Annotated in this window: 51 protein-coding genes (1 of these 51 only partly in view); 22 read left to right on the top strand and 29 right to left on the bottom strand. The window is 59.8% G+C overall.

Going from position 1 to position 57,671, the window contains the following annotated elements; all coding sequences use genetic code 11:
• Positions 1-7: 7 nt before the first annotated feature.
• The 5 genes from C5P05_RS14285 to C5P05_RS14265 form a co-directional block, all read right to left on the bottom strand.
• Positions 8-1,516 (bottom strand): malonyl-CoA decarboxylase, encoded by a 1,509-nt coding sequence (locus C5P05_RS14285; RefSeq protein WP_114970513.1) that lies wholly within the window; start codon positions 1,514-1,516, stop codon positions 8-10.
• The gene (locus tag C5P05_RS14280; protein ID WP_114970512.1) at positions 1,513-2,181 is read right to left on the bottom strand and encodes a GntR family transcriptional regulator; all 669 of its coding nucleotides are present in this window, start codon (positions 2,179-2,181) and stop codon (positions 1,513-1,515) included. Before C5P05_RS14280 ends, C5P05_RS14285 begins: the two co-directional genes overlap by 4 nt.
• Positions 2,182-2,314: 133 nt before the next feature.
• The gene (lgt, locus tag C5P05_RS14275) at positions 2,315-3,124 is read right to left on the bottom strand and encodes a prolipoprotein diacylglyceryl transferase (protein WP_114970511.1); all 810 of its coding nucleotides are present in this window, start codon (positions 3,122-3,124) and stop codon (positions 2,315-2,317) included.
• Between the two features lie 41 nt (positions 3,125-3,165).
• The gene (gene boxB / locus C5P05_RS14270) at positions 3,166-4,671 is read right to left on the bottom strand and encodes a benzoyl-CoA 2,3-epoxidase subunit BoxB (RefSeq protein ID WP_232834495.1); all 1,506 of its coding nucleotides are present in this window, start codon (positions 4,669-4,671) and stop codon (positions 3,166-3,168) included.
• A 139-nt stretch (positions 4,672-4,810) separates the two neighbouring features.
• Positions 4,811-5,770, bottom strand: a complete 960-nt coding sequence (locus C5P05_RS14265) for a LysR family transcriptional regulator (RefSeq protein ID WP_198674717.1) — start codon at positions 5,768-5,770, stop codon at positions 4,811-4,813.
• Between the two features lie 104 nt (positions 5,771-5,874).
• On the opposite strand from C5P05_RS14265, the gene ilvD reads away from it, so the two are divergent.
• Positions 5,875-7,569, top strand: coding sequence for a dihydroxy-acid dehydratase (ilvD, locus tag C5P05_RS14260; protein ID WP_114970510.1), 1,695 nt, complete (start codon positions 5,875-5,877; stop codon positions 7,567-7,569).
• Positions 7,570-7,637: 68 nt separating this feature from the next.
• Here ilvD and C5P05_RS14255 read toward each other — a convergent pair whose 3' ends face one another.
• Positions 7,638-7,883, bottom strand: a complete 246-nt coding sequence (locus C5P05_RS14255) for a TIGR04438 family Trp-rich protein (protein WP_114970509.1) — start codon at positions 7,881-7,883, stop codon at positions 7,638-7,640.
• Between the two features lie 104 nt (positions 7,884-7,987).
• Here C5P05_RS14255 and C5P05_RS14250 point away from each other — a divergent pair, with 104 nt between their 5' ends.
• A complete protein-coding gene (locus C5P05_RS14250) occupies positions 7,988-8,299 on the top strand; it encodes a c-type cytochrome (RefSeq protein WP_114970508.1) in 312 nt (103 codons plus the stop codon).
• Positions 8,300-8,424: 125 nt separating this feature from the next.
• Here C5P05_RS14250 and acs read toward each other — a convergent pair whose 3' ends face one another.
• Entirely contained in the window at positions 8,425-10,422 is a 1,998-nt protein-coding gene (gene acs / locus C5P05_RS14245; protein ID WP_114970507.1) for an acetate--CoA ligase, read from the bottom strand.
• A 158-nt stretch (positions 10,423-10,580) separates the two neighbouring features.
• Here acs and C5P05_RS14240 point away from each other — a divergent pair, with 158 nt between their 5' ends.
• The 11 genes from C5P05_RS14240 (at position 10,581) to C5P05_RS14190 (ending at position 22,340) form a co-directional block, all read left to right on the top strand.
• A complete protein-coding gene (locus tag C5P05_RS14240) occupies positions 10,581-11,183 on the top strand; it encodes a YqhA family protein (protein WP_114970506.1) in 603 nt (200 codons plus the stop codon).
• 4 nt (positions 11,184-11,187) lie between these two features.
• Positions 11,188-11,655: a c-type cytochrome gene (locus C5P05_RS14235; RefSeq protein ID WP_114970505.1), complete on the top strand. Its 468-nt coding sequence runs from the start codon at positions 11,188-11,190 to the stop codon at positions 11,653-11,655.
• A 110-nt stretch (positions 11,656-11,765) separates the two neighbouring features.
• Positions 11,766-13,316: a fumarate hydratase gene (locus C5P05_RS14230; RefSeq protein ID WP_114970504.1), complete on the top strand. Its 1,551-nt coding sequence runs from the start codon at positions 11,766-11,768 to the stop codon at positions 13,314-13,316.
• Between the two features lie 18 nt (positions 13,317-13,334).
• Entirely contained in the window at positions 13,335-14,156 is an 822-nt protein-coding gene (gene murI, locus C5P05_RS14225; RefSeq protein WP_114970503.1) for a glutamate racemase, read from the top strand.
• A gap of 318 nt (positions 14,157-14,474) precedes the next feature.
• Positions 14,475-15,707, top strand: coding sequence for a succinyldiaminopimelate transaminase (gene dapC / locus C5P05_RS14220; protein ID WP_114970502.1), 1,233 nt, complete (start codon positions 14,475-14,477; stop codon positions 15,705-15,707).
• A gap of 30 nt (positions 15,708-15,737) precedes the next feature.
• The gene (gene dapD / locus C5P05_RS14215; RefSeq protein WP_114970501.1) at positions 15,738-16,562 is read left to right on the top strand and encodes a 2,3,4,5-tetrahydropyridine-2,6-dicarboxylate N-succinyltransferase; all 825 of its coding nucleotides are present in this window, start codon (positions 15,738-15,740) and stop codon (positions 16,560-16,562) included.
• A gap of 42 nt (positions 16,563-16,604) precedes the next feature.
• Positions 16,605-17,768, top strand: a complete 1,164-nt coding sequence (locus C5P05_RS14210) for a PilT/PilU family type 4a pilus ATPase (RefSeq protein ID WP_114970500.1) — start codon at positions 16,605-16,607, stop codon at positions 17,766-17,768.
• Positions 17,768-18,952, top strand: coding sequence for a succinyl-diaminopimelate desuccinylase (gene dapE / locus C5P05_RS14205; RefSeq protein WP_114970499.1), 1,185 nt, complete (start codon positions 17,768-17,770; stop codon positions 18,950-18,952). Before C5P05_RS14210 ends, dapE begins: the two co-directional genes overlap by 1 nt.
• A complete protein-coding gene (gene prmB, locus C5P05_RS14200) occupies positions 18,949-19,869 on the top strand; it encodes a 50S ribosomal protein L3 N(5)-glutamine methyltransferase (protein ID WP_114970498.1) in 921 nt (306 codons plus the stop codon). Before dapE ends, prmB begins: the two co-directional genes overlap by 4 nt.
• Before the next feature lie 9 nt (positions 19,870-19,878).
• Positions 19,879-20,391, top strand: coding sequence for a GNAT family N-acetyltransferase (locus C5P05_RS14195; RefSeq protein ID WP_114970497.1), 513 nt, complete (start codon positions 19,879-19,881; stop codon positions 20,389-20,391).
• A complete protein-coding gene (locus C5P05_RS14190; protein WP_114970496.1) occupies positions 20,388-22,340 on the top strand; it encodes an ABC-F family ATP-binding cassette domain-containing protein in 1,953 nt (650 codons plus the stop codon). Before C5P05_RS14195 ends, C5P05_RS14190 begins: the two co-directional genes overlap by 4 nt.
• 117 nt (positions 22,341-22,457) lie before the next feature.
• On the opposite strand, the gene C5P05_RS14185 is transcribed toward C5P05_RS14190, so the two are convergent.
• The 5 genes from C5P05_RS14185 to C5P05_RS14165 form a co-directional block, all read right to left on the bottom strand.
• Positions 22,458-23,585, bottom strand: a complete 1,128-nt coding sequence (locus C5P05_RS14185; protein WP_114970495.1) for an aminotransferase class V-fold PLP-dependent enzyme — start codon at positions 23,583-23,585, stop codon at positions 22,458-22,460.
• A 111-nt stretch (positions 23,586-23,696) separates the two neighbouring features.
• Positions 23,697-25,046, bottom strand: a complete 1,350-nt coding sequence (locus C5P05_RS14180) for a dicarboxylate/amino acid:cation symporter (protein WP_114970494.1) — start codon at positions 25,044-25,046, stop codon at positions 23,697-23,699.
• Positions 25,047-25,198: 152 nt separating this feature from the next.
• Positions 25,199-25,936: an acetoacetyl-CoA reductase gene (gene phbB / locus C5P05_RS14175; RefSeq protein ID WP_114970493.1), complete on the bottom strand. Its 738-nt coding sequence runs from the start codon at positions 25,934-25,936 to the stop codon at positions 25,199-25,201.
• Between the two features lie 106 nt (positions 25,937-26,042).
• Positions 26,043-27,221 (bottom strand): acetyl-CoA C-acetyltransferase, encoded by a 1,179-nt coding sequence (locus C5P05_RS14170; protein ID WP_114970492.1) that lies wholly within the window; start codon positions 27,219-27,221, stop codon positions 26,043-26,045.
• Between the two features lie 19 nt (positions 27,222-27,240).
• Positions 27,241-28,965: a class I poly(R)-hydroxyalkanoic acid synthase gene (locus C5P05_RS14165; protein ID WP_114970491.1), complete on the bottom strand. Its 1,725-nt coding sequence runs from the start codon at positions 28,963-28,965 to the stop codon at positions 27,241-27,243.
• A 106-nt stretch (positions 28,966-29,071) separates the two neighbouring features.
• On the opposite strand from C5P05_RS14165, the gene C5P05_RS14160 reads away from it, so the two are divergent.
• Positions 29,072-29,350 carry a hypothetical protein gene (locus C5P05_RS14160; RefSeq protein ID WP_114970490.1) on the top strand — a complete coding sequence of 93 codons (279 nt, stop codon included), beginning with the start codon at positions 29,072-29,074 and terminating at the stop codon, positions 29,348-29,350.
• On the opposite strand, the gene pgeF is transcribed toward C5P05_RS14160, so the two are convergent.
• The 3 genes from pgeF to ycaO are packed head-to-tail and all read right to left on the bottom strand — an operon-like array spanning position 29,282 to position 32,521.
• The gene (gene pgeF / locus C5P05_RS14155; protein WP_114970489.1) at positions 29,282-30,070 is read right to left on the bottom strand and encodes a peptidoglycan editing factor PgeF; all 789 of its coding nucleotides are present in this window, start codon (positions 30,068-30,070) and stop codon (positions 29,282-29,284) included. The two genes, C5P05_RS14160 and pgeF, sit on opposite strands and share 69 nt — an antisense overlap.
• A 24-nt stretch (positions 30,071-30,094) precedes the next feature.
• Entirely contained in the window at positions 30,095-30,760 is a 666-nt protein-coding gene (gene maiA, locus C5P05_RS14150) for a maleylacetoacetate isomerase (RefSeq protein WP_114970488.1), read from the bottom strand.
• A gap of 15 nt (positions 30,761-30,775) precedes the next feature.
• The gene (gene ycaO, locus C5P05_RS14145; RefSeq protein ID WP_232834494.1) at positions 30,776-32,521 is read right to left on the bottom strand and encodes a 30S ribosomal protein S12 methylthiotransferase accessory factor YcaO; all 1,746 of its coding nucleotides are present in this window, start codon (positions 32,519-32,521) and stop codon (positions 30,776-30,778) included.
• A 77-nt stretch (positions 32,522-32,598) separates the two neighbouring features.
• On the opposite strand from ycaO, the gene C5P05_RS14140 reads away from it, so the two are divergent.
• The 5 genes from C5P05_RS14140 (at position 32,599) to C5P05_RS14120 (ending at position 36,697) form a co-directional block, all read left to right on the top strand.
• Positions 32,599-32,898, top strand: coding sequence for an antibiotic biosynthesis monooxygenase family protein (locus C5P05_RS14140; RefSeq protein WP_114970487.1), 300 nt, complete (start codon positions 32,599-32,601; stop codon positions 32,896-32,898).
• A complete protein-coding gene (locus C5P05_RS14135; RefSeq protein WP_114970486.1) occupies positions 32,895-33,590 on the top strand; it encodes a fumarylacetoacetate hydrolase family protein in 696 nt (231 codons plus the stop codon). The genes C5P05_RS14140 and C5P05_RS14135 overlap by 4 nt, the downstream gene beginning before the upstream one ends.
• 20 nt (positions 33,591-33,610) lie before the next feature.
• On the top strand, positions 33,611-34,156 hold the full coding sequence (locus C5P05_RS14130) for an NUDIX hydrolase (protein WP_114970485.1): 546 nt from the start codon (positions 33,611-33,613) through the stop codon (positions 34,154-34,156).
• Positions 34,157-34,319: 163 nt separating this feature from the next.
• Positions 34,320-35,723, top strand: a complete 1,404-nt coding sequence (locus tag C5P05_RS14125; RefSeq protein WP_114970484.1) for an exonuclease domain-containing protein — start codon at positions 34,320-34,322, stop codon at positions 35,721-35,723.
• Between the two features lie 368 nt (positions 35,724-36,091).
• A complete protein-coding gene (locus C5P05_RS14120; protein WP_114970529.1) occupies positions 36,092-36,697 on the top strand; it encodes a hypothetical protein in 606 nt (201 codons plus the stop codon).
• A 273-nt stretch (positions 36,698-36,970) separates the two neighbouring features.
• Here the strand turns inward: C5P05_RS14120 and C5P05_RS14115 are convergent, their stop codons facing one another.
• Positions 36,971-37,345 (bottom strand): hypothetical protein, encoded by a 375-nt coding sequence (locus C5P05_RS14115; protein WP_114970483.1) that lies wholly within the window; start codon positions 37,343-37,345, stop codon positions 36,971-36,973.
• A gap of 55 nt (positions 37,346-37,400) precedes the next feature.
• Positions 37,401-39,542, bottom strand: a complete 2,142-nt coding sequence (gene dinG, locus C5P05_RS14110; protein WP_114970482.1) for an ATP-dependent DNA helicase DinG — start codon at positions 39,540-39,542, stop codon at positions 37,401-37,403.
• Between the two features lie 302 nt (positions 39,543-39,844).
• On the opposite strand from dinG, the gene C5P05_RS14105 reads away from it, so the two are divergent.
• A complete protein-coding gene (locus tag C5P05_RS14105) occupies positions 39,845-40,309 on the top strand; it encodes a CHRD domain-containing protein (protein ID WP_114970481.1) in 465 nt (154 codons plus the stop codon).
• Between the two features lie 2 nt (positions 40,310-40,311).
• Here C5P05_RS14105 and C5P05_RS14100 read toward each other — a convergent pair whose 3' ends face one another.
• Genes C5P05_RS14100 through C5P05_RS14090 form a run of 3 tightly spaced genes read right to left on the bottom strand, consistent with a single transcriptional unit; the run spans position 40,312 to position 45,828 of the window.
• Positions 40,312-43,566 (bottom strand): EAL domain-containing protein, encoded by a 3,255-nt coding sequence (locus tag C5P05_RS14100; protein ID WP_114970480.1) that lies wholly within the window; start codon positions 43,564-43,566, stop codon positions 40,312-40,314.
• A gap of 13 nt (positions 43,567-43,579) precedes the next feature.
• Positions 43,580-43,978: a response regulator gene (locus tag C5P05_RS14095; RefSeq protein ID WP_114970479.1), complete on the bottom strand. Its 399-nt coding sequence runs from the start codon at positions 43,976-43,978 to the stop codon at positions 43,580-43,582.
• A 5-nt stretch (positions 43,979-43,983) separates the two neighbouring features.
• Positions 43,984-45,828: a PAS domain S-box protein gene (locus C5P05_RS14090; RefSeq protein WP_114970478.1), complete on the bottom strand. Its 1,845-nt coding sequence runs from the start codon at positions 45,826-45,828 to the stop codon at positions 43,984-43,986.
• 357 nt (positions 45,829-46,185) lie between these two features.
• On the opposite strand from C5P05_RS14090, the gene ppx reads away from it, so the two are divergent.
• Positions 46,186-47,703, top strand: a complete 1,518-nt coding sequence (ppx, locus tag C5P05_RS14085) for an exopolyphosphatase (RefSeq protein ID WP_114970477.1) — start codon at positions 46,186-46,188, stop codon at positions 47,701-47,703.
• Here ppx and C5P05_RS14080 read toward each other — a convergent pair.
• Positions 47,690-49,480: an EAL domain-containing protein gene (locus C5P05_RS14080; RefSeq protein ID WP_232834493.1), complete on the bottom strand. Its 1,791-nt coding sequence runs from the start codon at positions 49,478-49,480 to the stop codon at positions 47,690-47,692. The genes ppx and C5P05_RS14080 overlap by 14 nt on opposite strands.
• Positions 49,481-49,744: 264 nt before the next feature.
• Here C5P05_RS14080 and C5P05_RS14075 point away from each other — a divergent pair, with 264 nt between their 5' ends.
• Positions 49,745-50,317, top strand: coding sequence for a hypothetical protein (locus tag C5P05_RS14075; protein ID WP_232834492.1), 573 nt, complete (start codon positions 49,745-49,747; stop codon positions 50,315-50,317).
• 43 nt (positions 50,318-50,360) lie between these two features.
• On the opposite strand, the gene sixA is transcribed toward C5P05_RS14075, so the two are convergent.
• The 8 genes from sixA to C5P05_RS14035 form a co-directional block, all read right to left on the bottom strand.
• Positions 50,361-50,822 (bottom strand): phosphohistidine phosphatase SixA, encoded by a 462-nt coding sequence (gene sixA / locus C5P05_RS14070; protein WP_114970475.1) that lies wholly within the window; start codon positions 50,820-50,822, stop codon positions 50,361-50,363.
• Between the two features lies 1 nt (position 50,823).
• Positions 50,824-52,914, bottom strand: coding sequence for a polyphosphate kinase 1 (gene ppk1, locus C5P05_RS14065; protein WP_114970474.1), 2,091 nt, complete (start codon positions 52,912-52,914; stop codon positions 50,824-50,826).
• A 153-nt stretch (positions 52,915-53,067) separates the two neighbouring features.
• Positions 53,068-53,916 (bottom strand): GNAT family N-acetyltransferase, encoded by an 849-nt coding sequence (locus C5P05_RS14060; protein WP_114970473.1) that lies wholly within the window; start codon positions 53,914-53,916, stop codon positions 53,068-53,070.
• 455 nt (positions 53,917-54,371) lie between these two features.
• Positions 54,372-54,704, bottom strand: a complete 333-nt coding sequence (locus C5P05_RS14055) for a hypothetical protein (RefSeq protein WP_114970472.1) — start codon at positions 54,702-54,704, stop codon at positions 54,372-54,374.
• Between the two features lie 9 nt (positions 54,705-54,713).
• The gene (locus tag C5P05_RS14050; RefSeq protein WP_114970471.1) at positions 54,714-55,118 is read right to left on the bottom strand and encodes a hypothetical protein; all 405 of its coding nucleotides are present in this window, start codon (positions 55,116-55,118) and stop codon (positions 54,714-54,716) included.
• 40 nt (positions 55,119-55,158) lie between these two features.
• Complete coding sequence (locus C5P05_RS14045) at positions 55,159-55,866, bottom strand: ABC transporter ATP-binding protein (protein WP_114970470.1); 708 nt, start codon at positions 55,864-55,866, stop codon at positions 55,159-55,161.
• Between the two features lie 9 nt (positions 55,867-55,875).
• Positions 55,876-57,066 (bottom strand): ABC transporter permease, encoded by a 1,191-nt coding sequence (locus C5P05_RS14040; protein WP_114970469.1) that lies wholly within the window; start codon positions 57,064-57,066, stop codon positions 55,876-55,878.
• A protein-coding gene (locus C5P05_RS14035; protein ID WP_114970468.1) for an efflux RND transporter periplasmic adaptor subunit crosses the window boundary here: on the bottom strand, positions 57,063-57,671 show its 3' portion. Its footprint extends 582 nt past the window's final position; the window shows 609 of its 1,191 coding nt (coding positions 583-1,191); the start codon falls outside the window, past its right edge; its stop codon occupies positions 57,063-57,065. The genes C5P05_RS14040 and C5P05_RS14035 overlap by 4 nt, the downstream gene beginning before the upstream one ends.

The following is a 57,671-nucleotide window of genomic DNA, read 5'->3' as shown; positions in this document are numbered from 1 at the left end:
CCAACCTTCAAAATTCCAGGGCTTCGATGTCGCCTGAAATCGGTATTTTTCTTTGTTCCAGTTGTGCCCGGTACTTGTCCAGACGCTTGAGGTCATAAAGGTAATTGACCATCATTCCGTAAGACTGCTTGAGGCCCTTTGCCGACGGGTCACCGCCCCAGTTCAGCCGTTCAATCCGCGCGCCGTTGCCCAGATGAAAGCGTGCCACCGGGTCAAGCGGCTTGCCATCCACCAGCTCCCGGCCCAGATACTGGGCGGCGCTTTGCAAAAGCAGGTGGCGCACCGGCGATTTGGCGTCCAGCTCCAGCGCCTTGTCGGCGGCAGCCAACAGCTGTGTCGCCGTCACAGACTCACATCCCAAGGCTCGGCCGAGCTCCGCGCGGGCCTTGTCATCCAGCTTGTCAAGCATGGCGCTGGCGTTCTTGCCCAGCCAGGCACGAAAGCCCGGGATCGGCGAGAGCGTGGCAAATGTCTTGAGACGGGGAAACTCGGCCTTGAGGGTTTCGACCACGCGCTTGATCAATGAGTCACCGAAGCTCACGCCGCGCAGCCCGATCTGAGTGTTGCTGATGGAGTAAAAAATTGCCGTGGTCGCCTTGTTCAGGTCTGCCGCGTCAGCTGATTCATCAAGCAAGGGGGTGATGCTGTCAGCCATCGTATTCATCAAGGCGACTTCGACAAAAATCAGCGGATCATCCGGCAAGCGGGGATGAAAGAAGCCGTAGCAGCGCCGATCCGAGTCCAGCCGGTTCTTCACGTCGGCCCAGCCTTTGATATCGTGCACCGCTTCGTACTTGATCAGCTTCTCGATCAGGGACGCGGGTGAATCCCAGCTGATGCGGCGCAGGTCCAGAAAGCCCACGTCAAACCAGGTGGAAAACATGTACTCCATCTCGATATCCAGCGCCTGCAGGCGCTTGTCGGATTTGAGGTGAGGCAGCATCTCGGCGCGCAGGTCGACCAAAAACCGGATTCCTTCTGGAAATGCACTGAAACGCTGCAGCAAACGCCTGCGCGGTGATACCGTGGCGCGGCGGTAATGCACCTCGGCAGCGGCCTCATCAGGCGTCCCCGCCGCAGCAGCAAATTGGGCCTGCGCCGATTTGACGACTTGCGGATCTGCCACGAACTGTTCGCTCATCAACAGCCAGCAATCGCGCCGCTCTGCGGCCGTGGCCGCAGCGTACCACTGCGCCACGCCACTGGCGCGGCGCCCGCCTTCCACCTCGCTCACCCGGCTGTCCACCACCGCCTGCAACTCCGTCAGCGTGCGGCGCAGAACGCGTGGTGACAGGGCCTCTTCCCCGTGCCGCAAGGTGCCGGCCAGGCGCTCGCGCGTGGAACGCGAGGGTGAACGGCCACCTGCGCTGACGGGTGCAGCAGGAAGACCACCAAAGACTCCTGTTTTAATAGCACCTTCCGCTTTATTGGCGGGGGCTGAAGCCCTGTTTATATTGGAAGTGGCGACGGGCAAGAGTTTAGAAACCTTGCGGCTGATCCAATCGGTTGTATTCATGCCAGGAGCCTGCTTTTTTGGTTACGCGCGAGTTCGCGCAGGGCCTCACGCTGACGCGTGAGGTGGGTTCGCATGGCGGCATCAGCGCTTTCGCAGTCGCGCGCTCTCAACGCCGCATAGATGGCCAGATGCTCACTCAAGCTCTGCTCCAGCCGGCCCGGCGCATGCAGTTGCTGCAGCCGGGCCAGCTTGAGTATCTTGCGCAAATCGGCGATCACCTGGGCCAGCCAACGGTTGTTGGCCAAGGTGATGATGGCCTCATGAATGGCGAAGTTGGTGGCGTAATAGTCGTTGATGCGCCGGGCTTTGGCGTGCTTCTCCAGGCGCTCGTGCAGCACATCCAGTGCGGCGATGTCGGCATCAGTGGCATTGCGCGCGGCCTCAAAGGCGCAGCGCCCCTCCAGCATGGCAATCACGGGAAAGATCTCGTCCAGATCCCGCTCGGTCACCTCGCTCACAAAACAGCCTCGGCGCGGCTCGTGGCGTACCAAACCCTCGGCGCTAAGCACCTTGAGCGCCTCGCGTAGCGGTGTGCGCGATATTTTCAGACTCGCGCAGAGTGCAGCTTCGTCAATGAAACTGCCTGGCGCCAATGTGCCAGCGAATATCTGGTCGCGCAGAAGCACCGCGACTTCATCGTGCAAGGAGTTGTGAACCAGTCGCATGGTCGTCTTTTCAGGTCGTAGGGTGTGCCGTGATCAGGCTGTAATTTTCAATAATTACGCATAATTATGGCCGTATAAAACTCGGCGCACAAGGTTTTTTACCCCCGTACAAACCCGAGTTTTGCGAAGAACGTCAGTTGGAGGTACGGGTCTGAGCCCAGCGCCACAACACCACCCCGCCCACAATCATGGGCAGACACAGCCACTGCCCCATGCTCATGCCCAGCGACAAAATACCGAGATGCGCATCGGGCTCGCGGAAAAACTCGGCTATGAATCGAAACACCCCATAGCCCAGCAAAAAGGCGGCCGACACCTGGCCCTGCTTGCGTTCCTTGCGGGCGTACAACCACAGCAAGACGAACAAAAGCAGCCCTTCCATCAAGAATTGATACACCTGTGATGGGTGACGCGGCAAATCGCCCGCGCCTTGAAACACCATGCCCCAAGGCAGGTCCGGACTACTCAAACGGCCCCACAACTCACCATTGATAAAGTTGCCCACCCGCCCTGCCGCCAAGCCCGTGGGCACGCAGGGCGCAACAAAATCGGTCACCTGCAGCCAGGGCTTGCGGCGTGAGCGGGCAAACCAGATCATGGCGACAAAGACGCCCAACATGCCGCCATGAAAGCTCATGCCGCCTTGCCACACCGCAAAAACCTCCAGCGGATGCGCCAGGTAATAGAGAGGCTTGTAAAACAGGCAATAGCCGATACGGCCACCCAGCACCACGCCCATCACCCCCAGGAACAGGATGTCTTCCACGTCCCGGCGCGACCACGCACCGGGCTCCTTGATGGAAGCATAGGGTTGATGCCGCAGGCGCAAAATACCCAACAGCATGAACAGGCCAAAAGCGGCCAGATAGGTCAACCCGTACCAATGAATGGCCAGAGGCCCGAGTTGAAGCGCGACAGGATTAATTTGGGGATGAATCAGCATGGCGGCATTGTGCACGCACGCCATGCAGATCCTGACGCGGATCAGGAATGTTCGATGCGAACGTACTCAAAATCCTGCGGTTGGTTGTTGATGCCCACGCGCGGCGGCGCAATCCAGCTGGCGTATTTGCCAGGCTCCACGCACGGCTTCATCAGCGAGTTGATGTAGGCGTGGTCCTCGTCATTGCACAGCCAGTCGCCCCGCTGGGCGTTCCACGCTTCGGCGCTCAGCAGTTCGCCGGCCGGGCTGATGTGCGCGTTGACAAACTCACCAATCCTGCGGTTAAAGCCCTTGTGCGGCTGGCTGAACTTGAAGGCAATGCCGGACTTCTCGATCACCTTGTTCCAGCGATCGATACCGCCCTGGCAGTCGGCAATATAGTCCTCGAGCAGGCGACTGTTGATGGCGCGCAGGGCCGGCACGTCTTCGGTCACAAACTGGTCGTCGATCACGCGCAACACCGGGTAGGTGGCGTTTTCCAGCTGGTGGTCGTCATCAATGGCGGTTTCGTTGAAGCGGCCTTTAAGGCCGGTGCTGAACGCACTGGCCGCGTTGGATGAAATCTCGGAGCCGAACAAATCACGCGTGACCGACATGTGAAAGTTGGCCTTCTTCTGCAACGTGGGCAGGTCGATCACGCCCAGTTTGCGAATGGCGTCCTTGGCGTAGGGGTCGGTGATGCCGGCCGCCTTCATGGCCAGGCAAGTGGCCTCAACAGTACGGCCGACGCCGGTTTCACCTACAAACAGGTGGTGCGCCTCTTCGGTCAGCATGAAGCGGCAGCTGCGCGACAAGGGATCAAAACCCGACTGCGCCAGTGCCGCCAGCTGCATCTTGCCGTCACGATCGGTGAAGTAGGTGAACATGAAGAAGCTCAGCCAGTCGGGTGTGCGCTCGTTGAAAGCGCCCAGAATGCGCGGGTTGTCCTCGTGGCCGGAGCGGCGCTCCAGCAGCGCCTGCGCCTCTTCGCGCCCGTCGCGGCCGAAATATTTGACCAGCAGGTAAACCATCGCCCACAGGTGGCGGCCCTCTTCTACATTCACCTGGAACAGGTTGCGCATGTCGTACAGCGACGGCGCCGTGGCACCCAGAAAGCGCTGCTGCTCCACCGAGGCCGGTTCGGTGTCGCCCTGCACCACGATCAGGCGGCGCAGCAATGAGCGGTATTCACCCGGCACTTCCTGCCAGGCGGGCTCGCCTTTGTGGCTGCCGCAGGGAATGGTGCGCCCTTCTTCCTTGGGCGCCAGCAAAATGCCCCAACGGTAGTCCGGCATCTTGACGTGGCCGAACTTGGCCCAGCCGCTCGGGTCCACACCCACCGCCGTGCGCAGGTAGACGTCGGAGGTCTGGAAGCCTTCAGGGCCCATGTCTTTCCACCACTCCAGGTACTTGGGCTGCCACCCTTCCAGGGCACGCTGCAACTGCTTGTCGGACGACAAGTCGACGTTATTGGGGATCAGGTCGTCGTAATTGACCGCGACAAAAACGTCGCTCTGGATGGCTTCGACCGGTTCAATGATTTCCGTGGCTTCGGTGGTTTCGCTCATGATGTCTCCTGCGATATAGGGATTAAAAGCATCGATAATAGGCAATATATTGCTTTACATGAAATCGACAAATGCATTGTTATGCATGCACGAAGACAATTCTTTGATCTAACACAAGTTATATGAGCAAGATGCTGCATTAATCCCGTACAAATTCCACAAATCGCGCCAGCGTTGGGCTGATGCCCTCGTGCCGCCAGACCAGGCTGGTTTCGCAGCCCGGCATCGCGCTGGCCCTTGTGCCCGGCCCGTGTTGGGCCAGCAGCACCTCGCGATACACCACACCGGAGCGCTGAAACTGGCGCACGCTTTCAGGCACCCAGGCCACGCCCAAGCCCGCCGACACCAGGTTGACGATGGTCTGCATCTGGATGGCTTCCTGCGCCACGGCGGGCAGGCAGCCGGCGGCGTGGTACAGCGCAAAAATCGCATCAAACAGCGAGGGCACAATGCGGCGCGGAAAGATGATCAGTGGCTCGGCCAGCACATCACTCAAAGCCAGCACCGCCTGGATTGCCAGTGGATGGTGTTCGGGCAAGGCGAGCACCAGGGGCTCCTGGGTGATCAGCAAGCGCGCCAGCCCGGCCGGGGCAAAACCTGGTGCATGCAGCATAAAGCCGGCATCGATCTCGCCGCGTTCCAGACCCTGCAACTGCACGTCACCCGTGGCCTCCAGCAAGTCCAGCTGCACTTGGGGATAAAGCTCGCGAAACGCCCGCACCCACTGCGGCAACTGGACAAAGCCCACGGTGGACACAAAAGCCAACCGCAGCCGCCCCACTTCGCCCGCTGCGGCGGCCCGGGCCTGCGCTGGTAAAGCTTGCGCGCGCGCCAGCAAATCCAGTACGACGGGCAACAAGGCTTGACCGGTCGCGGTGAGCTGCACGCTGCGCTTGGTGCGGTCAAACAGGCGCACACCCAGCAGCTTTTCCAGTTGGATAATCGCTTGCGTCAAGGGTGGCTGGGTCATGTGCAGGCGCGTGGCGGCGTGACCAAAGTGCAGTTCTTCCGCCACGGCCACGAACTGGCGCCACAACCGGAGTTCAATGAGATGCGGGGTCAACGCGGGCGGAAACGGGGGATTGATGGACTCATTCATATGCCATACATATTAATCAACACTTAAAAATATATTGGAACAACTTTGTCGTGCGGCGCATACTCTGGCCTGAAAAACTGCAACCCCATTACAAGAGATTCCTCATGGAAACCAAACCCGTCATCCTGAACCCGCGCAGCAAGAACATCACCGAGGGCAAGTCGCGCGCGCCCAACCGCTCCATGTACTACGCCATGGGTTACGAGGCCGACGACTTCAAGAAGCCCATGATCGGTGTCGCCAACGGCCACAGCACCATCACACCGTGCAACAGCGGTCTGCAAAAGCTGGCCGATGCCGCGATTGCCGCGATTGAAGAGGCCGGCGGTAACGCCCAAGTGTTCGGCACCCCCACCATTTCCGACGGCATGGCCATGGGCACCGAGGGCATGAAGTATTCGCTGGTCAGCCGCGAAGTGATTTCCGACTGCATCGAGACCTGCGTGCAAGGCCAGTGGATGGACGGCGTGCTGGTGGTGGGCGGTTGCGACAAAAACATGCCGGGCGGCCTGATGGGCATGCTGCGCGCCAACGTGCCCGCCATTTATGTGTATGGCGGCACCATTCTGCCCGGCCATTACAAGGGCAAAGACCTGAACATCGTGAGCGTGTTTGAAGCCGTGGGCGAAAACGCCGCCGGCCGCATGAGTGACGAAGACCTGCTGCAAATCGAACGCCGCGCCATCCCCGGCACCGGCTCTTGCGGCGGCATGTACACGGCCAACACCATGTCGTCAGCGTTCGAGGCACTAGGCATATCCCTGCCCTATTCCAGCACCATGGCGAACCCACATGACGAAAAAATGAACTCGGCCCAGGAATCGGCCAAGGTCCTCATTGAAGCAGTCAAGAAAGATATCAAACCCCGCGACATCGTCACCCGCAAATCGATTGAAAACGCCGTCGCCGTCATCATGGCCACGGGCGGCTCGACCAATGCCGTACTGCACTTCCTGGCCATCGCACACGCCGCCGGTGTGGAGTGGACGATTGACGACTTTGAACGCGTGCGCGTCAAAACCCCCGTGCTGTGCGACCTCAAACCCAGCGGCAAATACCTTGCGGTGGACCTGCACCAGGCTGGCGGCATCCCGCAAGTCATGAAAATGCTGCTATCGACCGGCCTATTGCATGGCGACTGCATCACCATCTCCGGTCAAACCATTGCCGAAGTGCTGAAGGATGTGCCAGACGCGCCCCGTGCCGATCAAGATGTGATTCGCCCCCTGAGCAACCCGATGTACGCGCAGGGCCACTTGGCCATTCTGAAGGGCAACCTGTCACCGGAAGGCTGCGTGGCCAAGATTACCGGCCTGAAAAACCCGGTGATGACTGGCCCAGCCCGCGTGTTTGACGATGAGCAATCGGCCCTGGCCGCCATTCTGGCCAACAAAATCGTGGCTGGCGACGTGATGGTGCTGCGCTATCTGGGCCCCAAAGGCGGCCCCGGCATGCCCGAAATGCTGGCCCCCACCGGTGCACTGATCGGCCAAGGCCTGGGCGAATCCGTGGGCCTGATCACCGACGGCCGTTTCTCGGGCGGTACCTGGGGTATGGTGGTGGGCCACGTCGCGCCCGAAGCGGCTGTTGGCGGCACGATCGCCTTTATCCATGAGGGTGACTCCATCACCATCGATGCGCACCAGTTGCTGCTGCAACTCAATGTTAGCGACGAAGAAATCGCCACACGCCGTGCGGCGTGGACAGCCCCGCTACCCCGCTATACACGGGGCGTGCAGGCCAAGTTTGCGTTCAATGCTTCAACGGCCAGCAAGGGCGCGGTGCTCGACAACTACTGAAGCACGGCTGATCTAAAGACCGGAAAAAAGCCCGCCCAGCAATGCTGGGCGGGCTTTTTTTTGATTCGTCAACGTCGCTTCTTTTTGGCTATGGTTCCCAAGGCTTCGTGGTTTCTGTCTATACGTGCCTGACGACGCTCGTTTTCCCGTTCCATGGCTTTCTTCTTGGTGTACCCCGAACTGTCCGCCCAAGCCCACCAGAGCACAGCCAAACCAAATGGCACGGCAATGATCCACCAGTCCCAGGCGGCCACCGGCCCAATCTCAAGATACTTCAGGGCCAGCAAAACCAGCCCAAGTCCCAATAAATACATCCGACTCTCCCGTCAATTCTCAAAAAGCCTACATGTAATACGTGTCAACCACCGTCCTTACAATGCCGTTATTGGACTGTAAACCATCCCTAAAGGAAGAACTGATGAATCGTGCCCTCTTTGCCGTCGTCGTAGCCGCCGCCGCAACTTCTGTGACTGCACCTGCGTTTGCCGATCAGGCGCTCGCTACTTCCAAAAACTGCATGGCTTGCCATGCCGTTGACAAAAAATTGGTGGGACCGGCCTATAAGGATGTCGCCAAGAAGTACGCCGGCCAAAAAGATGCGGCCGACAAGCTGGCCGCCAAAATCATGAAAGGCGGATCAGGCGTTTGGGGTGCCATTCCCATGCCAGCCAACCCACAAGTCAACGAGGCGGAGGCCAAGAAACTGGCCGCCTGGGTTCTGGCGAGCTGATCCAGCCTGTCTGGTTACCTCATAAAAAAAAGCCCGCATATGCGGGCTTTTTTCATGGGCTTTTATTATCAAATAAGCCGGTAGCCCATGTAGCACGGGCGCAACCAGCTACTATTTTTATAGTATCAGTAAGTTTGACCCAGCTGATCCAGAATCGCAGGGTTCTCCAGCGTCGAGGTATCCTGGGTGATGGACTCGCCCTTGGCCAGCGAACGCAACAGGCGTCGCATGATCTTGCCGGAACGGGTCTTTGGCAGATTTTCGCCAAAGCGGATGTCCTTCGGCTTGGCAATCGGACCAATCTCTTTAGCCACCCAGTCACGCAGAATTTTGGCAATAGCCTTGGCATCGTCGCCGGTAGGACAGGGACCTTTGAGCACCACAAACGCGCAAATCGCTTCACCCGTCAGGTCATCCGGACGTCCCACCACGGCTGCTTCGGCCACCAGGTCAGACTTGGCCACCAAGGCCGACTCAATTTCCATGGTACCCATGCGGTGGCCGGATACGTTCAGCACGTCGTCAATACGGCCGGTGATGCGGAAGTAACCGCGATCGGCACTGCGCACGGCGCCATCACCGGCCAGGTAAGTCGTGCCGCCCAACTCTTCAGGGAAATAGCTTTTCTTGAAGCGGTCCGGGTCATTCCAGATGTTGCGAATCATCGAAGGCCAGGGGCGTTTGATGACCAGCAAGCCGCCGGAACCATTGGGCACATCGGCGCCCGCTTCGTCCACGATGGCGGCCATGATGCCGGGCAGTGGCAAGGTGCAGCTACCGGGCACCAGCGGCGTGGCGCCTGGCAGCGGCGTGATCATGTGGCCACCGGTTTCGGTCTGCCAGAAGGTGTCCACAATCGGGCAACGCTCGCCGCCGACATGCTTGTAGTACCACATCCAGGCTTCGGGATTGATGGGCTCGCCGACCGTGCCCAGGATACGCAGACTGCTCAGATCCGAGCGGTCTGGATGAACTTTTTCATCCCCCTCGGCGGACTTGATCAGCGAGCGAATAGCGGTAGGTGCCGTATAGAAAATGGTGCACTTGTGGCGCTCGATCATCTGCCAGAAACGGCCGGCGTTCGGGTAGGTCGGGATGCCTTCAAAAATAACCTGGGTAGCGCCCGCCGCCAAGGGACCATAGGCCACATAGGCGTGGCCGGTAATCCAGCCAATGTCAGCGGTACACCAGAAAACATCGGAGGGCTGAATGTCAAAGGTCCAGTCCATGGTCAGCTTGGCCCACAGCAGGAAGCCGCCAGTGGAATGCTGCACGCCCTTGGGTTTGCCGGTCGAGCCGGAGGTGAAAAGAATAAACAAAGGATGCTCGGCACCGACCGACACGGGCGCACATTCGGTGCTTTGACCGGCCAGTGCTTCAGTGAAGGTTACGTCACGTCCCGCCACCATATTGCAGGCACTAGCAGTGCGTTGGTACACGAAAACGGTCTTGATGGATTCGCAACCACCCAAAGCCAGACCTTCGTCCACAATCGCCTTCAAAGGCAATTCTTTGCCGCCGCGCATCTGGTAATTGCAAGTGACGACGGCCACCGCACCCGCGTCAATGATGCGTTCTTGCAGCGCCTTGGCTGAGAAACCGCCGAACACCACGCTGTGGGTGGCGCCAATGCGAGCACAAGCCTGCATGGCAATCACGCCTTCAAGCGTCATGGGCATGTAAACCAATACCCGGTCGCCCTTTTGAATGCCATGGGCCTTAAGCGCGTTGGCAAACTGGCTTACCTTGGCCAGCAGTTCCTTGTAGCTGGTCTTGGTGACCGTGCCGTCATCCGCTTCAAAAATCACGGCCGTTTTGTTCTCGACCGGCGTGCCCATGTGCTTGTCCAGGCAGTTGGCCGAGGCGTTGAGTTCGCCGTCGTCAAACCACTTGTAAAACGGTGCATTCGACTCGTCCAGCGTTTTGGTGAAGGGCTTGTCCCACATCACGTTTTCACGGGCCAGACGAGCCCAAAAACCTTCAAAGTCTTTTTCGGCCTCGGCGCACAGCGCGTTGTAGCCTTCCATGCCGGAAATACGGGCGGCTTTCATAATCGCCTCACTCGGCGGGAAAACCCGGTTTTCAACCAATGTGGATTCAATGGCGGTCGTTGGTGCACTCATCTGAAGCTCTCCTCTAGTTAAATTGAATTGTTCGAGACTGTCGGGGCTCGCACTTACAGGCCACTGACTGACCTCAAACTTGGCAAGGCATCGGCCACGGCCTGCTGTCTTGCGCGCCCCCTACAATGGCCCGACCCATAGCAAACTATAGCCCTTCAATGACGCCACCTTCCCCGGAAAACACGCCTCGCCTGCGCCCCATCCCGCGCTTTATATTTGCCAGCCGCTGGCTGCAACTGCCGCTCTATCTGGGCCTGATCGCCGCCCAGGGTGTGTATGTGTTCCATTTTTGGGTTGAACTCCTGCACTTGCTGGAAGCCGCATTTGGCAACCAGACGGCCTTGCAAGCCTTGATCACCAGCATCGGCTACAAAGAAATCGGCCCCACGGCCGCCCTGAACGAAACCATCATCATGCTGGTGGTGCTGGCCCTGATCGACGTTGTCATGATCTCCAATCTGCTGATCATGGTCATTGTCGGGGGCTATGAAACCTTTGTCAGCCGCATGGACCTGGAGGGTCATCGCGACCAGCCGGAGTGGCTTAGCCATGTGAACGCCTCGGTGCTCAAGGTCAAGCTGGCCACGGCCATCATCGGTATCAGCTCCATCCACCTGCTCAAGACCTTCATCAACGCGGCGAACTACGACGAAAAAGTACTGATCGCCCAAACCGCGATTCACATCACGTTTTTGCTGTCGGCCATGGCCATCGCCTACACCGACCGTTTGATGTCGCGGACGCAGAACGAAGCGCATTAAAGCCATGTCGAGATTGTTATCGGCAATGTTCGTCGTCGTTGCCGCAGTTGCCCTGGCGGCCTGCAGCGACGAGCCTAAAGACACGCACCCCGACCAGCTGGTCAGCAAGCGCCGGGCCATTTTCAAGCAGTTCACGCGCACCCTGGAGCCGATGGGCCTGGTGGCGCGGGACCGCAAGGACTACAACCCGCGTGAGCTCAACATCAGCGCCCTGGAACTGGAAAAGCTCTCCAAACAGCCCTGGACCTATTTCACCCCGGACAGCAATTACCCGCCCACCCATGCCAAAGCCGATGTTTGGCAAAAGCCCGCTGAATTTAAGGAAGCCCAAGACAAGTACCTGACGACCGTGAGTCATCTCGTCAAGGCGGCACAAGGTGGCGACCTGGACCTTATCCGACCCGCGGTCAACGACGTGCAAAAAAGTTGTAAGTCCTGCCACAACCAGTTCCGCAACGACGCCGCCAGCTGACTCTTGGCGGCCTGGCTGACCTGCCGCGTCAGGTTGCCGTGGGCCGGCCTGGTTAAACTTGGCGCCGATTTCAAACTGTCTATCCCCCCGAATACCTGAGGTTTCGCACCATGACCACCATCCGCCAGGCCGACCTGATCGAGTCCGTTGCCGCCGCCCTGCAATACATCAGCTACTACCATCCCGCCGACTACATCGCCCATCTCGCCCGAGCCTATGAGCGCGAGCAAAGTCCGGCAGCCAAGGACGCCATCGCGCAAATCCTGACCAATAGCAAGATGAGCGCGACCGGCCACCGCCCGATTTGCCAGGACACCGGCATCGTCAACGTGTTCCTCAAGGTCGGCATGGATGTGCGCTGGGACGGCTTCACCGGCAGCCTGGACGACGCTATCAACGAAGGCGTGCGCCGTGCCTACAACCACCCCGACAACACCTTGCGCGCCAGCGTGGTGGCCGATCCGCAGTTTGAGCGCAAGAACACCAAAGACAACACACCGGCCGTGATCTTCACGGAAATCGTGCCCGGCAACACGCTGGAAGTGACGGTAGCGGCCAAGGGCGGCGGCAGTGAAAACAAAAGCAAGATGGTCATGCTCAACCCCGGCGACTCAGTCGTGGACTGGGTGCTGAAAACCGTGCCGACCATGGGCGCCGGCTGGTGCCCCCCCGGCATGCTAGGCATCGGCATTGGCGGCACGGCCGAAAAAGCCGTGCTGATGGCCAAGGAAAGCCTGATGGACGATCTGGACATGTACGAGTTGCAGGCAAAGTCATCCAGCGGCGCGGAGCTCACCAAAACCGAAGCCCTGCGCCTCGAATTGTTCGAGAAGGTCAATGCCCTTGGCATTGGCGCGCAAGGCCTGGGCGGCCTCACCACCGTGCTGGACATCAAGATCAAGATGTACCCGACCCACGCCGCCAGCAAGCCGGTGGCGATGATTCCCAACTGCGCGGCCACGCGCCACGCCCATTTCGTAATGGACGGCAGCGGCCCGGTTTACCTGGACCCACCGTCGCTCGACTTGTGGCCGGATGTCCAGTGGACGCCCGACTATGTTAAGAGCAAAAAGGTCGACCTCAACACCCTGACCAAGGAAGAAGTGGCCAGCTGGAAGCCCGGTGACACCCTGCTGCTCAACGGCAAGATGCTGACCGGCCGCGACGCCGCCCACAAGCGCATCCAGGACATGCTGGCCAAGGGCGAAAAGCTGCCGGTGGACTTCACCAACCGCGTGATTTACTACGTCGGCCCGGTCGACCCAGTCAAGGGCGAGGCGGTGGGCCCGGCCGGCCCCACCACGGCCACCCGGATGGACGACTTCACCGAGATGATGTTGAGCGAGACCGGCCTGATCTCGATGATCGGCAAGGCCGAGCGCGGCCCGGTGGCGATTGCGGCCATCAAAAAACACAAGAGCGCCTACCTGATGGCGGTGGGCGGCGCCGCTTATCTGGTCAGCAAGGCGATCAAGACGGCCAAAGTCGTCGGCTTTGCCGACCTCGGCATGGAAGCCATTTACGAATTTGATGTGGTCGACATGCCGGTCACCGTGGCGGTCGATTCCGGCGGCACCAGCGCCCACATCACCGGCCCGGCCGAGTGGCAACAGCGCATTGCGACCGGCGAGTTCAAGGGCATTGCAGTCGCTGCCGAGTAACTTAAACCGCCACTGAAATTGGGCTCTACCCCCAATCCAGTCAAGCACCCGATCGGGGTGTTTGACAGTGGCATCGGCGGCTTGAGCATTCTCAAAGCCCTGCGCGCCGAACTGCCGTTCGAGGACTTTGTCTACGTCGCTGACAGCAGCCATGCGCCCTATGGCGAGCGCGACGACGGCTTTGTCGTCGCCCGCTCGCGGGCCATCACCCAGCGCCTGCTGACGCATGAGCACGGCAAGATCAAGGCACTGGTCATCGCCTGCAACACCGCCACCGCGGCCGCCATTCACTTGCTGCGAGAAGAACACCCCGAGCTTCCCATCGTCGGCGTTGAACCGGCGCTCAAACCGGCTGTGGCCTGCAGCAAGAACCGGCGCATTGGCGTCATGACCACGCGCGGCACGCTGGGCAGCGCCAAGTTTCGAGCGCTGGTTGAGTCCCTGACAAATCAAGCCCATTTCGTTTGCCAGCCCTGCGATGGCCTGGCGGATGCCATCGAACGCCAAGATACTACAAAAATAATAGCGCTCTGTGCACATTACACGGGGGCTATGGGCCAATTTGGCATAAAAGATGGCGAAATTGACACGCTGGTCCTGGGCTGCACGCACTACCCGTTTGCCAGCGAACACCTGCGCAAGCTGGTCGGCCCGGAAGTCCGCCTGATCGACAACGGCGAACCGGTGGCACGCCAGACGCGCCGTCGGCTGACAAGCCTGGCGCCACCTGATACGCCTGGACGCTGCCGGCTGCTTGCCACCGGCGATGGCGCAGCCCTCCAAAATGCGGCTCGACACTGGCTGGGCCTGGATGGCCCGGTGGAGTCGCTGTCGATCTGAGCCGCCTCAGCGGCGGATTTTCGCTCGGAAAACCAGTGCTTTTTCTCTTCCAAGGCAAGCGCATGGAAACGCGTACAAGCGCATACTTTGCGTCCACGCGCAAGCATATCAACAGGAAATCGCCATGACACTCTGCCCCATCGCCCTCGCCGTCGGATGCCAGAAATGCCCAGCCTTCAAAATTTGTCCGGTCAAGACGCTCATTGGTGACGCCCCAAAGGCCCAGGAAGAAAAGCCCGTGACCGTTCGAAAGCCCGCACCGGCCCGCAAAAAAGCAAAAAAATAACCCGACGCCGGGGCGCGAGATAATCGCACCCCATGAATCCACTGCTTTCCCGTTTACAGCCCTACCCCTTCGAGCGACTGCGCCAGCTATTCGCCAACATCACCCCCAACCCGGCCCTGCGACCCATCAGCTTGGGCATGGGCGAACCCAAACATCCCACACCCGCATTCATCCAGCAGGCCATGGTGGAGGCCATTGTGAGCAGCCCCAGTGGCCTGGCGGCTTACCCGGCGACCGCTGGCGAGCCCCGGTTGCGTGAGGTCTTTGCCCATTGGCTCAAGCAGCGCTACGGCTTGGACGTGAACCCGGCGACCCAGATGTTGCCGGTGAACGGCTCGCGCGAGGCCCTGTTTGCCCTGACCCAGACCATCGTCAACACAGGCCCCGCGGGCGGCAACGCCGAGCAGGCGCCCATCGTGGTCTGCCCCAACCCCTTCTATCAAATCTACGAAGGCGCAGCACTGCTGGCCGGCGCCCAGCCCTGGTTTGTGCCGACCGACCCGGCGCGCAATTTCGCGCAAGACTGGGACAGCGTGCCCGACGCCGTGTGGGCTCGCACCCAGCTGCTGTTTGTCTGCTCGCCGGGCAACCCCACCGGCGCGGTGATGCCGCTGACCGAATGGAAGAAGCTGTTTGACTTGAGCGACCGCTACGGCTTTGTGATCGCCTCGGACGAGTGCTACAGCGAGATCTATTTCCGCGATGATTTGCAAGGAGGGCCCCCGCTGGGCGGCATGGAAGCCGCCACCCAACTGGGCCGTGCTGATTTCAAGAACCTGGTCTCTTTCACCAGCCTGTCCAAACGCAGCAATGTGCCGGGCATGCGCAGTGGTTTTGTGGCGGGCGACGCCGCCATCATGAAGCAGTTTTTGCTCTACCGCACCTACCATGGCAGCGCCATGAGTCCGGTGGTGCAGGCCGCCAGCATCGCCGCCTGGGGCGACGAGCAGCACGTCATCGAGAACCGGGCCTTGTACCGCAGCAAGTTTGCGCAAGTCACGCCACTGCTGGCCGAAGTGCTGGAGGTGGCGCTGCCGGATGCCGGCTTCTATTTGTGGGCCAAAGTGAAGGGCAATGACGCGGATTTCGCGCGTGAATTGTTCACTCTTTACAATGTGACGGTTTTGCCCGGTTCCTATTTGGCCCGTGACAGTCACGGCGCGAACCCCGGCGAAGGACGAATCCGCATGGCCCTGGTGGCCGAAACCGCTGAATGCGTTGAGGCGGCTCTTCGCATTGTCCAGTTTGTCAAATCCAGAACTTAAATCCGATACTGAAACCTTAGAGGCCTTTCCATGACCCAACAACTCCAAAACATCATCGACGCCGCATGGGAAGACCGTGCCAATGTCTCCGTCAAATCCGCGCCCAAAGAGGTGTCCGAGGCGGTCGAGCACGTGCTCTCCCAGCTCGACTCCGGCGCCCTGCGCGTTGCCACCCGCGAGGCCGTGGGCCAGTGGACCGTTCACCAATGGGTCAAAAAAGCGGTGCTCCTGAGCTTTCGCCTGTCCGACAACGAGATCATGCAAGCCGGCGACCTGGGCTTTTACGACAAGGTGCCGACCAAATTTGCCGGGCTGAACGAAGAAGCCATGAAAGCCACCGGCGTGCGCGTGGTGCCGCCCGCCGTGGCGCGCCGTGGCAGCTACCTGGCCAAGGGCGTGATCCTCATGCCTTCCTTCGTCAACATCGGTGCCTATGTGGACGAAGGCAGCATGGTCGACACCTGGGCCGCGGTCGGTTCGTGCGCGCAGATTGGCAAGAATGTGCACCTGAGCGGCGGCGTCGGCATCGGCGGCGTGCTGGAGCCGATGCAGGCCAACCCGACCATCATCGAGGACAACTGCTTTATCGGTGCCCGCTCGGAAATCGTGGAAGGCGTGATCGTGGAAGAGAACTCGGTCATTTCCATGGGCGTCTACATTGGCCAGAGCACCCCCATTTATGACCGCGCCACCGGCACAACCAGCTACGGCCGTATCCCCGCCGGCTCAGTCGTGATCAGCGGCAACCTGCCCAAAGATGGCGGCAAATACAGCTTGTACGCGGCGATCATCGTCAAGCGGGTGGACGCGCAAACACGCGCCAAAACCAGCTTGAACGACTTGCTGCGCGACTGATCCGCCTTCCCGAACGACCAGAACAAAAACAGGGGCTGAACCATGGCAACCAACGGCACGTCGGGCACGATGGAGCGAATTCTTCGCTTGATGAGCGAGAAAAAAGCCTCGGACGTCTATTTGTCGGCCCATTCGCCCGCCCTGATCCGGATCAACGGGCAATGCGTTCCCATCAACAGCCAGATTCTCCCGCCCGATGCGCCGCTCAATTTGCTGTCGGAGATACTGCCGCCCGCGCGCATTGAAGAGCTGGAAGAAATGAATGAGCTCAACATGGGCTGGGGCCTGGCCGGCGTTGGCCGGTTCCGTATCAGCGCCATGCGTCAGCGCGGCTCGATTGCCGCGGTGATCCGTTTCATCACGATGGACATTCCGCCGCTCGCCACGCTGGCAGTCCCCATGAGCCTGGGGGCGTTGGTGATGGAAAAGCGCGGGCTGATCCTGATGGTGGGCGCCACCGGGGCCGGCAAAAGCACGACACTGGCCTCCATGCTGGATTACCGCAACGAAAACGTAGCCGGCCACATCCTGGCCATCGAAGATCCGATTGAGTTCCTGTTCAAGAACAAACGTTCGGTGGTCAATCAGCGCGAGGTCGGCTCGGACACGCAATCAACCCAGGTGGCGCTCAAGAATGCGCTGCGCCAGGCGCCCGACGTGATCATGATTGGCGAAATTCGTGACCGTGAAACCATGTCGGCGGCCATTGCCTATGCCCAGTCGGGCCATTTGTGCCTGGCCACCCTGCACGCCAACAACAGCTACCACGCGCTCAACCGGATCCTGAGTTTCTACCCGGTGGAGGTCCGTCCGACCATGCTGGGCGACCTGGCCGCCGCCACCAAAGCCATCGTGTCGCAGCGACTGTTGCGCACGGTGTCAGGGGGGCGTGTGCCCGCCATGGAGGTCATGCTAAACACCAGCCTGGTGGCCGAAATGATTGAAAAAGGCGATTTCACGGGCGTCAAGGAGGCCATGGAAAAATCCATGGCCGAAGGGGGTCAGACTTTCGAGCAAGACATCGCCCGGCTGATTGGGGAAGGCGTGGTCGATCGCAAGGAAGGGCTGGCCAATGCCGACTCACCCACCAATTTGATGTGGCGGCTGCAAAACGATTTTGGCGCCCGCGCCAAACCCGAAGAACAGCAAGAGGACCCGGATGACCAGCCCTCGTTCACCGAAATCACGCTGGACGTGACCCACTGATGTCGCACACCCCGCACACCCTCCACCTTGCGGAACAGCTGATTTCCCGCGCTTCACTCACGCCCGACGATGCCGGTTGCCAGGACCTCATCGCCGCCCGACTCGCCCCGCTGGGCTTTGTCTGTGAAACCATCACCAGCGGGCCGGATAACTTCCGCGTCACCAATTTATGGGCAAAAAGGCCTGCAGCCCCCGCCATTCATGCGGGAGTAGCTACTGAATTAATAGTGTTCGCCGGTCACACCGATGTCGTGCCCACCGGTCCGCTGGAACAGTGGCACAGCGACCCGTTCGCGCCCACGCACCGCGACGGCAAGTTGTATGGCCGCGGTGCCAGCGACATGAAGACCTCGCTGGCGGCTTTTGTCGTCGCGGTGGAAGAGTTTGTGGCGGCCCAGCCCGAGACCCCCTTGTCGATCGCCTTTTTACTGACCAGCGACGAGGAAGGCCCGTCCGTGGACGGCACGATCATCGTTTGCGATGTGCTCAAGCAACGTGGTGAAAAGCTCGACTACTGCATCGTCGGCGAGCCCACCTCGCTGGAGCGCACCGGCGACATGATCAAGAACGGCCGGCGCGGCACCATGAGCGGCCGGCTCACGGTCAAAGGGGTGCAGGGCCATATCGCCTACCCGCATCTGGCGAAAAACCCGATCCATCTGTTGGCGCCCGCCTTGGCCGAACTGGTCGGCATCGAATGGGACCAGGGCAACGCGTTTTTTCCGCCGACCTCCTGGCAGGTGAGCAACATCCACGGCGGCACCGGCGCCAGCAATGTGATTCCCGGTGCGGTGGTGATTGATTTCAATTTCCGCTTCTCCACGGAATCCACGCCGCAAGGGCTGCAAGACCGCGTGCAATCGGTCTTGACGCGACACGGGCTGGATTTTGACTTGGCGTGGACCGTCGGCGGCCTGCCCTTTCTCACCACGCCGGGCACGCTGGTCGACGCCGTCGTGGCCGCCATCAAGCAGGAGACCGGCATTGACACGGTGCTGTCCACCACCGGCGGCACCAGCGACGGCCGCTTTATCGCCAAGATCTGCCCACAGGTCATCGAACTCGGACCGCCCAACGCCACCATCCACAAGATCGACGAACACTTGAACGTGGTCGACATCGAACCCCTCAAGAACATCTACCGGCGTGTGCTGGAAAACCTGAATACGCGGCTGACGACATGACCCTTCTGGAACTGATCGAATCGAGTGCCAAGCAACTCACCGAGGCGGGTGTCGCGTTTGGCCACGGCACCACCAATGCCTTCGATGAAGCGGCATGGCTGGTGTTGTGGCAACTCGGCTTGCCGTTGGATACCTTGCTGGAGGGTTCGCCGGATGAGCCTGGATTTATGGCAAATCGGCCTGTAGCCCCCGCAGAACAAGCGCGGGTAGCTACACTTTTAGAAGCAAGAATTACATCCCGCAAACCCGCCGCCTACCTGACGCAGGAAGCCTGGCTGCAGGGCGTGGCGTTTTACGTGGACGAACGCGCCATCGTGCCGCGCTCCCTGATTGCCGAACTGCTGGTGAGCGGCGGCATCGACTACTGGCTTACTGAATCCACGCGCCGCGTGCTGGACCTGTGTACTGGCAACGGCAGTCTGGCGGTACTGGCCGCTATGACCTACCCGGATGTGACGGTGGACGCCTCCGACATCTCGGCCGACGCCCTGGCGGTGGCCCGCATCAACGTCGACAAGCACGGCCTGCAGGAGCGCATCACCCTGCTGAGCTCGGACGGGCTGGCCGGTGTCCACGGCCCCTACGACCTGATCGTGTGCAACCCGCCTTATGTCAACGCGCATAGCATGGCCGCCCTGCCCCCCGAGTACCACGCCGAACCGGCGCTGGCGCTGGACGGCAACGCGTCCGGCGGCAGCGACGGCATGGACTTCATCCGTCAACTGCTGCGTGACGCCCCACAGCACATGAGCGACAAGGCCGTGCTGGTGCTGGAGATCGGCAATGAACAAGACAATTTTGAAGCCGCTTTTCCCGGGCTGGAAGCGGTCTGGCTGGAAACCAGCGCCGGTGAAGCGCAGGTATTGCTGCTCACACGGCAGGCCCTGCGGGCCAACCAGGAAGCCAGGCAGGGCTAGTACCCGACCATGCAAGCATTGTTCAAGCTGACAAGCATTTCCACCCCGGCAGACTATGAAATATTCAAAGGCCTGTTGCTGGAGTACGCTGGGCGCGACCTCGACGACCCCAAAAACAGCACGATCTGGAAAGACATCGAGCAACTGCCTGGGCGCTACGCGGCACCGGAAGGCGCCGTGCTGCTGGCCTCGGTCGGCGACGAACTGGCGGGTTGCGGCGCCTATGTAGCCACAGCGCAGACGGGTGTTGCAGAGATCAAGCGGGTCTATGTCAGGGACGGCTTTCGCCGTCAGGGACTGGCGCGCGCGCTAACCCTGGCGCTCGTCGAGCAGGCGCGGCTATCGGGCTACCAGACAGCCGCCATCTGCACCTGGCCGCACAACACACTGGCGCTCGCGCTGTACCAGGAGCTGGGCTTCGTGCCCATGGACTCCTTCAGGGAGCCCTCCAAGGCTCACCTTATTTTCCTGGGTTTGCCACTCGGCCAACCCCAACAAGACACAAACTCCCTCTCCGAATGATTACTCTTAAAAACGTCATACTGCGCCGCGGTGCCAAGCTGCTGCTCGACAGCGCCACCGTCACCATCAACCCCGGCGAAAAAGTGGGCCTGGTGGGCCGCAACGGGGCTGGCAAGTCCTCGCTGTTTGCCCTGCTCAATGGTTCACTGCACGAAGATGGGGGCGAGTATTTCATCCCCAGCCAATGGCGCATGGGCCAGGTGGCTCAGGACATGCCCGAAACCGAGCAAAGCGCCACCGACTTTGTGGTGGACGGCGACACCGATTTGCTGGCCGCGCAAGAAGAAGTCACCGCCTCGGAGGCCACCGACGACTACGACCGCATGGCCCACGCCTACATGGCGCTGCAGGACGCCGGTGCGCACGACGCGCCGGCCCGCGCTCAGGCGCTGATTTTGGGCCTGGGTTTCAAGACCACCGAACTCAGCAACCCGGTCAACAGCTTCTCGGGCGGCTGGCGCATGCGTCTGCAACTGGCACGCGCGCTGATGTGCCCGTCCGACCTGCTGCTGCTCGATGAGCCGACCAATCACCTGGATTTGGACGCTTTGGTGTGGCTGGAAGCCTGGCTCAAGAAGTATGAAGGCACCATGGTCGTCATCAGCCATGACCGGGAGTTTCTGGATGCCGTGACCAATGTCACCCTGCACATCGACGCCGGCAAGCTGGTGCGTTACGGCGGCAACTACAGCAAGTTCGAAGACATGCGGGCCGAGCAGATGACGCTGCAGCAGAACGCCTTTTCCAAGCAGCAAGACAAAATTGCCCACCTGCAAAAGTTCATTGCCCGCTTCAAGGCCAAGGCCAGCAAGGCCAAGCAGGCGCAGAGCCGGGTCAAGGCGCTGGACCGCATGGAGAAAATCGCGCCGTTGCTGGCGGACGCGGACTTCACCTTTGAATTCAAGGAACCGGCCAACCTGCCCAACCCGATGCTGTCGATGACCGGCGTGAGCTTTGGCTACCCGGCACCGGAAGGCTCGCCCGAAGGCACACCGCCCACAGTGATCGTGAACAACGTCAGCCGCTCGGTGCTGGCCGGTCAGCGCATCGGTATTTTGGGTGCCAACGGCCAGGGTAAATCAACGCTGGTGAAAACCGTGGCGCGTGATTTGGCGGCCATCGGTGGCGAACTGACCGAAGGCAAGGGTCTGAACATTGGCTACTTTGCCCAGCAGGAGCTCGACGTGCTGCGACCGGCCGACACCCCGCTGGAACACATGATCCGTCTCGTCAAGGACATGACGGCCGCTGGCAAAATTGCCGGTCAGGCCACACGCGAACAGGATTTGCGCAGCTTTCTGGGCACCTTCAACTTCGGCGGCGACATGGTGAAGCAGGCCGTGGGCAGCATGAGCGGTGGTGAAAAAGCGCGCCTGGTGCTGTGCATGATTGTGTGGCAACGCCCGAATCTGCTGCTGCTGGATGAGCCTACCAATCACCTGGATTTGGCCACGCGTGAAGCACTGGCCATGGCGCTCAACGAGTTTGAAGGCACCGTCATGCTGGTCAGCCACGACCGGGCACTCTTGCGCGCCGTGTGCGACGAGTTCTGGATGGTCTCGCGCGGTGGCGTGGCCCCGTTTGACGGCGATCTGGACGACTACCAGCGCTACCTGCTGGACGAAGCCAAGCGCCAGCGCGAGGCCATCAAGGAAGCCAGCAGCGCCGCCGCCAAGGCCGAACGCAAGGCGCTGGCCGCAGCACCCGCACCGGCCAAAGCCAAGCCGGCGCCTGTGGGCTCGCTCAAGCGCAAACTGGAAGATGTGGAGGCCCGCATGACACTGCTCAACGGTGAAGGCGCCGCGCTGGAAGGGCATTTAAGCAAGGCCCATCACCCGACCGAAATTGCCGATTTCGGCAAACGCCTGAAAACTGTCAACGACGAGTTGCAGGTCCTCGAAGAACAATGGCTGACGGTGACAGCCCAACTGGAAGCGACACCGGTTTAAACCGGTCTGGATTCCCGCATGCGCGGGAATGACAACAGACCTTTGACGGGTCATCCCGGACTCGATCCGGGATCCATGACTTGAACCCGCCATCGCGCCAAAAATGACTACGCCGGGTCAGAGAATCTGATCCAGCGCGGCCGCCAGATGCGCCACGGTACGCTCCACGTTATGCAGTTTTTCCAGGCCGAACAGGCCGACGCGGAAGGTCATGAAGTCGGCCGGTTCGTCGCACTGCAGCGGCACGCCGCCAGCGGTTTGCAAGCCCTGGCCCAAAAACTTTTTGCTGGACTGGATGTCAGGGTCTGTGGTGTAACTGACCACCACGCCCGGCGCCTTGAAGCCTTCGGCCGCCACACTCTGAATGCCCCGACGCTCAAACAGCGCACGCACCTGGGTGCCCAGTTCAATCTGTTCGGCGCGCACCTTCTCAAAACCGTAGGCGCGGGTTTCCTGCATGACCTCACGCAAGCGGGTCAGTGCATCGGTGGGCATGGTCGTGTGATAGGCATGGCCGCCGGCCTCGAAAGCTTCCATGATTTGCAGCCACTTCTTCAGGTCGCAGGCAAAACTGGTGCTGGTGGTGCTGTCAATCGCGTTGCGCGCACGCTCGCTCAGCATCACCATCGCGCAGCAGGGTGAGCTGCTCCAGCCTTTTTGCGGCGCACTGACCAGCACGTCCACGCCCGTGGCTTCCATATCGACCCACATGGCGCCGGAGGCAATGCAATCCAGCACCATCAGGCCGCCCACCTCATGCACGGCATCGGCCACGGTGCGCAGATAGTCGTCAGGAAGGATCATGCCAGCGGCCGTTTCCACATGCGGGGCAAAAACCACGTCGGGTTTTTTCTCGCGGATGGTGGCGACCACCTCTTCCACGGGACAGGGTATCCACGGCGCCTGCCTGGCGTCGCCTACACGACGGGCCTTGAGCACGGTCGATTCCGCCGGGATACGGCCCATGTCAAAAATCTGCGTCCAGCGGTAGCTGAACCAGCCATTGCGGATGACCAGCACCTTCTTGTCGGTGGCAAACTGGCGCGCCACGGCCTCCATGCCGAAGGTGCCGCTGCCCGGCACCAGGATGGCCGACTTGGCGTGGTAGACCTCTTTCAAAATGCCGGAGATGTCCTTCATCACGCCCTGAAAGCGTTGCGACATGTGGTTCAAGGCACGGTCGGTGTAAACGACTGAAAACTCAAGCAACCCGTCCGGGTCGATCTGGGGCAAAAGTCCTGGCATGAATGGCTCCGGTTTTCTTGTTGAATCAAGGGCTTGAATGGGAGTGCCAGCTTAGCACGGGCCACGCATGCGTTCTCTGCTTTAACGTAAGTGCCGCGGACTCCCTGGGACTCAAGTTTTCTTGCTGACAGCCATGTGCGCCACTTTTTTGTCCAGCAAGATTTCTGGCTCGTCGGCCTCTATCCAGGTCTCGTTGTTCAGACCAGCCTGCAGTCGCTGGGTGTCGAGTTCACCAGTCCACTTGGCGACCACGATCGTGGCGACCCCATTGCCCACCAGGTTGGTCAAGGCGCGCGCCTCGGACATGAACCGGTCGATGCCCAGAATCAGCGCCAGGCCGGCGACCGGTACCGTACCTACCGCCGACAGCGTCGCGGCCAGCACGATGAACCCGCTGCCGGTGATGCCAGCCGCCCCCTTCGAGGTCAGCAGCAACACCCCAAGCAGCGTGATTTCCTGCATCAGCGTCATGGGCGTGTTGGTGGCCTGGGCAATGAAAACGGCGGCCATCGTCAGGTAAATGGAGGTGCCATCCAGATTGAAAGAATAGCCCGTGGGGATCACCAGACCGACACAGGTTTTCTTGGCGCCCAGGTTTTCCATCTTCTCCATCATGCGCGGCAGCACCGACTCGGACGACGAGGTGCCCAGCACAATCAGCAACTCTTCCTTGATGTATTTGACAAACTTCCAGATGCTGAAACCATGCAGCCTGGAAATGGTGCCCAGCACGACAAAGACAAAAATCAGGCAGGTCAGGTAAAACGTGCCCATCAACTTGCCCAGCGAAAACAAAGAGCCAATACCGTATTTGCCAATGGTGAAAGCCATCGCGCCGAAGGCACCAATCGGGGCCAGCTTCATGATGATGCCGACGATGTCAAACAGCACATGGGATGTTTTTTCAATCAGGTCAAACACCATCGTGCCGCGCCCGCCGAAGCGGTGCAACGCAAAACCAAACAGCACCGCGAAGAGCAACACCTGCAGGATTTCGCCTTTGGCGAAAGCATCAACCACCGAGGTGGGAATGATGTTCATCAGAAAGTCCACGGTACCGGTCATCTTGCCGGGACCGGTATAGGCTGCAATCGCCTTGGTGTCCAAGGTTGCCGCGTCGATGTTCATGCCGGCACCGGGCTGGACCAGATTGACAATGACCAGCCCCACGATCAGCGCCAGGGAGCTGACCACCTCAAAATAGAGCAAGGCCAGGCCACCGGTTTTGCCCACCTTTTTCATGTCCTCCATGCCGGCAATGCCGATGACCACTGTGCAGAAAATGATGGGGGCAATGATCATCTTGATCAGCTTGATGAAGCCATCGCCCAGGGGCTTCATCTCGGCGCCCAGCTGCGGGTAAAAATGGCCTAGCAAGACGCCAATAACCACGGCGGTCAGCACCTGAATATAGAGCGATTTGTAGAGGGGTCGCTTTTGCGAAGGTGTGGGAGAAGTCATGGGCTGTGCCTCTTATGTGGTCTATGAACCGGGCCAAATACTGTACCGCCACGGATTTCATTTAACAATTGTGGATTCCCACATGCACCAGCTGACACGAGCACAAAAAAACCCGCCGAAGCGGGTTTTTTTGTGGGGCATATAGCCAAGCCTCAGCCCATGTGCAAACCGCCGTTCACCGAGAAATCGGCGCCCGTGGAATAGCCACCTTCGTTGGACGCAATCCACGCGATGATGGAGGCAATTTCGCTGGGCTCGCCCAAGCGCTTGACGGGTACGGTGGCCACGATCTTGTCGAGCACATCCTGACGAATGGCCTTCACCATGTCGGTGCCGATGTAGCCCGGGCTCACTGTATTGACCGTGACGCCCTTGGTGGCCAGCTCTTGCGCCAGCGCCATGGTGAATCCATGCATGCCGGCCTTGGCAGCTGAGTAGTTGGTCTGACCCGCCTGGCCTTTTGCGCCATTCACGGACGAGATATTGATGATCCGGCCCCAGCCTTTGTCAACCATGTCAGCCACCACTTGCTTGGTGACATTGAACATGGAGTTCAAGTTGGTTTCGATCACCGCATCCCATTCCTCGCGTGTCATTTTCAGGAACATGCGGTCTTTGGTAATGCCGGCATTATTCACCAGCACGTCGATCGTGCCGTGCTCGGCCTTGGTCTTGGTGAAGGCTTCAACCGTGGAATCCCAGTCACCGACGTTACCCGCCGAGGCGTAGAACGTGAAGCCCAGCGCAGCTTGTTCGGCAATCCACTTGGCATGGTCGCGCGTGGGGCCGCAGCCCGCAATGACCTTGAAACCTTCTTTGCTGAGGCGCTGGCAAATGGCGGTACCGATGCCACCCATGCCCCCGGTGACGTAAGCTACTTTTTGACTCATTGTGTTATCTCCTTTGTTAAATACTTATGCAGCACTACAAGACGGACCACTGCGCGGAATCGCAACAATAGTCCTTGCGCTGTCACCAACGAATTGTGATGGCAAATCAACGCTCGATCGTTAGGGCAACCCCCATACCGCCGCCAATACACAGGCTGGCAATGCCCTTTTTGGCATCGCGACGCTGCATTTCATGCAGCAAGGTGACCAGTATGCGGCAACCAGACGCCCCAATGGGGTGACCAATCGCAATGGCGCCGCCGTTGACGTTGACTTTGGAAGTGTCCCATTCCATTTGGCTGTTGACCGCACAGGCTTGCGCCGCAAAGGCTTCGTTGATTTCCAGCAGATCGAGGTCGGCCGCTTTCCAGCCGGCACGGGCCAGCGCTTTTTTCGATGCCGATACCGGTCCCATGCCCATGAGCGCGGGGTCCAGGCCACTGGTTGCAAAGCTGGCAATCCGGCCCAGCGGTTTGAGACCGAGGGCTGCGGCTTTTTTGGCCGTCATCACCATCACGGCGGCGGCACCGTCGTTGAGGCCGGACGCGTTGCCTGCGGTGACACCGCCCGCCTTGTCAAAAGCGGGGCGCAGACCGGCCAAAACTTCGGCGCTGGTCTTGCGGTTGAGGAACTCATCGGCCGCAAAAATAATCGGATCACCCTTCTTTTGGGCAATGCTGAAGGGAACGATTTCGTCCTTGAACTTGCCTGCGTCCTGGGCAGCAGCGGCTTTTTGCTGGCTGGCCAGCGCCAGCGCATCCTGCATTTCGCGCGTGACGCCATATTGCTTGGCCACGTTCTCAGCAGTGATGCCCATGTGGTACTGGTTGTACACGTCCCACAGGCCGTCAACGATCATGGAGTCGATCATCTTCCAGTCACCCATGCGCTGGCCATCCCGCGAGCCCAGCAGGACGTGAGGCGAAGCACTCATGTTTTCCTGGCCACCGGCGATGACGATGTCGCTGTCGCCATAGGCCACGGATTGCGCGGCCAGCATCACGGCTTTGAGGCCCGAGCCACAGACGGCGTTGATGGTGAGCGCCGGGGTTTCCTTCGCCAGACCGCTCTTGATCAGTGACTGGCGCGCCGGGTTTTGACCCGCGCCTGCCGCCAGCACCTGGCCCATGATGACTTCACCGATCTGGTCGACGCCCAGTCCGGTGCGGGCCAGCAATTCCTTGATAACCGCGGCACCGAGCTCTGTGGCCGGAGTTTTGGCGAGGGTTCCGCCGAATTTGCCGACGGCGGTGCGGGTGGCTGAAACGATAACGATGTCTTCCATTTTTCTCTCCTGGGTGTAGTTAAGCTTTTGCCTTCACGTAGCGGCCGGGGGCTGCTTCGATGGCCTTGTATTTGCCCTTGCCGTAGGTCTTGGGCGAGGGAATCTGTTTGCCGGCCTGGGCGGCGAGCCATTCGGACCAATCGGTCCACCAGCTGCCGGGTTGCTCGGTGGCACCCGCCAGCCATTCGGCATGGGTTTTCGGAAATTTGCCGTCTTCACGCAACCAGTGGCTGCGCTTGTTCTTGGCCGGTGGGTTGATCACGCCCGCGATGTGGCCGGAGGCCCCCATGACAAAGCGCTTTTTACCGGGAAGTACCTGCGTTGACGCGTAGGCGCCACCGATTGGCACAATGTGATCCTCACGCGAGCCATAGATATAGACCGGCATATCGACCGTGCGCAAATCGACCTTTTCGCCGCAGACGAGCGTCTTGCCGGGCTTGACCAGGTTGTTTTCCAGATAGGTATTGCGCAGATACCAGGCGTAAAAAGGACCTGGCAGGTTGGTGGAATCGCTGTTCCAGTACAAGAGGTCGAACGCAGGCGGTGTTTCGCCCTTGAGGTAGTTGCCCACCACGTAGTTCCAGACCAGGTCATTGGGCCGCAAGAAGCTGAAGGTGCTGGACAGATCCTGCCCCTTCATCAAGCCACCCTTGCCCATCTCTTTTTCACGGTATTTAACGAAGGATTCATCGATAAAGACATCCAGAATGCCGGTGTCGCTGAAATCAAGCATGGACGTGAGAAAGGTGGCACTGGCCACCGGCTTTTCGCCCCGCCCTGCCAACACAGCCAGCGCAGTGCCCAAAATGGTACCGCCGACGCAAAACCCCAGGGTATTGATGGATTTGGCACCCGTGATTTCCTGGGTGACCGTGATCGCCTTGATGGCTGCGTCTTCGACGTAGTCATCCCAGGTTTTGTGGGCGAGCGAAGCATCGGGGTTGCGCCAGCCCACCACAAAGGTACGGTGACCTTGTGCCACGGCATAACGAATCAGGGAGTTCTCGGGCTGCAGGTCCAGGATGTAGAACTTGTTGATGCACGGGGGAACCAGTAGAAAGGGCTTCTCATACACCTTGTCCGTCAGCGGCTTGTATTCGATCAGCTGGAACAGATCGTTCTCAAACACGACAGCGCCTTCGGTGGTGGCCACGTTTTTGCCCACTTCAAACAGGCTTTCATCGGTCATCGACACATGGCCCTGGCGCAGGTCGTGGAGCAGGTTTTGTATGCTTTTGGCAATGCTCTCACCCTTGGTGTCGATCGCCTTCTTCTGCGCCTCGGCATTGAGCGCCATGAAATTGCTCGGCGAGGCCGCCGCCGTCAATTGCTCCACGGCAAAACGGATACGGGCACGGGTCTTTTCATCCGCATCGACGGCGTCAGCCATGCCCATGAGGGCGCGCGAGTTGAGCAGATAAGCCGCGGCGGAAAAGGCCGCCATCGGATTCTCACCCCAGGCTGGCGCGGCAAAGCGCTTGTCTGCGGGCTGCGGCAGGCCTGGCACACCTTGCGTCAGGAGGCCCGTGGCGTCTTTCAGGTACTGCTGTTGCAACTCCTGCAGCTTCTCGTGCGAAAAATTGATCTGGGGAGGGGGCGGGCTTGGGGCCGCCAGACTGGGACCGGCTGCGCCCAGATCCATATTCTGGAAGGACTGGAAAGCTTTGCTCAAGTTTTCACCCAAAGTCTGTTGAAACTGCTGGGCCGATTGCGCCCAAAATTCAGGAGATTCCTGTGTCATGCTGTGTCCTCATATTTATCATTTGACTTTGGTAAGCATCTTAGTATCTTAGATTTACCCCGTCGAAAAACTGACATTTCTTAAACGTCCATCAGGTATTTCATTTATGTACATTGTTCCCATGGCCTGGCTGTATGTTGCGCTCATGATGGCGGTCGCCGAAGCCAATCACCCCGATGGCACAGTGCTGGGTGCGGTCATTACCTTTTTGCTCTATGGGGCGGGGCCCGTGGCCTTGGTGGTCTACCTGATGCGCGCACCGGCCCGGCGCCGCGCGATCAAGGCCAGGGAAGCCGCTGAGTTGGCGCAGGCCCAATCAATCCCGCCAGATGCAGGCGGCCATGCGGCCGCTGACGCCGTCGCGCCGGTAGGAAAAGAAACGTGACGAATTGCTCACCGTGCACCAAGGGCTGCTACCATCATTGCCGTAGATTTGCGTCACACCCAGCGCGGCCAGGCGCAGGCGGGCCAACCCTGCCAGGTTCGCCAGCCATTTGCCAGCGCCCTGCGGCCTGAACATCGCCAGCGCTGCGGGGTCATGCGCCGCGAAAGCATCGCGCACCTCATCACCCACTTCAAACTTGTCAGGCCCTATGCAGGGGCCCAACCATGCTATTATTTTAATAGCTTCTTGCGCACTATCCACGGGGGCTAGAGCACTAAAACGTTCAAATATTCTCTCCAGTATCCCGTCCCCTTGCTCGCCCGCCAGGCTACGCCAGCCGGCGTGCGCCGCCGCGACCAGACTCCCCGGCGCATTGGTGAACAGCACCGGCAGGCAATCGGCCACCATGATGGTGCAGGCCAGGCCGGGCTGATCGGTGATGCAGCCATCGGCCTGCGTGCCGTGGGCGGTCTGGTCCGAAAGCCATTCGACATGTGTGCCGTGCACCTGTGACAAAAACACGGGCTGCGCCTCAATGACCTGCTGAAGAATAGCGCGATTGGCGGCCACATCCTGCGACCGATCGCCCACATGGTCGCCCAGGTTGAGTGAGTTGTAAGGAGCACTCGATGTACCGCCTGCGCGCGTGGTGCATACCGCATGCACATGCCCAGGCGCGGGCCATTGCGGGACAAGCCAGTCGGGATTCACCGTCCGCATGTATTGAACCGTTGTGCGGCCTGGCTAGGCTTCGCTATCCGGGCAATTGACCGGCTGCGCCTGCTGGAATGCGGGCAGCGCCATGCAGGCGTCAAACGCCGCCATGGTCAGCGGCAAACCGTCCAGATTCACGTCAAAGCGCTGGCCGTTGAAAATCTGCGGCACCAGGCAGCAGTCGGCCAGCGAGGGCGTGTCGCCGTGGCAATAGACCGAGGCCGGCACGCCCGCTTGTTGCCTTAGCGCGGCATTGGCCTGCAGTTGCCGCTCGAAACTCTCCAGCCCTGTGCGCACCCAGTGTCGGTACCAGGTATTTTTGGCTTCATCATCCACCTTGAGCTCTTTCACCAGGTACTTGAGCACGCGCAGATTATTGAGTGGATGGATTTCGCAGGCGATCGACTGCGCCAGGGCCCGCACCCGCGCACGCTCCAGTGCGTCACGCGGCAGCAAGGCTGGCTCGGGATAGGTTTCGTCCAAGTACTCGATGATGGCCATGGATTGCGACAGGCGCTGGCCGTCGATCTCCAGCATCGGCACCAGGGCGTCAGCCGAGATGGAGGCGTAGGGTTCTTTTTTTTGCTCGCCCCGGGCCAGATGCACCGGAACATACTCATAACTCAAACCCTTGAGCGCCAGAGCGATACGCACCCGGAACGAGGCGGAAGAACGAAAGTAGTTGTAAAGCTTCATGTGAGGCGTGGGAAGTTAATAGCCGGCGCGCACATGCACCTTGTCATACGCCGCCAGCAGCTTGTGGTGCATTTCACAGCCAGCCAAGCGCAGCCCCGGCGCGGGGATACCCATGAAACGATCCGTCTGCATGATGAGCGCGTGCGCCTGCGCCACCGCGCCGGCGCCATACAGCTGGCGCAGAGCGTCCAGATAGGGTCCGGTACCGCCCATGCCGGCCAGGTTGATCAGACTTTCAATACAGGCGTAGACGCCGCGCCGCTGGGGATTGAGCTGGTCGAAATGCTTGATCCAGTCACAGCCCTCCAGCGTGGCGGCTTCATCGCCAATCGCCAGGGCCAGCAAGGTCTTGAGCTCACCCACGCGCAGGTCGCTCCAGAACGAGCCGGCGTCGGCCGCCAGGCCAATCACGGCCGCCACCGGACGCTGATCCGCCAACGCAGACTCATTCAGGGTGGCGAGCAGGTCAGAGCATTCTTCATCGTCCAGATCCGGTAAATTCAGGATGGCTTCGCGGATGGCGTTGCCCACGCTGTTGTTCTCGTACTCCAGGTCGTCCACCGGGTAAATCTCGGACATGCCCGGCACCAGAATGCGGCAGGCATAGACGCCCAGGTGGGTGAAGTCGGCAATATAGATATCGCGCCCGTCCTGGTGAATGCGGTCCACCGCCCAGGCGTAGTCTTCGGCCGTACTGTTGCTGAAGTTCCAATCGCAAAACACGTAGTCGGGCGCGTCCCCCAGGAATTGCCAGTGAATGACACCGCTGGAGTCGACAAAATGGATTTCGATATTGGTGGCGCTGGCGGTCTCTTCCAGATCGAAGCCCGGCGCCGGGAAACCGGCCAGCGAGTCCAGGGCGCGCCCCTGCAACAGCTCGGTCAGGGCCCGCTCCAGCGCAATCTCAAAGCGCGGATGCGCGCCAAAACTGGCGAAGCAGCCCTGGTCTTCCGGGTGCAGCAAGGTCACATTCATCACCGGATACTGACCACCCAGGGAAGCGTCCTTGACCAAAATGCCAAAGCCCGCCGCCCGCAGCGCCTTGATGCCGGCGGCGATGCGCGGATAGCGCGCAATCACGGCTTCCGGCACGTCCGGCAGGCAAATGCCTTCGCTGATGATGCGGCCCTTCACAAAGCGCTCGAAGATCTCCGACAAGGCCTGCGTGCGGGCCTCAGCCTGGGTGTTGCCGGCCGACATGCCGTTGCTCACATACAGATTGCCAATGATGTTGACCGGGAAATAGACGGTCACCTCATCGCGCTGGCGCACATAGGGAATGGCACAGATGCCGCGCTCGACGTTGCCGGAATTGAACTCCACCAGACTGCTGGCATCGATATTGGCTTCCGGGTTGTAGAACTTCTGCAGGCCGGGCGTCAGCAGACCGGCCGGCCAGCTACCGTCTTCCTCGGGCTCAAACCAGCGCTCCTGCGGGTAATGCACATGGTGGCGGTCGGCCACCTTGGGTCCCAGGTAGTAATGCGTCCAGAAATAATTGGTGGAGAGGCGCTCGAAAAACTCGCCTAACGCGCTGGCCAAGCAGGCCAGCCGGGTAGCGCCCTTGCCATTGGTGAACAGGAGCGGGCAGTCGCGATCACGAATATGCACCGACCAGATACCGTCGACTGGATTGAGCCACGATCTTTCTTCAATATGAAAACCGAGCGCCTGCAACTTGCCCTGCAGGGTCTTGATGGTGGATTCGAGCGAGGCGTCCTTGCCCGGGATAAAGTTTTCGGTTGGCATGGATGCCAGCATACCAAACTCCACCCTGCGCCACGGCTGGCGGTAGACTTGCCCACCTGCCCGTAACAACCACTACCCGGAAGCCTTTCATGATCCTCGAACTCGCCGATATCCGCATTCACCCTGGCCAGAACGCCGCTTTTGAAGAAGCCATCCAACGTGGCTTGAAAACCGTTATTTCCGGGGCCAAGGGGTTCCAGGGCTTCAAGGTCAACCGGGGCATTGAAAACACCGAGCGCTATGTGCTCCAGATCTTCTGGGACACGCTGGAAGACCACACGATCGGTTTTCGCGAGTCACCGGCTTTTGCCGATTGGCGCGCCATCGTCGGACCCTTCTTTGCCGCCGCGCCGGTGGTTGAACACTTTGACCTGGTGGCCAAGTCATGAGCTATGTTTTCAAACCCGCCCCAATAGCCTCGGTGCCCGTGCTGGGCAAGCCTGAGCGCTTTCCGGTGCACCGCATTTACTGCGTCGGCCGCAACTACGAAGATCACGCCAAGGAGATGGGCTTTACCGGCCGCGAAGCGCCCTTCTTTTTTCTGAAACCGGCCAATTCGCTGATCGTGGTCAACGCGGGTGAAACCGGCGCCATGCCCTACCCCAGCCTGACCTCGAACCTGCACCACGAAATCGAGCTGGTGGTGGCCATTGGCACCGGCGGCAAAAACATCAAGGCGGCCGATGCCCACAAACACATTTACGGCTACGCCGTAGGTCTGGACATGACACGCCGCGACCTGCAAAACGAGATGAAAAAACAGGGGCGCCCCTGGTGCATCGGCAAGGCCTTTGACCATTCGGCGCCGATCGGCCCTATCACCCCCGCCGAGCAGGCCGGCGATATCGCCAAGGCCGAGATTTCACTGCAAGTCAACGGCCAGATTCGCCAACACAGCCAGGTGTCCAAACTGATCTGGAACATCGCCGAGACCATTGAGCATCTGTCCGCCGCCTGGGAACTTCAACCCGGCGATCTGATCTATACCGGCACGCCTGAAGGCGTTTCAGCTGTGGTGCCGGGCGACACTTTGCTGGGCGCGGTAAGCGGACTGGAATCTCTCCAGATCGTCATCCAGTAAGGCCGTACTACACTGCTTTTATGCTTCGAGCCCCTATCAAACACTGCAAAAATTGCGGCACTGCCGTGATTTACCGGATTCCGGACGATGGCGACACCAAGGAGCGCGCCGTCTGCGAAGCCTGCAGCACCATCCACTATGAAAACCCGCTGAATGTGGTGGGGACCGTGCCGCATTGGGGCGACAAAGTCCTGCTGTGCAAACGCAACATCGAGCCGCGTTGGGGCAAGTGGACGCTGCCGGCCGGCTTTATGGAGTTGAATGAGACCGTGGCCGAAGGCGCGGCGCGGGAAACGCTGGAAGAATCCGGGGCTGAATTCGAGATGGAAGGCTTTTTCTCGCTGGTCAATATCGCTCGCGTCGGGCAGGTCCACATGTTCTACCGGGCGCGCCTGTTGAGCGACGTTTTCAAACCCGGCTTTGAGACCATCGAGGCCCGGCTGTTTTCTGAGGCCGAAATACCCTGGGACGAAATTGCGTTCAGAACCGTCAAGGAAACGCTGGAACACTACTTTGCGGACCGCCGCGCTGGCCACTTCTCCATTCATGCCATCGACATCGTTTGACATGGCGACGGCGTGTCCTCAGTACCCGGCTGAGGGGTGGCCGGGGGTGAAGCTCCGCACGCAGTTGTGGGTTTACCGCATTGGCGGCTACCTGCTGATCAATGTCATTGACGATCCGGCCTGGCTGGCGCTGATGTTTTGTTAGGCCTCCCGGCATTGGCCCATGCTGCCCTGCTACGTTCTTCTTGACCTTGAAACCACCGGCGGTAACCCGGTGCATGACCGCATCACCGAGATTGCCGCCGTGCGCATCGAGGACGGACGGGAAGTGGCGCGCTGGAGTTCGCTGGTCAACCCCGGCACGAGCATTTCCACCTTCATCCAGAACCTGACCGGCATCACCAACCGGATGGTGGCCGACGCGCCGGGCTTTGACGAGGTCGCCCCCCATGTGCTGGCGCTGCTGGAAGACGCCGTGCTGGTGGCGCACAACGTGCGTTTTGACCACGGCTTTCTGCTCAACGAGTTTGCCCGCCTGGAAACGCCCTTGCGTGTGAAGACGCTGTGCACCGTGCGCCTGTCGCGCCTGCTGTATCCGCAGCATCGCAGCCACGGTCTGGACGCCATCATGCAGCGCCACGGGCTGAGCACCAGCGCCCGGCACCGGGCCATGGGCGATGTCGACATGGTGCTGGCGTGGCTGGGCATTGCCACCCAGGAGCTGGGCGCAGAGCAGATCAGGCGACAGGCATTGACCCTTTTGCAAGGCAGCGCCGCCCTGCCGCCGCAGCTGGAAACCGCGGTCAGTGACATTCCGGAGTCTGCGGGTGTCTACCTGTTTTATGGTGAAGGCCCGCTGCCTTTGTACATTGGCAAGAGCATCAAGCTGCGCAGCCGGGTCATGACGCATTTTCAGGCGGCCAGCAAGTCGCCGCGCGAGATGCGCATCACACAGGAAATTCGGCGTATTGAGTGGATCGAGACCGCGGGCGAGCTCGGCGCCTTGCTGCTCGAAGCCAAACTGGTGAAGGACAAGCAGCCGGTCTACAACCGCCAGTTGCGCCGCATCAGCACGCTGTGCGCCTGGCGCCTGGACGAGAACCCGCTGGCCCGGCCGCTGCTGAGCCTGGTGCGCGGTGAGGATTTGCAGCCCCGGGAGTTTGACCGGCTGTACGGGGTTTACCGCTCCAGAAACCTGGCCATCGCAGGCCTGCAGGAACTCGCCGATACCTACAGCCTGTGTCCGCAGGCGCTGGGGCTGGAGCCCGGCCGAGGCCGTTGTTTTGCCCATCAGGTTGGCCGCTGCAAAGGCGTGTGCTGCGGCGAGGAAAAACCTGAGTTGCACCATCTGCGGCTGCAGTTGGCCTTGGCCCCGCAGAAACTGCAGGTCTGGCCGCATCCGGGCCGGATGGGTCTGCGCGAGCACAACCCGTTGAGCGGCCGCACCGATATTCATCTGTTTGATCAATGGAGCCATCTGGGGACGGTGCATGACGAGGCTGAACTGGAAGAGGCCTTGAGTGTTCGCTGTGATTTGGCGTTTGATCTGGATACTTATCGGTTGCTGATCAAACGGTTGGGATCGCCGGGTGCTGGCGGCTTTGAGGTGATTCGTTTTCCGGTTTGAGTTTTTTTGGCGCTGCTCTGATTTGGGGCTTGGGTTGATGGCCTGTTGGGGGCTTTTGTGGCTGCGGGGCGGCGGGGACGGGGCGAAGGCCGGGCGCTCATAGCCCTTCGGTCCCGAAATCGCGCCCAGCCTTCGCCCCGCCCCCGCCTCGCGCTGCTTGCTCGCTCTTTTTAACTTGAAAAGATGGGCTTTCGGGGCTCTGTGCTTGCGTTCAGGTCATGAAAACCAGTCGTGGCAGTGAGGGCGATTTGCTACTTTATTTATAGCTGGTTGCGCTTATCTCACTTGGGCTGGTGACTCTTTTCATACTTATCCATAAGGGATTGGAGTTTGCGGCTATCTGTAGGGCGGCGAGATAATTGCGCATCATGTCGAAAAACGAGATTGCCGTTGTTGACGCGCACCAGGACCTGCGCCACAAAGTGGGTGACGCCATCCTGGATTTGGTGCTGCACGTCCCTGCGTCCAACGAGGCCGAAGTAACGCAACCCGAGGTGCGGGCTCGCGCCGTGGGTCGCAATGCGGCTCGGCATGCCAGCCTGATGGCCGGCTCGCTGGCCTTGCCGCCGGGTTTTCTGGGCTGGTTGACGATCCTGCCGGAACTGATGGGCGTATGGAAGCTGCAAGCGCAAATGGTGGCCGACATTGCCGCCGTCTACGGCAAAAGCGCCTCGCTGGGCCGCGAGCAAATGATTTACTGCCTGTTCAAGCATGTATCAGCCCAGCTCTTCCGTGATGTGGTGGTCCGCGTGGGCGAACGCTACCTGATTCAGGCCGCCTCACTCAGTTTCATTCAATCCGCCGCGCAGACGCTGGGCGTCAAGATCACGCAGCATCTCATCGGTAAAAGCGTTTCGCGCTTTGTGCCCTTGGTCGGCGCAGTCGGCGTCGGCGCCTACGCCTACTTCGACACGACCCAGGTCGCCAAGACCGCGATCGAACTCTTCTCCAAAGACATCGTCATCGACATTTAAGCCAAATAGCCCTCTAGCCCGAGTGCAATAAGCGCAACAAGCTATAAATAAAATAGCAAATCACCAAACAGTCACGACAAGCCTTGGTGACCTGAACGCGAAGCCCGAACCACAAAAACTCATCTTTTCAAGTTAAAGAGAGCAAGCAGCGCAAGGCGGGGGCGGGGCGGAGGCCGGGCGCGATTTCGGGACCGAAGGGCTATGAGCGCCCGGCCTCCGCCCCGTCTCCGCCGTCCCGAAGCCACAAGAGCCCCACAAAAAGCCCCGACCCAACTACTCCTGAGGCCGCTTAACCTCCCTATCGCCCCCAATTTCCCTGACTTCCGTGACGTCAGTAACTTCGGTCACGTCCCTAACCTCCCTGACCTCCTTAACCTCCGCATCAATCACATCAGACTCATCGCGCTTAGCCGCCCCGCCCGCCCCCGGCCCCCGATTAAAACGGTTCCACATCGCCTCACGATTGACCTGAAACGTCCACGGACTCACCGGCTCGCCCGTCAAACGCGCCCAGCCTGCCCGAAGCAGCCAGACCACCAGCACCAGCAGCGCCGCCACAAAAAGACTGGCCATGAAAACCACCCCCGCCAGCACCAGCACCACCCGAAAGACAAAACCAAAAACCTTGTTCACCCATTGATTCAACATTGAACTCCTTCACGAACAACACAACTGCGGCCTGTCACCCCAACTACAAGACCGATCAGACCGCCAACGCCACGCCCCCCACCCGGCGCGACACCGCATACGGCGGCAAACCCTGCAACATGCGCCGCCCGAAGGCCATGCGCAGCAGACGCCGGTCGTAACAAATCACGGTGGCGTGGTCATCCTCGGTGCGAATCGCCCGGCCCGTCCACTGCAACAACTTGATGCCCGTGGCCGGCACCACCAACTCCGAAAACGGATCTCGCCCGACACTCTTCAACCACTCGGAGCGCGCCTCTTCCACCGGATCAGACGGCGGGCTAAAAGGCAGCTTGGTGATAAACACCGTCTCGCACAGCTTGCCCGGCAAATCCAGCCCCTCGCCAAACGACTGCAGGCCAAAAATCACCGACGGATAACCCGCCTCGACCCGCGCCTGGTGCGTGGCCAACAAACGGCCGCGCGCCATTTGCCCCTGCACCAGAACCGCCTCCTGCAAGGCGGGCGGTAACGCATCCACCGCCGCCTTCATCTGCACCCGCGAGGTGAACAAGACTAACGCCCCATGCTCAACCTGGCTCAAATCCGACAACAGTTCACCCACCATTTCACGGGTATAGGCCTCGGCGTTTTTCGGATCCGCCTCGGTCTCCACCACGATCAGCTCGCCTTGGGTCCGGTAGTTGAAGGGGCTTTCGACCTCCAGGGTGGACACGTGCGGCAGCTTGACCAGGCCGGCTTCCTGCAGAAAATAATCGAAACTGCCGCAACTGGTGAGCGAAGCCGACGTGATAACCGCCCCGCGCACCTGGCTCCACAGCGATTGGCGCAGCAAGTCGCCCGGCACGATCGGACAGGCATGGGCGGTCAAAAAGACCAAGCCCGAACTGGTATCCGACTTGAGCCACTTGGCCAGCGGCTGCGGGCCGTGTTCCAGCAGCAGGCTGCTGGTTTCCAGCACGCTGCCCAGCTTGGGCGCCAGCTGGCCCAGCTTGGCGTACATCAGCGAACAACTCACCGCCTGCGACGGGTCTTCCTTGGCCAGCAATTTCACCTCTGCGCCCAGCGCCTCCAGCGCCTTGGACAAGCCGCCCGCATGGCCCTGAATCAGGGTGATGGGGTCGGTGAATTCATCGGGCAGCACACCGTTTTTGAAACGATAAACGGCGTCATAGCCCGTGGCGTTCACGTTGAGCAAGTCCATCACCATGCGGCCCACGTCAAACAGCGCGGTCTTGAGCTGCTGCGCCAGCGTGTTGACGTCTTGCGCCAGTGTTACGTGAATCTTTTCGCTCACCTCGTGCAAGGCCTTGGGCAGCTTGTCCAGCCAGCGCAAGCTGGACAAATCCATGCTGCTGGCGAACTGGTCCAGCGCCACTGCCGGCAGATGGTGGCCTTCGTCAAACACCACCAGGCAGTTGTCCAGCTCGGGCAGCGCCTTGCGACCGAGGGAGGCCAGCACCAGATCGTGGTTGGCGACGATGACGTGCGCCTCGGCCAGCTTGGTGCGAGCGTTGTAATAGCTGCACTCCCGAAAGCGCGGGCAATGCCGGGCGGTGCAGGTGTGGCGCTCCGCCGCCACCGCCGACCAGTCACGCGGCTCCGGCTGCTCGGGCAACAGGTCGCGGTCGCCGTCCCATTTGCCGCCTGCCACGGCCACGGCCAGCGACTCGTAGAGCTTGGTGCGGCGCTCTTCCGGGTCCTCGCCCTGCAGCTGTTTGGCGAAGGCATTGCGCGGTGGCGGCTGGTCTTCGTCTGGCTCGAACAGATCGTCGCTGGCACCATCGCCGACCAGCCGCTCCAGCTTCAGCTTGCACAGGTAGCGGCCGCGCCCCTTGGCCAAGGCGAACACAAAAGGTGTCTCCAGCGCGGCCGCCAGGGCCGGCAGGTCCTTGGTCATCAGCTGCTCTTGCAGGGCGACAGTGGCGGTCGAGATCACCACCCGGGTCTTGCGCGCCAGCGCCATGGCCACGGTGGTGGACAGATAAGCCGCCGACTTGCCCACGCCGGTGCCGGCCTGGATGACGGTGATGGCTTTGCCCGGATTGGCGTGCTCGCCCAGTGTCACGCCCGACAAGGCACTGGCAATACGCTGCGCCATCTCGCGCTGACCGGGGCGCGAACGAAAGCCGGAGGTGGCGTCCACCACCTGGTCGAAGGCGGCAATGGACAAGGTCGCCAGATCGTCAGAACTCAAGTGAAATTTCCATGTTTTGTTTGATTGGTTTGATCTGCACAGCCTCTATTACACCGCCATGCAGGCAGCGAAGAAAACAGGCCTCGCCCGGGTCTACTGAAATTTCAAGTAAAACAAGCCTCGAACCCTCGTACCATAAGCGCAAGTAGCTATTAAAACAATAGCATGTTAAACCCCAAAAAACGCGACGAACAGCAGACTTCGTTACAAATAATCCACCCCCAAACCCCCATGGCAGCTGCACTGGCCCCTACACTCGGGCCGAAATTGCGATCATTCTTAATCCTCGGGAGGCCTTGAATATGCGTTTTGATCTTGCCCTGCGCTCAGTCCTCGTGACCACCGCCCTGGCCTTCACCATGGCCGGCTGTGGCGTGTTGCAACCCGTGCTGCAGCCCGACGCGCATGTGGCCGCTTTCAGTACCCAGATGACAGGACTGAACGAGGTACCGCCCGTCAACACCGCGGCCACCGGCCGGGTAGACGCGGTGCTCGACAAAAACACCCGCGTGCTCCGCTGGAAACTGTCATTCACCGGCCTGAGCGGCACCGCCACCGCAGGCCACTTTCATGGCCCGGCCGCCATTGGCAGCAATGCAAACGTCGCCCTTCCCTTCAAGGGCACGGTCCAGAGCCCCTTCCAGGGGCAGATGACGCTAACCCCCGCGCAGGCCGCCGACCTGCTGGCAGGAAAGTGGTACGTCAACATTCACACCACGGCCCACCCCAACGGAGAGATTCGGGGCCAGATGATTCTGCGGGAGTAAGCCTATGGCGGCGATAAAGCCAGATACTTGGCTTCGAGAACATCGCCCGGCAGGGGTCTGCTGAACAGGTTGCCCTGATATTCATCGCAGTTCAACAAACGAAGCAGTCGCGCCTGCTCCTCGGTTTCAACGCCTTCGGCCACCACCTTGAGCTTGAGCGCATGGGCCAGGCTGATGATGGTGGACACCAGCGCCAGGCCCTGGGGTCCGGCCGTCATATCGATGATGAACGAGCGGTCGATCTTCAGCGTGTCCACCGGCAGTCTGGCCAGGTAGCTGAGCGAGGAGAAGCCGGTGCCGAAATCGTCAATCGCGATGGTGACGCCCATGGCGCGGATTTCATGCAGACTGGCAATGGTGTGACTGACGTCTTCCATGATCAGGCTTTCGGTGATTTCCAGTTCCAGCCCTTCGGCCGCATGGGCGTCAACACCAATGGCCTGCCGAATCTCGCCGATGAAACTGCGGTGGCGCAGTTGCAGCGGCGACACATTGACGGCGATGCGCACGCCGGTCAGTCCCGCGGCTCGCCAGCGCAGATAGTCATCGAGGGCCTGGCGTATGGCCCAGCGGCCAACTTCATAGATTAATCCGGTCTCTTCCAGAATGGGAATGAAATGCGCCGGTTGAACCATGCCCGATTGCGGGTCATGCCAGCGCAGCAGCGCCTCAACGCTGGTCATCTTTCCACTCGTCATACTGACTTTGGGTTGGTAATACAGCAGAAACTGCCCCAATTCCAGCGCCGTGCGCAAGCGACTCTCCAGGCCGAGCGCTTCGGCCACCCGGGCATTCATCGCGGGGGCGTAAAACAGCAGTGACTCAACCGCCCCCCTGGCCTGCTTGAGTGCCGCTTCAGCATTGCGGTACAGCTTCTCGCCATCCCCGCCGTCCAGCGGATACAAGGCAATACCGGCCTTGCCGGCCATTCTCAAGTCTGAATCGCGCAGTCGAAACGGCTCGGCGAAGCAGTCGCGCAGCAATTGCTCCACCAGATGCGCGACAGATTCCGCATCGCGCGGGTCGCGAATGAGCACGCCGTAACAATTGACGCCCACACTGGCCACGGTATCGAACCCGATGGCACTGTGCTGGATGCGTTGGCCCACCAGCCGCAGCAATTCGTCACCCGCCTGCCGGTCGAATGTCTCATGGATGACCTGAAAGCGGTCGATCTCCACCAGCACCAGCGCCATCGTCAAACTGCCGCCGCTTCGGGTGCGAAACAGCTGGCTCACACGCTCCAGAAACACCATGCGGTTGGGCAGCTTGGTGAGCTCATCGTAGTAAGCAAGGTAGTTGAGCCGTTCCTCCTTTTCAATGTGGTCGAGCGCGAAGCCTATATCGCCGGCCAACTCGGTCAGGAGTTTCATTTCTTCATCGTCGAAGAAGCCCAATTCACTGGCATACAGGGCAAGCACGCCCACGACCTGATCCGAAATAATCAAGGGCAAAAAAGCCATCGACATAACGCCATCTTCAATTCGCTGTTCCAAAAACAGAACTTCGGGATGGGATCGAATGTCGTTTAGCACGACGGCTTTCTTTTCCTTGACCGCACGCACGCTCATGGCTGTTCTGGGCGGGGCGTCATCGTGCAGTGAAAACCGATTCGGGATGAATTGAAGGAACTCCGGATCGACGCCCGAGGATGCAATGGGGGCAATCATTTGGGCCTCCCAATCGACAGCCCCTATCCACGCCATCCTGAACTGGCCGTGCTCGACCGCAATCCGGCAGGCTTCCCGGAACAACTCATCGCGGTTGCGCACGCGCACGATGAGCGTGTTGATGCCGCTGAGTACGGCATAAACACGATTGAGCCGCCTGATCTTGCGTTCCGCCTCTTTGTGATCGGTGATGTCCTGCATGGTATTGAAGCAGCGCGCATTGCTATCTGCGCCAGGCAGGCTTCGCAGGGGCTCCATCACCTGCCGGATTTGCAGCCAGGCGCCATCCTGGCGTTGCAGACGATATTCAAAATCCATACGCCCGCCCCGGACGCCGACTTCTACCACCTTGTCGAGGAACAAGTCCCTATCCTCTGGATGAACCATTTGCAGCAATTCGTGCCGGCTCTTGATCATCTGATCGGGTTCCACCCCGATCATCTTTGGCATGGTTTCAGGCCAGCTCTCGAATACCCCCTCGGCTCCCGTGATCACATGCGTCAGTTTGGCCAACAACTGGGCATGATGCAGCCCCGCCTCGCTCATGCGCAGCTCATCGGTCGCCCGCTTGCGCTCCACCATTTCAAGCTGCAACTGCCCGGCGTACTGTTGTACCTCGGCATACAGAACGCTGTTTTCGTAGATGCGCCCGACCTGGGCCGCGAGGATGGACAATATCCGCTCGTCCTCATCGCTAAAGGCCTTCGCCCCCAGTTTGTCCGCCAGGAGAATCCAGCCGTAGGCATGGTTCAAGGACATGACCGGGGCCACCAAGCAGGCATGCAGCGGCGGATAGCCCGGTGGCAGACCCGCGACAGTGACGTCACCATCGGGGATGCTTAGACGGCGGGGACGGCGCTCGGTGCGCGTTGCCCCAAGCGGGCCGCGGCCAATGTCCGGCGCGTCCAGCTTGCTCGCCTGCGCGGAATCAATGCCGCTGGTGAAATAGACCAACTCGCCATTGACCTTGCTGGTGACACAGACAACTGCATAGGTGCTGCCGATCAGGTCGCGCGCACCGCGACAAACTTTCTCCAGCAATCGCCGTGGATCACGTTCCGAAGCAAGTTGCAGATTGAAATCCGTCAAGGCATCCAGGCGCCGGTTTGCCGCTTCAAGGTCGACAACTTTTTCTGACAGTTTGTTGGTCAGCAGGCGCAGGTGCTCGCGGTCAAATTCCGGCACATCCGCCACATCCGACGCGGCGACCGGCGCCGAAACATGCAACAGCGCCTGATCGATGGCGAGAAGTATGTCCTGCGGCTCGCACGGCTTGATGAGGACGTGCGAAACGCCGCACTCCTTCGCCAGATTGCGCGCCTCCCGCTCAAGGTAATGTGCACTGTAGAAAATGACCTCCGTGCCGGCAATATCGGGATCAGCGCGCAGCTGGCGCACGAATTCGTAACCGTCCATGGTCGGCATCAGGATGTCTGAAATAACCAGTTCGGGATGTTCCGCGCGCACCAACGCCAAGGCCTCGGCGCCATCAGCCGCTTCGATCGGCTGATGGCCGCGGTAGCGGATCAAGGTGACCACCAGTTCGCGATTCTCGGCTTGATCGTCTACCACCAGTATTTTCACCACGGGCCTTTCCCTTTCAATTCAGTGGAGAGCGTGTGGCCCTGAGCGCTGGCGGCAAAAAGGCCTCGATCTGTTCGACAAATGTCTCAGGGGTGATCGGTTTGGTGATGTGCTCGTCGAATCCGGCCGCCAATGCAGTTTCCCGATCGCCTGCCATGGAAAACGCCGTCACGGCAATCATCGGCACGCGGCACCACTCGGGATGAACCTGCAAACATCGCACAACTTCATAGCCGTTCATGACCGGCATCTGCAGATCGCAAATCACCAGGTCCGGTTTCGACTCCAGGGCCATCCGTACACCGACACTGCCGTCGGCGGCGTCCAGCGTGTCATAACCTGAAGCTTCGAGCAGGTACTTCACCAGTTCACGACTCGCGCCATCGTCTTCGATGATCAGAATGCAGGCAGGCATAGGGCTCAACTCTCCGGTAACTCAAGCGTGAAGGTGCTGCCTTTTCCATACTCGCTCTGGAATGTGATCTGGCCGCCCAGCTGCTCGGCCAGTTTGCGGCTCAAATGCAGACCGAGACCCGTGCCTTCGAGCTTGCGCCGATCAGCGGCGTCCACCCGTGAAAATGCTTCGAACAGCCTGGCCTGGTCTGACACGGCAATCCCGGGGCCGGTGTCCTCGACACTGAACACAAGCTTTCTTGCATCTGCCGGCGTCGGCGGCAAGAGCCGTAAACATACGCTCCCGAGCTCGGTAAATTTGATCGCATTCCCGGTCAGGTTGATGATGATCTGGGTCAGGGCACGGCGATCCGTGCGGAACATCACGACCGGATCGGGCAAGGCAAGCGTGAAGCGCAGTCCTTTCCTCTCCGCTTCGGGGCGAAGGGAGGCAACTACTTCTTCGAGCACGCTATTGCAGTCGACGGTTTCAGGTTTCTGATCAAGCTTGTTGGCACCCAGCTTGGCCAGATCCAGCATATCGTTGATCAGCGACAACAGATGCCGCGCGCCCGTCTGGACAATGCGTAATTGCTTGTCTTGCTCCGGATTGAGCGGTCCGGGGAGCTTCATGAGCAGTGTCCCGGTAAAACCGATGATGGAATTCAGTGGCGTGCGCAACTCGTGCGACATGCTGGCAAAGAAACGGTCCTTGGCCAGCGCGGCGTTTTCCAGCTCGATGTTCTTGTCACGCAATGCCTGCTCGAAACGCTTGCGCTCGGTAACGTCGCGGATCGCACTGGACACAAACAAGCCTTCCTCTGTCTCCAACGGACTCAGGCTGATTTCGACCGGGAACTCTGTACCGTCTTTGCGCAGTCCATACAATTCAAGTCCGGCGCCCATAGCCCGGGCACGCGGTTGCCCAAAGAATCCATCGCGGTGTTCTGGATGGTGGTTTCGGAAACGCGCAGGCACGAGTATTTCAATTTTTTGCCCCAGCAGTTCGTCCCGGCTCCAGCCGAACAGTCTGACCGCCTGGGTGTTGACCAACACCATGTCGCCGCTGCGGTTGACGATGACCATCGCATCCGGCGCCGTTTCAAGCAGATCCTTGAATTTCTGGTCAGCCCTTTTGCGATCGGTGATGTCGCGAATGGCGCTCATCACCATGGTGCCTTCCTCGGTTTGGAGCGGACTAAGGCTGATTTCAACGGGAAATTCCTCGCCCCCCTTGCGCAGCCCATAGAGTTCCAGGCCCGCACCCATGGTGCGGGTACGCGACTGCTCGAAGTAGCCGCTTCGGTGTGCAAGGTGAGGATTGCGAAAACGTGTCGGCAGCAGGACCTCCACGGCTTGCCCCAGGAGTTCTGCGCGCGAATACCCGAACACTTTTTCCGCCTGTGAGTTAACGAGTACGATGCGCCCGGTCACGTTGACCATCACGATCGCGTCCGGCGTGGACTCCAGCAGATCGTGAAAACGTGCCTCCACCAGCTTGGCGTCACGCAACACCTTCAGGTGGGTGACGTCTTTTTTGTTGGACAGGAAATATTCCAGTTGACCGGCCGCGTCACGCACAGCCTTGGTCGAGACACTCACATGCACCAGTGCGCCGTCCTTGCAACGGCGCACGGACTCATAGACGGTCAGGCCATGGCGCAGTGCTTCGGCCTGAATATGCGTTTCTTCGTCGACGCGGTCCTTGGGTACGACGAGATCGAGCATTGACAGCCCCAGCGCCTCGTCCTCACGGTAACCAAAAATCACCTCGGCCGCGGGATTCCAGTGCAGGATGATCCCGTCGGGCGAAATAGCAATCAGGGCATCTGGATTTTGCGCCCACAACTTGTCGGTTAATTCCGGTGTCATTCTGCCCTCGGTCCCTATTCAACCCTGAACTGCAGCCTTAGGCCGCGCCTCCCCCAGATCTTGAACGCATGTCCGCGCGTACTGACGCCAAGGAATCCGTATCAAATTGTTCGCAATTTCACCATGAAGCCCGCTCAACTCAAAACCTGACACATGTCAATGATTCGGGCAGGGTCATCCGCGATGCCAGGATTGGGATTTATGTTATGGCCATTGAAACTGCGTCCATGCCATTGCCAAGACGACTATCGGATGGACAATAGCGGCATTTCGCGCAAACAGCCATTGGGTGGGAGCGTCGCAGTTATGTCACACCCAAATGCTATGCTGGCCATTGAAAATACAGGAACATAAGTGATGCAAGATGGAACTCGCCTGGCGGCCGTAGACTTAGGGTCTAACAGCTTTCGCCTTGAAATTGGGCGTATTGAGCATGGTCAGTTTTACCGCACCGAATACTTGAAGGAAACCGTCCGCCAGGGCAACGGCCTGGATGATGAGCGCAAACTGACACGAAACGCCATGGAGCGCGGCTGGGATTGTCTGGCCCGTTTTGGTGAACGGTTGGCCGGATTCAGCAGCGACGAGGTGCGCGCTGTCGCCACACAAACCTTGCGGGAAGCACGTAACCGCGATGAATTTCTGGTCCAGGCCAACGCCATGCTGGGCTTCCCCATTGACATCATCTCCGGCCGGGAAGAGGCGCGACTAATTTACCAGGGTGTGGCACAGGCGCTGCCCCAGGGCAACGAGCGCCGTCTGGTGATTGACATTGGCGGACGCTCGACCGAACTCATCCTCGGCCAAGGGTTCGAGCCCAAGCAGATGGAATCCTACCGGGTCGGCAGCATTGCCTGGTCCACACGGTATTTCCCGAACAATCAGTTCTCCAAGCATGCCTTTCAAATGGCAGAGATCGCGGCCAAGGCGGTGCTGGACGAAGCGCTCAATGCCTATCGGCGCGACGCCTGGGACGTCGCTTATGGTTCGGCTGGTACCGTGGGCGCAGTGGGCGACGTTCTGGCTGCGGCAGGTTGGCCTGCAGGCTGCGTCAGCCGCGATGGACTGGACTGGCTGATGGACAAGCTGCTCAGCGCGCAAAGTGCGGATCGCCTCCGACTGGCCGGCATGAAGGACGACCGACGCGCCATCATTGGCGGGGGTTTGAGTATTTTGCGCGCCGTTTTCGACCTGCTGCAAATCGATGAAATGCAACAGACCACAGGTGGCTTGCGACACGGCTTGCTGTTTGACCTGATGGGGCATACCTCGGACCAAACGGACGTGCGCTCCAAGTCGGTCCAGCGGCTGGCTGCGAAATTTGGCGCGGATTCTGCGCATGGCCTGCGTGTCGGCAAGGTCGCCACGCATCTGTTTGGCCAGCTTATGAGCAGCATGACGCCAGAGGACCCGTCCGCAAACGTGACCGATGAGCGCCTGAGCCGAAAACTGAACTGGGCGGCCCAGTTGCATGAAATTGGCAGTCAAATCTCGCACAGCGACTACCACAAGCACGGCGCCTACATTCTGGACAACGCGGACGCCATGGGCTTCGCCCTGTCCGAGCTCCACAAGCTTAGCCTGCTGGTATTGGGACACCGGGGCAAACTGCGCAAACTGGAAGTGGACTTTGAAGACAGCCTGTTCGTGCAACAGTTGCTTGCCCTGCGTCTGGCCGTGATTTTGTGTCACGCGCGGCGCGATCCTGATTTGAAGGGTTTCCAGCTGACACGGGAGGGCGAAAATGCCAACAACTTTGGCATCGACTGCCGTCCTGAGTGGGCGCAGGCATTTCCCCAATCGGCCCACCTGTTGCGTGAAGAGGTTCTGGCCTGGCAGAAGACCCCCTGGACTCTGACGCTTACTGGGTGCTGAAGTCCTGGGTATCCCGAATGTACAAGCCCTCGCCATAGGATTTGGCGTCGTGCTTGGCCCGCGCAGCGACTGACGCCACCTGCTCTGCACAAGTAAATGCACCGCCACGAATTTTGACTGCACCAATCGATAACGTTGTGGTCGGGAAGAACCTTGAAACCCCATGCCGGTCTTCCGCATGAATGCCGCCTGCCTCACGGGCTGGTATGTCAAACAAGTCAATGGCGCACTCGGCAAATTCGCTCACGATTCCCTGGCACTGCAACTCCCAGTCGGCGCTCTGGTACAGAATGATGAAATCATCCCCGCCCACATGCCCGACAAAATCGCGTTGGGGATCGCAGTGGGCCAGGGCGATCCTGGCCACCAGGCGAATCATTTCATCGCCGCGCCAATAACCATACTGGTCATTGAAGGGTTTGAAATTATTCAAATCGGCGTAGCAGGCCACGAACTCAACACCGCTGCTCAAGAGCCTCTCAATGTGTTGACTGATTGGGATATTGCCAGGCAAGAAAGTCAACGGGTTGGCGTGACGTGCCGCCTCAATGCGTGTCTCGGTGACGGAGCGAACAAGCTGCTCTCCTGTTCCCATGCCTTCATAACGTCCGTTGTCCGTCACGATAAAACCATCGACCAGGTAACGCTGATCGTCCGAGGTGAGAATGCCGACCAACTCGTCAACATTGTGATTGCGTTCGATCAGTCGGGGCTCAAGGTTGGCATGCACCATGCACGGCTTGCGACCCCATACCTCCCGGTAAAACAGCTTGCTGTATTCGTTCATGAACACTGCACGGTTGATGATGCCCACAGGGCGGGTGCCGTCAACGACGGCGACCGCATGCAGCTTGGTGTGGAGCAAAAACAGCATCGCCAGTTCATCGTTGGTCGTCGTCAGTGTGACGGCGGGCGCCTCAACCACCGCCAGGCGGCTGAGCGAGCCGGAGTTGGAGGCCCGGCGCAACTCGGGGAACACGGCAACCCTACGGTCCCGCATCACATCCAGTGCATTCGCCACAACCTGCTCACGCGGCAACCGTGCCGGTCGCCCCAAAAAATAACCCTGTCCGTACGTGATGCCGAGATCCCGCAGGACACGCAAATCTTCCTCTGTCTCGATGCCTTCCGCTATAAGTGAGGTGTCAAAAATCGCGGCAATTTGCTGCAAAGCCTGAATCGTTTTGAGCTTGTCTGCGTGCTGGCTGATGTCGTTGGTGAAGTACTTGTCGATCTTCACGAACTCAGGTTTGAGTTGCGACCAAAGCCGAAGACTTGATTTGCCATCACCGAAATCGTCAAGTGCGAGTGACACACCGGCGGAGCGAATGTCGCGGACAACACTTGCAAAGTAATCCATGTCGGTGACGCGCTCATACTCGGTAATCTCAAGCACCAGCATGCGTGGCAAAACACCAAAACCACTGACCAACTCGATCAGGGCATCGCGACCGCAGTGTTTCAAAACCTGCACCAGCACCTCAGCGCTGATATTCACAAACAGACGCCCTGATTCGCGGAGCTCACCCCAACGATCCAGTGCCACGGTGACACAAAAGTTCTCAAACTCAAAGTTCAAACTCTCATGCGAGGCGGCTACCAACAAGGCATCCGGCGTATGAAATGAGGTATCTTGCGGCCCCCTGATCAAGGCTTCGTGGGAATAAATGGCACCATCGCTCAGCGACACGATCGGCTGAAACACAGGAAAGAGTCCGTTGCCGCGCATCAATCCAGCCAGCGGGCCCCGTCCGCGCCGCACGACATTTGAATGCATGACCGCGGGCATTGCGGCTCTTGCACCAGACCCGCGTTTCAGATCAGCCGGATAAAGCGGTGCCATCGAAGGTATTGCGGTCGCAGCCACCAGCTGAAGAATACTCATTGAATGCCAACGTTTTTTGAATTAGATTTATCCAAGTCTAGGCATACTGAGTGACACCGGCGTGACAGTTCAATGACAGGCGATTGACATCAACTTGACTGCTTTTCAATAAACGATATAAACTGTATACCCCGTTTATTTAAAGGAAAGTTCACCATGGCCACAACCGACAATTCAGTCGTCACTGCCGATACCGCAAAAGCAGCTGCAATGCCGTCCGCTCCCGTCAAGGTTGCGTTCCCGCCAGTGGCACCCGTTGCAGTGGAAAAAGTAGCTTCCAAGGCCAGTGTCAAGCCAACTGCAAAAAAGGCAGCAACGGTCGCCAAAGCGCCGGTCAAAATTTCTGTCAAGACCCCGGTAAAGGCCGCTGTCAAAACAGTGGCTAAAGGACCGGTCAAGACGTCGTTAAAGGTCACGAAAAAGGCAGCGGCCAAGGCGCCGATCAAGGCAACGGTCAAACCATTGACCAAGCCCAAAGTCGACAAGCCGGTCAAGCTGAAAAAACCGAAACTGGTGCGCGACAGCTTCACGATTCCCAAGGCTGAATACACCGTGCTGGATGACCTCAAACAACGCGCAACCAAACTGGCCAGTGCCGTCAAGAAGAGTGAATTGATCCGGGCCGGTGTCAAGGCACTAGCCGCGATGTCAGATGCGGCGTTTCAAGCTGCATTGAAGGCGGTTCCCACCATCAAGACCGGACGTCCCTCAAAAACAAAGGCAGACTGATCCTGCGCCTGGGGCGCACCCGCCAGTGCGTCGGCCTGACCAGTTAAAGCACTTCAGGCGATTGCACGGTGACCACCACCGTTTGGGACTGCGCTTCACGTTGCCGATTGCGAAGCCACCAGACCGCGCCTTTTTTGACAGCGCATTCGGGCGCGCTCAAGCCCAGCAACTGGGCAATGGTTTGCCCCAGCGTGGGTTGATGGCCGACAACCAGCACGCACCCTTTTGCAGACGGCCACTGCACCAGCTCAAGCAGCTCGGCAACGCTGCAGTTGGGGGCCAGTTCTGGTCTTACCTTGTATTTTCGGCTCAGCGCTATCGCGGTCTGTTCGGTACGGCGCGCCGGGCTCACCAGTATTCGCGTGCTTTCAGGCAACTGTCGATCCAGCCAACTCGCCATGCGCGCGGCCTGTTTTTCCCCGCGTGAGGTGAGACAACGCGCCATGTCATCGCCACCTTCAACCCATTCTTGCGCCTCGGCATGGCGCCACAAGACAAGATCCATGTCAGTTTCCCCGTCCGTTGTAACGTGCCATCAAGGCGGCTTGTGCACCATGTGCCTGACGGCGCCCCACCGGCTTGACATGGGCATAAGTGCCATCGGCCATCAAATCCCACGCATCCACACCGTCGTGTAGATACGCCACCAGACACTCGTCCACAATTCGCTGACGTTGCACCGGGTCCGTCACCGGCCAGGCGAGCTCCACCCGTCGCATCATGTTGCGGTTCATCCAGTCCGCACTGGACAGGTAAAGATCTTCCACATCATCCTGCCGAAAGTAAAAAACCCGGGAGTGCTCCAGAAAGCGGCCAATCACGGAACGGACACGAATGTTGTCGGTCACACCGGGCACCCTGGCTGGCAGCATGCAGGCCCCGCGCACGATAAGGTCAATCTTGACGCCCTTCTGCCCTGCCCGGATCAACGCATGAATAAGCGCCTCATCGGTTAGCGCATTCATTTTGGCAACGATTCGAGCTGACCTGCCGGAAGCCGCTGCCAGGGCCAGATCATTGATTTTGTCAATCAGCTTCGCGTGCAGATAAAACGGTGCCAGGAGCACCCGGTTCAGTTTTGGCAAGCGGCTCTGACTGGCCAGATGGACAAACACATTTTCCACATCGGCAGTCAGTAACGTGTCGGCCGTCAGGTGGCTCCAGTCGGTATACAGGCGTGCCGTGCGGGGGTTGTAATTGCCGGTGGACAGGTGGGCGTAGCGTTTGAGCTGCTTGCCTTCCCGACGCGTGATGAGCATCATCTTGGCGTGGGTTTTCAGTCCGACAACGCCGTACAAAACCTGCGCACCGATGGACTCCAGCATTTCAGCCCAGTTGATGTTGGCCTCTTCGTCAAAACGGGCCTTCAGCTCCACCACCACGGTCACTTCCTTGCCATGCCGCACAGCCTCGCGCAGCAACTCCATCAGCGCAGAATCAGTGCCGGTGCGGTAGATGGTTTGCTTGATCGCCAGCACCTGCGGGTCATTCACCGCTTCGCGCAGAAAAGCCAGCACGCCGTCAAAACTTTCAAAGGGCTGGTGAATGAAGACATCGCCCAGTTTGAGTTGTTCAAAAAAGGAAACACCGGGCGTCAATTGGGTCGGATAACACGACTTGTAAACGGGAAAACACAGCTGCGGCGCATCCACCAAATCCACCAATTGCGTCAATCGAACCAGATTGACCGGACCGGGGACGCGGTACAAAGCCGGCTCCGGCAACTCGAACTGTTTGAGCAAAAATGCGGAAAGGTAGTCAGAACAACCCGCCGACACCTCAAGCCGCACTGCCTGGCCAAAATGGCGATGCTGCAGTCCCAGGCGCAATGCGGTACGCAAATTCTTGACATCGTCTTCGTCCACAGCAAGATCCGAGTGACGGGTCACCCGAAACTGTGAAAACTGCCCGACTTCGCGGCCAGGAAACAACTCCGCCAGATGGGCACGAATCACGCTGGACAGCGATACGAAATAGTTACTGCCGCCAGACACTTTGTCGGGCATGCGGATCATGCGCGGCAAAACCCGCGGCACCTTCACAATGGCAATTTCGTTTTCACGCCCGAAAGCATCGCGTCCGCCCAGGCGAACGATGAAATTCAGCGATTTGTTGGCAACTTGGGGAAACGGATGTGAGGGATCCAGCCCAACCGGAATCAACAGCGGACGAACTTCGCGCTCGAAATACAGCTTGACCCAGCGCCGCTGTGCGATGTTGCGCTCGCCGTGCGACACAATCCTGATGCCCTGCGCATCAAGCGCGGGTATCAATTCATCGTTGTACAGCGCGTATTGACGCCCGACCAGAGTATGCGCGGCGTGCGCCAGCCTTTGGAAGGACTCTACCGTAGAAGGACCTTTCTCATCCCTGTTCTGGTTCGCTGCCAAATGGGGCTCGGCCCGAACCTCGAAAAATTCATCCAGATTGGAGGACACAATACACAGGTAACGAAGGCGCTCCAGCAGCGGAACGTCCTTGCGGTAGGCCCAGTCAAGCACTCTCTCGTTGAACGCAAGAATGCTGTGATCGCGATCGAGAAGCACCACACTAGGAGAGTTCTGAGTCAATTTAGACTGACTTTGAATAGAAGACATGGCGTGCCGTACTCATTTATTACAAACAAATGACTGATTGTTTACGGATTTGATGTCAATCGTGTGACAGATAGCAACATCCCGTGGTCCCATCGGCAGCGTTAGGCGGCGAGGCGTTGGGCCTCGGCCCCATGGCATCGAAGTCCGCCCGCATCAGGTCCCCAGGAAATGCTTGCGGTAGCGCGGAGGCAAATCATTGATGCGCATCATCATGGGAAGATCGGCTGTATTGAAATCCGGGTCCCAGGCGGGTGCGCCCAGAACTTTGGCACCCAGGCGCAGATAACCTTTGATCAGGGCCGGAGGATCCACCGCCAGGCTGCCGTCCAATTGGTCTACAGGTAGCGCCAGGCGCGGGTGCACATGGTATTCAATGGGCGCCAGGTGGCTTGCCTTGAGCTGGTGCCAGATGCTGGCCGCCACGTCGCCGCTGACGATCCCGTTGTGCAGCATGGGAATGCTCGCGCAGCCAATCATGGTATCGAGCTTGTTGCGCACCATAAACTCTGCCAGCGCGCCCCACAAGGCCATGATCACGCCGCCGTGGCGGTAGTCAGGATGTACGCAGCTGCGCCCCAGTTCGACCATGCGCTCGCGCAGGCTGCGCAGGCGGGTGAGATCAAATTCAAGATCGCTGTAGGTACTGCCCACGCGTCTGGCCTGCGCTGGGGTGAGAAGCCGGTACGTCCCCACCACCGCCTTGGTGGCTTCATCGCGCACCAGAAGATGTTCACAGTAGTTGTCAAACAAATCAACGTCGTGGCCGGGCGAAGTCGTGTCCAGGCGAGCGCCCATCTCTTCGGCGAAGACCTTGAACCTCAGGCGCTGCGCCTGCCGGACTTCGTCACCGTGTCTGGCCCACGAAACCACGAGACCACCGCGCTCAGCCTTAAGGACAGGGGCTTGACTCGAATCATGGAGATGTGAATGAGATCGATGAAGTAACCCCCGGGGCAAGGACAAGGGGGACAAAGCGAAGGTGGGGTTAGGCAATTCTTTCATTTCTTTCTCCTTGAGTTGGTTGTGACGAACGAGCTTGAAAAGAGCCCAGCGGGCGGCATCAGCTTGAGACATGGTTACGCTCTTTTTTTTCTGCACTTTCTGATATTGGCGGATTAAGGTGACGGCTCTATGGCAACTTCATGGCATTTCCGTGACAAGGCAAACACATGACGAGGACCTCGCAGCGCAAGGGTGACGAGCAACTGTCGGTTGACTGCGGCGACTTTGCTGGGAAAAGATGGGCTGCGCGAGCATTCCCATGCTGCGCAACGGGATCTTCAGCGGCGATGTGGCGGCCCAGCACTGATGACCGCTGCAGAAGCGATCAAAGCCTGGAATAGCATGGCGCCCACTGAGTATTGACGTTTCAGAGAGGCTGCGACGAGCTACGTTCGAGTGGAGGCATCAGCCCAAATGCTAGGCAAAAAAAGCCGGGCAGCTTGAGCGTAAGGGGATCAACCCTTTGGTGCATCGCTATGCGACACATCGTATCCATCGGCCACGTAGGCAGGGCCCTTCATGAGCCACACAATGACACAACCAATGGTCACCGTCAGAGCAAGGGTCCAGACAAAGATCACCAAGCCGATCATCACAAAATCAAATAGCTGAATGCGTCGCGCCAACTCCGCAGCACTGCCCGCAGTGATCAAGAAACGCGCGACAACAGCCATCAGCCCAGGCAACAGCGTACCTGCTGCGCACACCGTCGGCATCAGGCGCAGCAGCCGCCACTCAAACCCATAAGGGGTTTGTTGGAAGCCGGGGAGTTTTTGAAGCCAGTTCACATTGACATTCTAGGAGCGCCACGGTATTTTTGCCAGCCGCAACGCGCGCAGCGCCACGACAGCCACCACCACCCAGAATACGAACCTGAGCCCCAGTGCTGCCACGGTGCGCATCTCGTAGGCGCCGCCGCCCATGATGTGAAGGCCAAAGGCGCCTGCCACGACGGCCGTGGCCAGCGCCAGCAGGCTGGCCGCTCGGCTGGCCCAGTGCCGACCCTGCCAGAGCCCGGCGCCGGTCACCATATAGACGAAACCCGCGAAGAAGTTGAACCACAGCACAAACCCCACGGCGTTGCCAACGCTGGCGCGCGCCGCGACGTCGCCAAACAGTGCGCGACCACCGCTGAAGACCGTGAGTGCGCCGAAGGCGATGGCCACAACAGCAAGGACTTTGAGGATTCGGTCGGTGTTCATTCGGTATTCTTTCAAAGTTTGGTGTGTGGAAATCTGGACGCTACAGGCTCAGACCCTGGCCGGCTTCCTCGAAGGTGCGTCCGTCGCGGATGTGATAGATACGCTTGAAGGTCGGAATTATTTTTTCGTCGTGCGTGACCACAATGATGGCCGTACGGTACTGCTGCGCCATCTGGTTGAGGATACGCATCACGCCCAGAGCGCGCTCACTGTCCAGCGGGGCTGTGGGCTCGTCAGCGAGGATGACGGGGGGCTGGTTGGCCAGCGCCCGCGCAATCGACACGCGCTGTTGTTCGCCGCCCGAAAGCTGTGAGGGATCGGCCTTGGCGCGGTGTCCCACATCGAGCGCATCCAGCAGCTCGCGGGCGCGCTCACGGGCTTTCGCGTTGGACTGACCCGCCAGCATGGGCAGCAACGCCACATTGTCGGTGACATCCAGAAACGGGATCAGGTAGGGCGCCTGAAATACAAAGCCTATGCGGTCGCGCCGCAGGGTGCGCAGGTCCGGCAGAATCCAGCCGTTGTCGTAGATGACTTCACTGCCCAGCGTCATGCGGCCGGTGGTGGGTTCAATCACGGCACCCAGACACTTGAGTAGCGTGCTCTTGCCGGAACCCGACGGGCCGATCAGGCCGACCACCTCACCCGGGGCGACACTCATGTTCACATCCTTGAGCGCATCCACGATGGCGTCGCCTTCCCCATAGCGTTTGCTCAAACCTTCGATGCGGATGCCAAGTTCACTCATATTGCCTTCTTATCCAATGGCCGCCGCTGGGTCAACGCGCAGTGCCACGCGGATGGCGAGCGTACTGGCAAACGCACAGATGACCATGACGGCGAAAAAACCCGTCACGGCGTCTCCCGTTTCCAACAGCACATATTTCGGAAATATCGGCGCCCAGACAGTCGCCGCAACCTTGCCGACGACAAAGCCGATCAACCCGAGGCCCAGGGCCTGCTGCAGGATCATGCTGGCAATGGTGCTGCTGCGCGTGCCGATGAGCTTGAGCACGGCAATCTCGCGCAGCTTGCCAAGCGTCATGGTGTAGATGATGAAGGCCACGATGGCTGCGCTGACAATGGCCAAGATCACCAGGAACATTCCAATCTGCTTGGCAGAGTTGGCTATCAGCTTGACCACCAGGATGTCCTCCATTTGCGCGCGTGTGAACACTTGCAGGTGCTTCCAGCGGCGGATGGGTTCGGCCACCTGATCGAGTCCGAAGCCGGGCCGGACTTGCACCAGCACGGCGTTGACGTTGTGGTTGCTGCTCTGCGAGGCCTGAATGGCCTCCAGCAGGCCGGGCACGCCCGGGCGATTCAATGCGGGGTTGGCGGCGGTACGCGCTCTGTCGTTAACAATGGCGTCGTTGTCCTTCAGGAACTGCGCCTCCTGAGCGTCAGCCAGCGGGATAAAGACCATCGGGTCGCCCCCGGATGACACCATGCGCTGCGTCAGCCCAACCACACTGTACTCATGACGTCGGATCCTGATCCGATCACCCACGCGAAAACGCGTCTTCACGTCGGCCACGGCCTCGTAATGGTTTCGTGTCATGTGGCGGCCCGCAATAAGGTAGCCCGGCTCACCGGGCTGACCCGGTTCAACACCCACCACCATGGCACGCACGTCTGTGGACTCGCGTCGCACCTGCATTGTCAGATAGGTCACGTTGGCGGCACGCGCCACACCCGGCATGCCCAGAACAGACCGGACCAAGTCATCGCGCAGGCTGGAAGATTCGGCATACGGGCCCTGCGTGTCCTTCTGCACCACCCAAAGGTCGGCCCGGCTATTGGTCAGCAGCACGCGGGCATCGTCCACCATGCCGCGGTACACGCCAGCCATAGTCAGCGTGACGCCGATCAGCAGCCCCAAACCTGCGCCCGTGAAAACGAACTTGCGCCAAGAGTGCAGGATATCGCGGCCGGCCAGACTAATCATGGTGCGCCCTGCACGAGGCTTTGCACTACCTGGATACGGCTGTGCGTATCTATTTCCTTCTCGCTGTAAACCACAACCCGGGCGTCAGCTTTCAAACCATCAAGCACCTGCACCTGTCCGTCCAGGCTGGCCTGACCGAGACGCAGTGGCACGAACTGCAGGCTGTCGCTATCCAGGACCCAAACACCGGTCTGACCACCCTGGTGCCGGATAGCCGCATTGGGTAGCAGCAACGAACGCGGTGTGGCGGGCAGCTTGAGCGTGACCTCGGCCAACTCACCAATCGACACGCCCGCAGGCAATACATCGAATGCAATTTGGGCCATGCGCTCTTCCGTCACGCTGTCGCCCTGCAGTTCTATGCGAGCCACCTTGCCAGTTAGCACAGTGGCGGCACTGGAGCGCAGCACGATATCGGCGGGTAGACCTGATGTGAGGCCGGCCGAACGGCCCTGATCAAAACGGGCTTTGACCCAAAGGCTGGCGGGGTCCACAAGCTTGAACACCGACTGCCCTGCCACCACGGTGGAGCCCGGTTCGGCGTCGCGCGACAGAACCACGCCGTCCTGTGTGGCCAGGAGACGCACGTTTTGACGCTGCTGCGC

Source organism: Rhodoferax ferrireducens, from assembly GCF_003347515.1.
In the GTDB taxonomy this organism is placed as follows: domain Bacteria; phylum Pseudomonadota; class Gammaproteobacteria; order Burkholderiales; family Burkholderiaceae_C; genus Rhodoferax.
The sequence above is the reverse complement of the archived record's forward strand: the minus strand, read 5'-3'. Positions and strand labels throughout refer to the sequence as shown.

What these genes read in the sequence shown, in the direction of transcription:
- C5P05_RS14285 (WP_114970513.1), bottom strand. Translation starts at nt 1,516, where the DNA reads ATGAATACAACCGATTGGATCAGCCGCAAGGTTTCTAAACTCTTGCCC.
- C5P05_RS14280 (WP_114970512.1), bottom strand. Translation starts at nt 2,181, where the DNA reads ATGCGACTGGTTCACAACTCCTTGCACGATGAAGTCGCGGTGCTTCTG.
- lgt (WP_114970511.1), bottom strand. Translation starts at nt 3,124, where the DNA reads ATGCTGATTCATCCCCAAATTAATCCTGTCGCGCTTCAACTCGGGCCT.
- boxB (WP_232834495.1), bottom strand. Translation starts at nt 4,671, where the DNA reads ATGAGCGAAACCACCGAAGCCACGGAAATCATTGAACCGGTCGAAGCC.
- C5P05_RS14265 (WP_198674717.1), bottom strand. Translation starts at nt 5,770, where the DNA reads ATGAATGAGTCCATCAATCCCCCGTTTCCGCCCGCGTTGACCCCGCAT.
- ilvD (WP_114970510.1), top strand. Translation starts at nt 5,875, where the DNA reads ATGGAAACCAAACCCGTCATCCTGAACCCGCGCAGCAAGAACATCACC.
- C5P05_RS14255 (WP_114970509.1), bottom strand. Translation starts at nt 7,883, where the DNA reads ATGTATTTATTGGGACTTGGGCTGGTTTTGCTGGCCCTGAAGTATCTT.
- C5P05_RS14250 (WP_114970508.1), top strand. Translation starts at nt 7,988, where the DNA reads ATGAATCGTGCCCTCTTTGCCGTCGTCGTAGCCGCCGCCGCAACTTCT.
- acs (WP_114970507.1), bottom strand. Translation starts at nt 10,422, where the DNA reads ATGAGTGCACCAACGACCGCCATTGAATCCACATTGGTTGAAAACCGG.
- C5P05_RS14240 (WP_114970506.1), top strand. Translation starts at nt 10,581, where the DNA reads ATGACGCCACCTTCCCCGGAAAACACGCCTCGCCTGCGCCCCATCCCG.
- C5P05_RS14235 (WP_114970505.1), top strand. Translation starts at nt 11,188, where the DNA reads ATGTCGAGATTGTTATCGGCAATGTTCGTCGTCGTTGCCGCAGTTGCC.
- C5P05_RS14230 (WP_114970504.1), top strand. Translation starts at nt 11,766, where the DNA reads ATGACCACCATCCGCCAGGCCGACCTGATCGAGTCCGTTGCCGCCGCC.
- dapC (WP_114970502.1), top strand. Translation starts at nt 14,475, where the DNA reads ATGAATCCACTGCTTTCCCGTTTACAGCCCTACCCCTTCGAGCGACTG.
- dapD (WP_114970501.1), top strand. Translation starts at nt 15,738, where the DNA reads ATGACCCAACAACTCCAAAACATCATCGACGCCGCATGGGAAGACCGT.
- C5P05_RS14210 (WP_114970500.1), top strand. Translation starts at nt 16,605, where the DNA reads ATGGCAACCAACGGCACGTCGGGCACGATGGAGCGAATTCTTCGCTTG.
- dapE (WP_114970499.1), top strand. Translation starts at nt 17,768, where the DNA reads ATGTCGCACACCCCGCACACCCTCCACCTTGCGGAACAGCTGATTTCC.
- prmB (WP_114970498.1), top strand. Translation starts at nt 18,949, where the DNA reads ATGACCCTTCTGGAACTGATCGAATCGAGTGCCAAGCAACTCACCGAG.
- C5P05_RS14195 (WP_114970497.1), top strand. Translation starts at nt 19,879, where the DNA reads ATGCAAGCATTGTTCAAGCTGACAAGCATTTCCACCCCGGCAGACTAT.
- C5P05_RS14190 (WP_114970496.1), top strand. Translation starts at nt 20,388, where the DNA reads ATGATTACTCTTAAAAACGTCATACTGCGCCGCGGTGCCAAGCTGCTG.
- C5P05_RS14185 (WP_114970495.1), bottom strand. Translation starts at nt 23,585, where the DNA reads ATGCCAGGACTTTTGCCCCAGATCGACCCGGACGGGTTGCTTGAGTTT.
- C5P05_RS14180 (WP_114970494.1), bottom strand. Translation starts at nt 25,046, where the DNA reads ATGACTTCTCCCACACCTTCGCAAAAGCGACCCCTCTACAAATCGCTC.
- phbB (WP_114970493.1), bottom strand. Translation starts at nt 25,936, where the DNA reads ATGAGTCAAAAAGTAGCTTACGTCACCGGGGGCATGGGTGGCATCGGT.
- C5P05_RS14170 (WP_114970492.1), bottom strand. Translation starts at nt 27,221, where the DNA reads ATGGAAGACATCGTTATCGTTTCAGCCACCCGCACCGCCGTCGGCAAA.
- C5P05_RS14165 (WP_114970491.1), bottom strand. Translation starts at nt 28,965, where the DNA reads ATGACACAGGAATCTCCTGAATTTTGGGCGCAATCGGCCCAGCAGTTT.
- C5P05_RS14160 (WP_114970490.1), top strand. Translation starts at nt 29,072, where the DNA reads ATGTACATTGTTCCCATGGCCTGGCTGTATGTTGCGCTCATGATGGCG.
- pgeF (WP_114970489.1), bottom strand. Translation starts at nt 30,070, where the DNA reads ATGCGGACGGTGAATCCCGACTGGCTTGTCCCGCAATGGCCCGCGCCT.
- maiA (WP_114970488.1), bottom strand. Translation starts at nt 30,760, where the DNA reads ATGAAGCTTTACAACTACTTTCGTTCTTCCGCCTCGTTCCGGGTGCGT.
- ycaO (WP_232834494.1), bottom strand. Translation starts at nt 32,521, where the DNA reads ATGCTGGCATCCATGCCAACCGAAAACTTTATCCCGGGCAAGGACGCC.
- C5P05_RS14140 (WP_114970487.1), top strand. Translation starts at nt 32,599, where the DNA reads ATGATCCTCGAACTCGCCGATATCCGCATTCACCCTGGCCAGAACGCC.
- C5P05_RS14135 (WP_114970486.1), top strand. Translation starts at nt 32,895, where the DNA reads ATGAGCTATGTTTTCAAACCCGCCCCAATAGCCTCGGTGCCCGTGCTG.
- C5P05_RS14130 (WP_114970485.1), top strand. Translation starts at nt 33,611, where the DNA reads ATGCTTCGAGCCCCTATCAAACACTGCAAAAATTGCGGCACTGCCGTG.
- C5P05_RS14125 (WP_114970484.1), top strand. Translation starts at nt 34,320, where the DNA reads ATGCTGCCCTGCTACGTTCTTCTTGACCTTGAAACCACCGGCGGTAAC.
- C5P05_RS14120 (WP_114970529.1), top strand. Translation starts at nt 36,092, where the DNA reads ATGTCGAAAAACGAGATTGCCGTTGTTGACGCGCACCAGGACCTGCGC.
- C5P05_RS14115 (WP_114970483.1), bottom strand. Translation starts at nt 37,345, where the DNA reads ATGTTGAATCAATGGGTGAACAAGGTTTTTGGTTTTGTCTTTCGGGTG.
- C5P05_RS14105 (WP_114970481.1), top strand. Translation starts at nt 39,845, where the DNA reads ATGCGTTTTGATCTTGCCCTGCGCTCAGTCCTCGTGACCACCGCCCTG.
- C5P05_RS14095 (WP_114970479.1), bottom strand. Translation starts at nt 43,978, where the DNA reads ATGCCTGCCTGCATTCTGATCATCGAAGACGATGGCGCGAGTCGTGAA.
- C5P05_RS14090 (WP_114970478.1), bottom strand. Translation starts at nt 45,828, where the DNA reads ATGACACCGGAATTAACCGACAAGTTGTGGGCGCAAAATCCAGATGCC.
- ppx (WP_114970477.1), top strand. Translation starts at nt 46,186, where the DNA reads ATGCAAGATGGAACTCGCCTGGCGGCCGTAGACTTAGGGTCTAACAGC.
- C5P05_RS14080 (WP_232834493.1), bottom strand. Translation starts at nt 49,480, where the DNA reads ATGCATTCAAATGTCGTGCGGCGCGGACGGGGCCCGCTGGCTGGATTG.
- C5P05_RS14075 (WP_232834492.1), top strand. Translation starts at nt 49,745, where the DNA reads ATGGCCACAACCGACAATTCAGTCGTCACTGCCGATACCGCAAAAGCA.
- sixA (WP_114970475.1), bottom strand. Translation starts at nt 50,822, where the DNA reads ATGGATCTTGTCTTGTGGCGCCATGCCGAGGCGCAAGAATGGGTTGAA.
- ppk1 (WP_114970474.1), bottom strand. Translation starts at nt 52,914, where the DNA reads ATGTCTTCTATTCAAAGTCAGTCTAAATTGACTCAGAACTCTCCTAGT.
- C5P05_RS14060 (WP_114970473.1), bottom strand. Translation starts at nt 53,916, where the DNA reads ATGAAAGAATTGCCTAACCCCACCTTCGCTTTGTCCCCCTTGTCCTTG.
- C5P05_RS14050 (WP_114970471.1), bottom strand. Translation starts at nt 55,118, where the DNA reads ATGAACACCGACCGAATCCTCAAAGTCCTTGCTGTTGTGGCCATCGCC.
- C5P05_RS14045 (WP_114970470.1), bottom strand. Translation starts at nt 55,866, where the DNA reads ATGAGTGAACTTGGCATCCGCATCGAAGGTTTGAGCAAACGCTATGGG.
- C5P05_RS14040 (WP_114970469.1), bottom strand. Translation starts at nt 57,066, where the DNA reads ATGATTAGTCTGGCCGGCCGCGATATCCTGCACTCTTGGCGCAAGTTC.